This window comes from Microbacterium sp. LMI1-1-1.1, from assembly GCF_040815675.1.
GTDB lineage: Bacteria > Actinomycetota > Actinomycetes > Actinomycetales > Microbacteriaceae > Microbacterium.
The window spans coordinates 283,303-339,857 of sequence record NZ_JBFPNN010000001.1; the positions used below are offsets into that span (position 1 = coordinate 283,303).

General features: G+C 72.3%; 49 protein-coding genes, 1 tRNA gene and 1 pseudogene (1 of these 51 running past the window's edge). 32 read left to right on the forward strand and 19 right to left on the reverse strand.

The window, feature by feature from the left end; all coding sequences use genetic code 11:
• Positions 1–325: the 3' end of a thioredoxin domain-containing protein gene (locus MRBLMI1_RS01295; protein WP_367726339.1), read on the forward strand. Its footprint begins 1,499 nt before the window's first position; only the last 325 of its 1,824 coding nucleotides appear in the window; its start codon lies beyond the left edge, outside the window; the stop codon is at positions 323–325.
• A gap of 191 nt (positions 326–516) precedes the next feature.
• On the opposite strand, the gene MRBLMI1_RS01300 is transcribed toward MRBLMI1_RS01295, so the two are convergent.
• On the reverse strand, positions 517–2,091 hold the full coding sequence (locus MRBLMI1_RS01300; protein WP_367726340.1) for a dolichyl-phosphate-mannose--protein mannosyltransferase: 1,575 nt from the start codon (positions 2,089–2,091) through the stop codon (positions 517–519).
• Between the two features lie 73 nt (positions 2,092–2,164).
• Between MRBLMI1_RS01300 and rsmI the strand changes: the two genes are divergently transcribed.
• From rsmI to MRBLMI1_RS01315, 3 genes are all read left to right on the forward strand, one after another.
• Positions 2,165–2,983 carry a 16S rRNA (cytidine(1402)-2'-O)-methyltransferase gene (gene rsmI, locus MRBLMI1_RS01305; RefSeq protein WP_367726341.1) on the forward strand — a complete coding sequence of 273 codons (819 nt, stop codon included), beginning with the start codon at positions 2,165–2,167 and terminating at the stop codon, positions 2,981–2,983.
• A 152-nt stretch (positions 2,984–3,135) separates the two neighbouring features.
• The gene (gene metG / locus MRBLMI1_RS01310; protein ID WP_367726342.1) at positions 3,136–4,713 is read left to right on the forward strand and encodes a methionine--tRNA ligase; all 1,578 of its coding nucleotides are present in this window, start codon (positions 3,136–3,138) and stop codon (positions 4,711–4,713) included.
• Positions 4,714–4,717: 4 nt separating this feature from the next.
• The gene (locus MRBLMI1_RS01315; protein WP_367726343.1) at positions 4,718–5,662 is read left to right on the forward strand and encodes a TatD family hydrolase; all 945 of its coding nucleotides are present in this window, start codon (positions 4,718–4,720) and stop codon (positions 5,660–5,662) included.
• A 209-nt stretch (positions 5,663–5,871) separates the two neighbouring features.
• Here the strand turns inward: MRBLMI1_RS01315 and MRBLMI1_RS01320 are convergent, their stop codons facing one another.
• From MRBLMI1_RS01320 to MRBLMI1_RS01330, 3 genes are all read right to left on the reverse strand, one after another.
• Positions 5,872–7,119, reverse strand: coding sequence for an MFS transporter (locus MRBLMI1_RS01320; protein WP_367726344.1), 1,248 nt, complete (start codon positions 7,117–7,119; stop codon positions 5,872–5,874).
• Positions 7,120–7,457: 338 nt separating this feature from the next.
• Positions 7,458–8,456 (reverse strand): DUF2332 domain-containing protein, encoded by a 999-nt coding sequence (locus MRBLMI1_RS01325; protein WP_367726345.1) that lies wholly within the window; start codon positions 8,454–8,456, stop codon positions 7,458–7,460.
• Positions 8,453–9,904: a sugar porter family MFS transporter gene (locus MRBLMI1_RS01330; protein ID WP_367726346.1), complete on the reverse strand. Its 1,452-nt coding sequence runs from the start codon at positions 9,902–9,904 to the stop codon at positions 8,453–8,455. Before MRBLMI1_RS01330 ends, MRBLMI1_RS01325 begins: the two co-directional genes overlap by 4 nt.
• A gap of 56 nt (positions 9,905–9,960) precedes the next feature.
• On the opposite strand from MRBLMI1_RS01330, the gene rsmA reads away from it, so the two are divergent.
• Positions 9,961–10,800 (forward strand): 16S rRNA (adenine(1518)-N(6)/adenine(1519)-N(6))-dimethyltransferase RsmA, encoded by an 840-nt coding sequence (gene rsmA / locus MRBLMI1_RS01335; RefSeq protein WP_367726347.1) that lies wholly within the window; start codon positions 9,961–9,963, stop codon positions 10,798–10,800.
• Between the two features lie 134 nt (positions 10,801–10,934).
• Positions 10,935–11,870 carry a phosphodiesterase gene (locus tag MRBLMI1_RS01340; RefSeq protein WP_367726348.1) on the forward strand — a complete coding sequence of 312 codons (936 nt, stop codon included), beginning with the start codon at positions 10,935–10,937 and terminating at the stop codon, positions 11,868–11,870.
• On the opposite strand, the gene MRBLMI1_RS01345 is transcribed toward MRBLMI1_RS01340, so the two are convergent.
• The gene (locus tag MRBLMI1_RS01345; RefSeq protein ID WP_367726349.1) at positions 11,821–13,401 is read right to left on the reverse strand and encodes a stealth family protein; all 1,581 of its coding nucleotides are present in this window, start codon (positions 13,399–13,401) and stop codon (positions 11,821–11,823) included. The genes MRBLMI1_RS01340 and MRBLMI1_RS01345 overlap by 50 nt on opposite strands.
• Positions 13,402–13,663: 262 nt before the next feature.
• Between MRBLMI1_RS01345 and MRBLMI1_RS01350 the strand changes: the two genes are divergently transcribed.
• The 7 genes from MRBLMI1_RS01350 to MRBLMI1_RS01380 all read left to right on the forward strand — a co-directional run bounded on the left by MRBLMI1_RS01350 (position 13,664) and on the right by MRBLMI1_RS01380 (position 20,191).
• Positions 13,664–14,596, forward strand: coding sequence for a 4-(cytidine 5'-diphospho)-2-C-methyl-D-erythritol kinase (locus tag MRBLMI1_RS01350; protein ID WP_367726350.1), 933 nt, complete (start codon positions 13,664–13,666; stop codon positions 14,594–14,596).
• Positions 14,597–14,731: 135 nt separating this feature from the next.
• Positions 14,732–15,034: a DUF427 domain-containing protein gene (locus tag MRBLMI1_RS01355; RefSeq protein ID WP_367727531.1), complete on the forward strand. Its 303-nt coding sequence runs from the start codon at positions 14,732–14,734 to the stop codon at positions 15,032–15,034.
• A gap of 14 nt (positions 15,035–15,048) precedes the next feature.
• Positions 15,049–15,873 (forward strand): ABC transporter ATP-binding protein, encoded by an 825-nt coding sequence (locus MRBLMI1_RS01360; protein WP_367726351.1) that lies wholly within the window; start codon positions 15,049–15,051, stop codon positions 15,871–15,873.
• Positions 15,870–16,562 (forward strand): ABC transporter permease, encoded by a 693-nt coding sequence (locus MRBLMI1_RS01365; protein ID WP_367726352.1) that lies wholly within the window; start codon positions 15,870–15,872, stop codon positions 16,560–16,562. Before MRBLMI1_RS01360 ends, MRBLMI1_RS01365 begins: the two co-directional genes overlap by 4 nt.
• On the forward strand, positions 16,559–17,314 hold the full coding sequence (locus MRBLMI1_RS01370) for an ABC transporter permease (RefSeq protein WP_367726353.1): 756 nt from the start codon (positions 16,559–16,561) through the stop codon (positions 17,312–17,314). Before MRBLMI1_RS01365 ends, MRBLMI1_RS01370 begins: the two co-directional genes overlap by 4 nt.
• A gap of 56 nt (positions 17,315–17,370) precedes the next feature.
• Positions 17,371–18,288 (forward strand): ABC transporter substrate-binding protein, encoded by a 918-nt coding sequence (locus tag MRBLMI1_RS01375; protein WP_367726354.1) that lies wholly within the window; start codon positions 17,371–17,373, stop codon positions 18,286–18,288.
• 106 nt (positions 18,289–18,394) lie between these two features.
• The gene (locus MRBLMI1_RS01380) at positions 18,395–20,191 is read left to right on the forward strand and encodes an ABC-F family ATP-binding cassette domain-containing protein (RefSeq protein WP_367726355.1); all 1,797 of its coding nucleotides are present in this window, start codon (positions 18,395–18,397) and stop codon (positions 20,189–20,191) included.
• A 109-nt stretch (positions 20,192–20,300) separates the two neighbouring features.
• Here the strand turns inward: MRBLMI1_RS01380 and MRBLMI1_RS01385 are convergent, their stop codons facing one another.
• Positions 20,301–21,962, reverse strand: a complete 1,662-nt coding sequence (locus MRBLMI1_RS01385; protein ID WP_367726356.1) for a PHP domain-containing protein — start codon at positions 21,960–21,962, stop codon at positions 20,301–20,303.
• A gap of 160 nt (positions 21,963–22,122) precedes the next feature.
• Between MRBLMI1_RS01385 and MRBLMI1_RS01390 the strand changes: the two genes are divergently transcribed.
• Complete coding sequence (locus MRBLMI1_RS01390; protein WP_367726357.1) at positions 22,123–22,857, forward strand: hypothetical protein; 735 nt, start codon at positions 22,123–22,125, stop codon at positions 22,855–22,857.
• A gap of 117 nt (positions 22,858–22,974) precedes the next feature.
• Here MRBLMI1_RS01390 and MRBLMI1_RS01395 read toward each other — a convergent pair.
• From MRBLMI1_RS01395 to MRBLMI1_RS01405, 3 genes and pseudogenes are all read right to left on the reverse strand, one after another.
• Positions 22,975–23,199, reverse strand: a pseudogene (locus MRBLMI1_RS01395) (MarR family transcriptional regulator); the annotation flags it as partial.
• A gap of 23 nt (positions 23,200–23,222) precedes the next feature.
• Positions 23,223–23,735: a hypothetical protein gene (locus MRBLMI1_RS01400; RefSeq protein WP_367726358.1), complete on the reverse strand. Its 513-nt coding sequence runs from the start codon at positions 23,733–23,735 to the stop codon at positions 23,223–23,225.
• On the reverse strand, positions 23,732–24,229 hold the full coding sequence (locus MRBLMI1_RS01405) for a MarR family winged helix-turn-helix transcriptional regulator (RefSeq protein ID WP_367726359.1): 498 nt from the start codon (positions 24,227–24,229) through the stop codon (positions 23,732–23,734). The genes MRBLMI1_RS01400 and MRBLMI1_RS01405 overlap by 4 nt, the downstream gene beginning before the upstream one ends.
• 64 nt (positions 24,230–24,293) lie before the next feature.
• Here MRBLMI1_RS01405 and MRBLMI1_RS01410 point away from each other — a divergent pair.
• From MRBLMI1_RS01410 to MRBLMI1_RS01435, 6 genes are all read left to right on the forward strand, one after another.
• Positions 24,294–24,365: transfer RNA gene (locus MRBLMI1_RS01410), tRNA-Gln, on the forward strand.
• Between the two features lies 1 nt (position 24,366).
• The gene (glmU, locus tag MRBLMI1_RS01415; protein ID WP_367726360.1) at positions 24,367–25,815 is read left to right on the forward strand and encodes a bifunctional UDP-N-acetylglucosamine diphosphorylase/glucosamine-1-phosphate N-acetyltransferase GlmU; all 1,449 of its coding nucleotides are present in this window, start codon (positions 24,367–24,369) and stop codon (positions 25,813–25,815) included.
• Positions 25,805–26,839 (forward strand): ribose-phosphate diphosphokinase, encoded by a 1,035-nt coding sequence (locus MRBLMI1_RS01420; RefSeq protein WP_367726361.1) that lies wholly within the window; start codon positions 25,805–25,807, stop codon positions 26,837–26,839. The genes glmU and MRBLMI1_RS01420 overlap by 11 nt, the downstream gene beginning before the upstream one ends.
• A gap of 115 nt (positions 26,840–26,954) precedes the next feature.
• Positions 26,955–27,452, forward strand: coding sequence for an FMN-binding protein (locus MRBLMI1_RS01425; RefSeq protein WP_367726362.1), 498 nt, complete (start codon positions 26,955–26,957; stop codon positions 27,450–27,452).
• 8 nt (positions 27,453–27,460) lie between these two features.
• Entirely contained in the window at positions 27,461–28,336 is an 876-nt protein-coding gene (locus MRBLMI1_RS01430; RefSeq protein WP_367726363.1) for an FAD:protein FMN transferase, read from the forward strand.
• Positions 28,333–29,886: an FAD-dependent oxidoreductase gene (locus tag MRBLMI1_RS01435; RefSeq protein WP_367726364.1), complete on the forward strand. Its 1,554-nt coding sequence runs from the start codon at positions 28,333–28,335 to the stop codon at positions 29,884–29,886. Before MRBLMI1_RS01430 ends, MRBLMI1_RS01435 begins: the two co-directional genes overlap by 4 nt.
• Positions 29,887–30,282: 396 nt before the next feature.
• On the opposite strand, the gene MRBLMI1_RS01440 is transcribed toward MRBLMI1_RS01435, so the two are convergent.
• The 5 genes from MRBLMI1_RS01440 to MRBLMI1_RS01460 form a co-directional block, all read right to left on the reverse strand.
• On the reverse strand, positions 30,283–31,725 hold the full coding sequence (locus MRBLMI1_RS01440; RefSeq protein WP_387053810.1) for a sensor histidine kinase: 1,443 nt from the start codon (positions 31,723–31,725) through the stop codon (positions 30,283–30,285).
• Positions 31,726–31,775: 50 nt separating this feature from the next.
• Positions 31,776–32,510, reverse strand: a complete 735-nt coding sequence (locus MRBLMI1_RS01445; RefSeq protein ID WP_367726366.1) for a response regulator transcription factor — start codon at positions 32,508–32,510, stop codon at positions 31,776–31,778.
• A gap of 249 nt (positions 32,511–32,759) precedes the next feature.
• The gene (gndA, locus tag MRBLMI1_RS01450) at positions 32,760–34,355 is read right to left on the reverse strand and encodes an NADP-dependent phosphogluconate dehydrogenase (protein ID WP_367726367.1); all 1,596 of its coding nucleotides are present in this window, start codon (positions 34,353–34,355) and stop codon (positions 32,760–32,762) included.
• A gap of 89 nt (positions 34,356–34,444) precedes the next feature.
• Positions 34,445–34,960 (reverse strand): gluconokinase, encoded by a 516-nt coding sequence (locus MRBLMI1_RS01455; RefSeq protein WP_367726368.1) that lies wholly within the window; start codon positions 34,958–34,960, stop codon positions 34,445–34,447.
• A gap of 65 nt (positions 34,961–35,025) precedes the next feature.
• A complete protein-coding gene (locus MRBLMI1_RS01460; protein WP_367726369.1) occupies positions 35,026–35,721 on the reverse strand; it encodes a FadR/GntR family transcriptional regulator in 696 nt (231 codons plus the stop codon).
• 146 nt (positions 35,722–35,867) lie between these two features.
• On the opposite strand from MRBLMI1_RS01460, the gene MRBLMI1_RS01465 reads away from it, so the two are divergent.
• From MRBLMI1_RS01465 to MRBLMI1_RS01475, 3 genes are read left to right on the forward strand one after another with little or no spacing between them, the layout of a single operon-like run.
• Positions 35,868–37,256 (forward strand): GntP family permease, encoded by a 1,389-nt coding sequence (locus MRBLMI1_RS01465; RefSeq protein WP_367726370.1) that lies wholly within the window; start codon positions 35,868–35,870, stop codon positions 37,254–37,256.
• Positions 37,253–38,032 (forward strand): SDR family oxidoreductase, encoded by a 780-nt coding sequence (locus MRBLMI1_RS01470; protein ID WP_367726372.1) that lies wholly within the window; start codon positions 37,253–37,255, stop codon positions 38,030–38,032. Before MRBLMI1_RS01465 ends, MRBLMI1_RS01470 begins: the two co-directional genes overlap by 4 nt.
• 18 nt (positions 38,033–38,050) lie before the next feature.
• Entirely contained in the window at positions 38,051–39,052 is a 1,002-nt protein-coding gene (locus MRBLMI1_RS01475) for a zinc-binding dehydrogenase (RefSeq protein ID WP_367727532.1), read from the forward strand.
• A gap of 50 nt (positions 39,053–39,102) precedes the next feature.
• On the opposite strand, the gene MRBLMI1_RS01480 is transcribed toward MRBLMI1_RS01475, so the two are convergent.
• Entirely contained in the window at positions 39,103–40,014 is a 912-nt protein-coding gene (locus MRBLMI1_RS01480; protein WP_367726373.1) for an NAD(P)-dependent oxidoreductase, read from the reverse strand.
• A gap of 111 nt (positions 40,015–40,125) precedes the next feature.
• On the opposite strand from MRBLMI1_RS01480, the gene MRBLMI1_RS01485 reads away from it, so the two are divergent.
• From MRBLMI1_RS01485 to MRBLMI1_RS01500, 4 genes are all read left to right on the forward strand, one after another.
• Complete coding sequence (locus MRBLMI1_RS01485) at positions 40,126–41,181, forward strand: D-2-hydroxyacid dehydrogenase (RefSeq protein WP_367726374.1); 1,056 nt, start codon at positions 40,126–40,128, stop codon at positions 41,179–41,181.
• A 40-nt stretch (positions 41,182–41,221) separates the two neighbouring features.
• A complete protein-coding gene (locus MRBLMI1_RS01490) occupies positions 41,222–42,016 on the forward strand; it encodes an IclR family transcriptional regulator (RefSeq protein ID WP_367726375.1) in 795 nt (264 codons plus the stop codon).
• Positions 42,017–42,246: 230 nt separating this feature from the next.
• Positions 42,247–43,662, forward strand: a complete 1,416-nt coding sequence (locus MRBLMI1_RS01495) for an MFS transporter (RefSeq protein WP_367726376.1) — start codon at positions 42,247–42,249, stop codon at positions 43,660–43,662.
• A 34-nt stretch (positions 43,663–43,696) separates the two neighbouring features.
• A complete protein-coding gene (locus MRBLMI1_RS01500) occupies positions 43,697–44,434 on the forward strand; it encodes a fumarylacetoacetate hydrolase family protein (RefSeq protein WP_367726377.1) in 738 nt (245 codons plus the stop codon).
• A gap of 180 nt (positions 44,435–44,614) precedes the next feature.
• Here MRBLMI1_RS01500 and MRBLMI1_RS01505 read toward each other — a convergent pair whose 3' ends face one another.
• Positions 44,615–44,740 (reverse strand): hypothetical protein, encoded by a 126-nt coding sequence (locus MRBLMI1_RS01505; protein ID WP_367726378.1) that lies wholly within the window; start codon positions 44,738–44,740, stop codon positions 44,615–44,617.
• A gap of 305 nt (positions 44,741–45,045) precedes the next feature.
• On the opposite strand from MRBLMI1_RS01505, the gene MRBLMI1_RS01510 reads away from it, so the two are divergent.
• Together MRBLMI1_RS01510 and pth are read left to right on the forward strand one after the other, a co-directional pair.
• Positions 45,046–45,687 (forward strand): 50S ribosomal protein L25/general stress protein Ctc, encoded by a 642-nt coding sequence (locus MRBLMI1_RS01510; protein WP_367726380.1) that lies wholly within the window; start codon positions 45,046–45,048, stop codon positions 45,685–45,687.
• Positions 45,688–45,797: 110 nt separating this feature from the next.
• Complete coding sequence (gene pth / locus MRBLMI1_RS01515; protein ID WP_367726381.1) at positions 45,798–46,382, forward strand: aminoacyl-tRNA hydrolase; 585 nt, start codon at positions 45,798–45,800, stop codon at positions 46,380–46,382.
• 72 nt (positions 46,383–46,454) lie between these two features.
• Here the strand turns inward: pth and MRBLMI1_RS01520 are convergent, their stop codons facing one another.
• Positions 46,455–46,949 carry a hypothetical protein gene (locus MRBLMI1_RS01520; RefSeq protein WP_367726382.1) on the reverse strand — a complete coding sequence of 165 codons (495 nt, stop codon included), beginning with the start codon at positions 46,947–46,949 and terminating at the stop codon, positions 46,455–46,457.
• A 127-nt stretch (positions 46,950–47,076) separates the two neighbouring features.
• Positions 47,077–47,574, reverse strand: a complete 498-nt coding sequence (locus MRBLMI1_RS01525; RefSeq protein WP_367726383.1) for a hypothetical protein — start codon at positions 47,572–47,574, stop codon at positions 47,077–47,079.
• A gap of 154 nt (positions 47,575–47,728) precedes the next feature.
• Between MRBLMI1_RS01525 and mfd the strand changes: the two genes are divergently transcribed.
• Entirely contained in the window at positions 47,729–51,319 is a 3,591-nt protein-coding gene (gene mfd, locus MRBLMI1_RS01530; protein WP_367726384.1) for a transcription-repair coupling factor, read from the forward strand.
• 69 nt (positions 51,320–51,388) lie between these two features.
• Here the strand turns inward: mfd and MRBLMI1_RS01535 are convergent, their stop codons facing one another.
• Entirely contained in the window at positions 51,389–54,058 is a 2,670-nt protein-coding gene (locus MRBLMI1_RS01535; RefSeq protein WP_367726385.1) for a phosphoenolpyruvate carboxylase, read from the reverse strand.
• Between the two features lie 339 nt (positions 54,059–54,397).
• Between MRBLMI1_RS01535 and MRBLMI1_RS01540 the strand changes: the two genes are divergently transcribed.
• Entirely contained in the window at positions 54,398–54,994 is a 597-nt protein-coding gene (locus MRBLMI1_RS01540; RefSeq protein ID WP_367727533.1) for a MazG family protein, read from the forward strand.
• Between the two features lie 203 nt (positions 54,995–55,197).
• Entirely contained in the window at positions 55,198–56,445 is a 1,248-nt protein-coding gene (gene hisS, locus MRBLMI1_RS01545) for a histidine--tRNA ligase (RefSeq protein WP_367727534.1), read from the forward strand.
• Positions 56,446–56,555: the final 110 nt, after the last annotated feature.

Genomic DNA, 56,555 nt, shown 5'->3' on the forward strand with positions numbered 1-56,555 from the left:
GGCCCTGCTCGTCCGCGCGGCCGCCGCGACCGCGCTGGCGACGCCGATCGCCCACGGGGCTCTGCTGGAGGTGGCGGTGGGACTGGTCGCCGCGCCGCGCCAGGTCGTCGTCGTGGGCGAGCCGGACGCCGAGATCGCCGAGGCCGCGCGCCGGGTGTCCGCCGACGTGGTCGCAGTGGTCTCGCCCGCGCAGGCGCAGGCCCTGGCCGACGCGGACTTCGCGCTGTTCGAGGGCAAGGTCGCGCAGGACGGACGCGCGACCGCGTACGACTGTCGCGCCTTCACCTGCGCGCTGCCCACGACCGATCCCGCGCAGCTGGCCTGACCTGCTCGGCGGCCCAGCCCATGGGCCATGCCCCTCCGATCCGCACCCGTGCGGCCGCGTCCACCCTCGCGGAATCGGAGGGAGGGGCCGGAATCGGATGCCGATGGCATCCTGATCCGAATCCGGCGCGCTGCTCCGATTCTGCGGCGCGGGCAGAGACGGGCACGGCGCGGGCCGTGCGCGGGCCCGGCCTAGATCCAGCTGGGCAGCCAGTTGTGCAGGCGCCAGAACTCGTACGGCACAGGCAGGGCGGTCCAGACCGGGTACCAGAACGCCGAGATCACGACGCACGCGACGAGGAAGACCACGACGATCAGCTGGCCCGAGCGACGCGGCATGCCGCGCATCCCGCGGCCGACGTCGCGCAGCGCGAAGGCGAGGCCGAGCACGAGGAACGGCACCATCGCCACCGTGTAGAACTGGAAGATCGTGCGCTCCGGGTAGAGCAGCCACGGCACGTACGTCGCCGCGAGCCCCACGAGGACGAGGGCGAACCGCCACTCCCGCACGAGCACGACGCGGACGAGCAGGTACACCGCGGCGGCGATGCCCGCCCACCAGATGAGCGGGTTGGGGATGCTCGAGACGGCCTCGGTGCAGCCGTTCGGCAGGAGGCAGCCGTTCTGGCCGGCGGCATCCTGATGCCACCACATCGACGTCGGCCGGATCAGCAGCGGCCACTGCCACGCGGGGCTGGCGTAGCTGTGCCCGCTCGTCAGGCCGACGTGGAACGCGTACATCTGCTCGTGGTACGCCCACAGGTTCTGCAACGGCAGCGGCACCCACGCCCAGAAGCCCTCCGCCGGGACCTCGTTGGCCCGCCCGAAGCCGCCAGTCGTCAGCAGCCAGCCCGACCAGCTCGCGAGGTAGACCACGAGCGCGGCGGGCACCAGCAGCAGGAACGACACCGGCCCCTGCCGCAGGGCGGCGTCGACGGGCCACTGCACCACGCCCGCACGGCGGCGGGCGAGCGCGTCCGTGACGACGACGTAGAGGCCGACCGCGGCCAGGACGTAGAGCCCCGACCACTTGACGCCCGTCGCCGCGCCGGCGGCCAGGCCCGCGGCGACGAGCCACGGACGGTCCCACAGCACCGGACCCCAGGTCGGCGGCCCGTCCTCCCGCGCCGCGACGAGGGCGGCGATCTGGTCCTGGGTGCGCCGTCGGTCGAGGATCACGAACCAGAACGTCAGCACGATGAAGAACGTCAGGAACACGTCCAGCAGCGCGATGCGACTGAGGACGATCCCGAGGCCGTCGATGGCGAGGAGACCGGATGCCACCGAGGCGAGCACGATGGAGCCGCCCATGCTCCGCGCGACGAGGTAGACCAGCAGGACGGTGAGCGTGCCGAAGACCGCGGCCGAGATCCGCCACCCGGTGGACGTGTCGGGGCCGAACAGCCACATGCCCGCGCCGATGAGGATGCGGCCGAGCGGCGGGTGCACGACGTAGCTGCCGATGCCGGTGAACACGTCGGTGTCGCCCGCCGCGAAGCTCTCGTCGGCGCCGTCCGGCCAGGTCGACGGGTACCCGAGCACCCACTGGCTCCAGGAGTCCTTGACGTAGTACGTCTCGTCGAAGACCAGCTGGTGCGGGTCTCCGATCCGGAACACCCGCAGCGCGAACGCGACGAGGGTGACGATCGCCGGCGCGAGCCAGCGCCAGAGCCGGACGCGACGGGGGTCGGCCCGGACGGCATCCCGCCACACGTCGAGCCGGCTCGGCTCCGTCGCGGACGGCAGGGTCTCGACGGGCGCGCTCACGGCCCCAGCATAGGGCGGGCAGGGGCGGGCGTCCCCGGCGGTCCGGGCCCGTCGGGGGAAATAGGGTGGGACCGTGATCATCCTCGCGGCGACGCCGATCGGCAACCTCGGCGACGCCTCCCGACGCCTCGTCGAGGCACTGGAGAACGCTTCGGTCGTCGCCGCCGAGGACACCCGGACCACCCAGCGCCTCCTCGCCGCGCTCAAGATCGACAACCGCCCGCGTCTGATCGCCCTGCACGACCACAACGAGAAGGAGCGCGCCGGCGAACTGGTGGAGCTCGCGCGCGAGCAGGACCTGCTGGTGCTCAGCGACGCCGGCATGCCGACCGTCAGCGACCCGGGATACGGCCTCGTCGCGGCGGCGGCCGCCGCCGGTGTCGTGGTGACCGTCCTGCCCGGACCGAGCGCCGTCATCACCGCGCTCGCCGTCTCGGGCCTGCCGACCGACCGGTTCGCGTTCGAGGGCTTCCCCCGGCGCAAGAGCGGGGACCGTCGCCGCGCGTTCGCCGAGCTGGCCGCCGAGCCGCGCACCCTCGTCTTCTTCGAGTCCCCGTCACGCCTGGCCGCCACCCTCGAGGACCTGGCCGCGACGTTCGGCGCGGACCGTCGTGCCGCGGTGTGCCGCGAGCTGACGAAGCTGCACGAGGAGGTCCGGCGCGGTCCGCTGTCCGACCTCGCCGCGTGGGCGGCCGAGGGCGTGCGGGGCGAGATCGCGATCGTCGTCGAGGGGGCGAGCGCGCGCGAGGTCGCCTTCCCCGACGCCGTGACGCAGGTGCTCGAGCTGGTCCGCGGGGGAACGCGCCTGAAGGAGGCCGCCGGCGAGGTGGCATCCCTCACCGGTCATTCCTCCCGCGAGCTCTATCAGGCCGCTCTCGCCGTCAAGAACTGACCGGCGCCGCCGCCGGACCGACCGGGGCGCGCCGCCGCGCCGCCGCCTGACCGATGGGGGCGCGCCGCCACGCGACCGAGCGGCCTCGTCCCACGGTCCTGCGGCCCCGTCACACGACCGAGGGGGTCGGAGCGCCCCCGTAGAATCCTGGAGTGACTTCCGGCCACTCCTTCTACATCACGACGCCCATCTACTACCCGAGCGACGTGCCCCACATCGGCCACGGCTACACCACCGTGGCGGTCGACACCCTCGCGCGCTGGCACCGCCAGGCCGGGGACGACACCTGGATGCTGACGGGCACCGACGAGCACGGGCAGAAGATGATGCGCGCGGCCGCGGCGAACAACGCCACGCCGCAGGAGTGGGTGGACAAGCTCGTCGGCGAGGCCTGGTTCCCGCTGCTGCGCACCCTGGACGTCGCGAACGACGACTTCATCCGCACGAGCCAGCCGCGCCACGAGGAACGCGTCGCGAAGTTCGTGCAGGCCCTGTACGACCGCGGCTACATCTACGCCGGCGAGTTCGAGGCGCTCTACTGCGTCGGTTGCGAGGAGTTCAAGACCGAGGCCGAGATCGTCGACGGCGAGGGCCCCTTCGAGGGGCTGAAGGTCTGCGCGATCCACTCGAAGCCGCTGGAGCTGCTGCAGGAGAAGAACTACTTCTTCAAGCTCAGCGAGTTCCAGGACCGCCTGCTCGAGCTCTACCGGACCGTGCCGGACTTCGTCCGTCCGGACTCGGCGCGCAACGAGGTCGTGTCGTTCGTGAAGAACGGCCTGAAGGACCTCTCGATCTCGCGGTCGACCTTCGACTGGGGCATCCAGGTGCCGTGGGACCCCTCGCACGTCATCTACGTGTGGGTCGACGCGCTGCTCAACTACGCCACCGCCGTCGGCTACGGCACGGACCCCGAGGAGTTCGCCCGCCGCTGGCCTGCGTACCACGTGGTCGGCAAGGACATCCTCCGGTTCCACGCGGTGATCTGGCCCGCGATGCTCATGGCCGCCGGTCTCGAGGTGCCCCGCGGCGTGTTCGCCCACGGGTGGCTGCTCGTCGGCGGCGAGAAGATGTCGAAGTCCAAGCTCACCGGCATCGCGCCGACCGAGATCACCGACGTCTTCGGCTCCGACGCCTACCGCTACTACTTCCTCTCTGCGATCGCGTTCGGTCAGGACGGCTCGTTCTCGTGGGAGGACCTCGCCGCCCGCTACCAGGCCGAGCTGGCCAACGGCTTCGGCAACCTGGCATCCCGGACCGTCGCGATGATCTCCCGCTACTTCGACGGGGTCGTCCCCGAGCCGGGCGCGGCGACCGAGGCCGACCTCGCCATCCAGAAGACGGTCCAGGATGCCGCCGCCCACGCCGACGCGGCGATCGAGCGGTTCCGCATCGACGAGGCCATCGCGGCCGTGTGGACCATCGTCGACGCGCTCAACGGCTACATCACCGACAACGAGCCGTGGGCCCTTGCCAAGGACGAGACCCAGCGCGAGCGCCTGGCGACGGTGCTGTACACCGCCGCCGAGGGGCTGCGGGCGCTCGCGGTGCTGCTGTCGCCGGTCATGCCCATCGCCACGGAGAAGCTGTGGACGGCGCTCGGCGCCGACGCGAGCGTCGGCGCGCTGCTCGCGCAGCCGATCCGCGAGGCCGGGCAGTGGGGCGCCCTGCGCCCGGGGTCGACGGTCACCGCGCTGTCGCCGCTGTTCCCGCGCGTCGAGCAGGACGCCTGAGCGCATGACGGCCGACTCCGCCCCGGGCGGCACCCCGGTCGACCGCCCGCGTGGCACGATCGACGGCGGCGACCCGAGCCAGTACGTGCGCGAGCGCTCGGCGGACGGCCGGCGCGACGTCAGCTACCCGCCCGCCCCGGAGCCCCTGGCCGTCCCCGTCTACGACAACCACACGCACCTCGAGATCGAGGACGGCGAGACCGGCCTCTCGCTCGACGAGCAGCTCGAGCGCGCCGTGGCGGTCGGGGTGCACGGCGTCGTCCAGGCCGGTGGCGACGTGGACTCGTCCCGCTGGTCGGCCTGGGCGGCCGCGACCCACCCGCGCGTCCTCGCCGCGGTGGCGATCCACCCGAACGAGGCCCCCGTCTACGAGCGGGCGGGGGAGCTGGATGCCGCCCTCGCGGTCATCGACGAGCTGGCGGCGCAGCCGCGGGTGCGGGCGATCGGCGAGACGGGACTGGACTTCTTCCGGACCGAGGCCGACGGCATCCCGGCTCAGCATCGTTCCTTCGAGGCGCACATCGACCTGGCCAAGAAGCACGGGATCGCGATGCAGATCCACGACCGCGACGCGCACGAGGCGGTGCTCGAGACGCTGCAGCGCGTCGGGGCGCCCGAGCGCACCGTGTTCCACTGCTTCTCGGGCGACGCGGAGATGGCCCGCATCGCCGACGACCGCGGGTACTACCTGTCCTTCGCGGGCAACGTGACCTTCAAGAACGCGCAGAACCTCCGGGACGCGCTGAAGGTGATCTCGCGCGACCGGATCCTGGTGGAGACGGACGCGCCGTTCCTCACGCCCACGCCGTACCGGGGCCGCCCCAACGCGCCCTACCTCATCCCGGTGACGCTGCGCTTCCTGGCGGCCGAGCTCGAGGTGGACGTCGACGAGCTCGCCGCGCAGGTCGCCGCGAACACGCTCGCCGTCTACGGCTCCTTCGACGCCTGACCCCCGCCTCTCCCGGCGCTGACTGGGCGCAGATGTACGCCGCGGGGGCGCTTCCGCGTCCATTTGCGCCAAGTCACCGTCGAGGGGCTGGCGGTCGCGCTGCGCGTTGACGTGGCGCAGTTGCATACCGCGGGGGCGCTTCCGCGTACATTCGCGCCCAGTCACCGTGGAGGGGGCGGGGGAGCGCGCAGAACGGGGGCGCGGGCGGGTCAGCGGGGAGCGTCGGCGGCGGGGGGTGCGGCGGCGATCGCCGAGATCGAGCGCCAGATGACGACGAGGGTGATCGCCGACCCGGCGAAGGCGAACCACCACGGCGCGGTGATCCCGAAGGACTGGGCCAGGATGCCGCCGAGGAGCTGTCCGATCACGAGACCGCCGAACACGCCGACCATGTTGACCGCGGCGATGCGGCCCTGGAGCGGGAGCGGCACGAGGCGCTGGCGCACCGTCGTCGAGATCGTCGCCCAGACGAAGGCGTAGGCGCCGAAGCCCACCATGATCGCCAGGGCCACCGCGGGGACCGTCGTCACCGCGAAGCCGAGGTGCATGAGCACCTCGAGGGTCAGGCAGACCCGCATGAGGGTGGCGAAGCTCAGACGGCGTTCGAGCCACCCGAAGGCGACGGTGGCCGCGATGCCGCCGATCGCCGAGGCCGTGGTCAGCGCGCCGAAACCGACCGGCCCCATGCCGAGGCGCTCGGTCGCGTAGAGGACGAGGATGCTCCAGGGCGCGGCCCAGGTGACGTTGAAGACGAGGATGATGACGACGAGCGTGCGGACGGGCGGATTGCCGCGCAGCCACCGCAGGCCCTCCCGGATCGGCCGGCCGCCGCGGACCGTCACGGGGGCGTCGTCGTCCGACTTCGTCGTCCGTGCGATCCGCGCGATGAGCAGGACGGCCAGCGTCACGCAGAGGATCTGCACGAGGAACGGCCAGAACGCCCCCGCGGCGAACAGGAACGCGCCCAGCGGCGGGCCGGCGAGCTGATTGCCGACGAGGAAGCCCGCCTGGAGCCGCGCGTTGCCGACGCCGAGGTCGGCCCCGCGCACGATCATCGGCAGGAGGGTGCTGCCCGCCGTGTCGGCGAACACCTCCGCGGTGCCGTACAGGAAGGCCACGGCGAGCACGATCCCGACGGTGGCCTGTCCGGTGACGAGGAACCCCACGAGACCGGCGACCACGACCGCCCGCGAGCCGTTGGCCAGCATGACGAGCGTGCGGCGGTCGTAACGATCGGCGACGGCACCGGCGAAGAGACCGAAGAGCAGCCAGGGCAGGAACTGCATCGCGGCCCCCGCGGCAACCAGCAGCGGGGACGACGTGAGCGAGGCGATCAGCAGCGGGGAGGCGGCGAGGGCGATGCCGTCGCCGATGTTGCTCGTCCACGACGACGCGAGCAGCCACCGGAAGTCCGGCCCGAGCCTGCGCGGCGCGATCCATTCCCCGATCCTGCTCACCTTTCCAGGCTAGGGCCCCCGTCCGACATCCCCCGCCCCGCCTTCCGAGGGCGCTGACTTGCCGCAAATGCACGCTGCGAGGCTGCTTGCGCGTACATCTGCGCCAAGTCAGCGCTGAATGTCCGGAAAGTACCCAATGCGCTGAGTTGCCGCAAATGCACGCTGCGAGGCTGCTTGCGCGTGCATCTGCGCCAAGTCAGCGATGAACGTCCGGGAAGTACCCGCTGAGTTGGCGCGAATGCACGTCGCGGGGCCGCTCGCGCGTGCATCTGCGCCAACTCACGGCGGACCACGCGCGGCACGCACCCGGGCGCCGACTCAGCGCCGAGGCTCCGTGGTCAGCGCGAGGAGGAGGTGCCGAACCCCCGCACCCAGCGCCCGTGCGGGTGCGTGAGGGCGACCGCCTCTCCGTCGACGGCGAGGGCGAAGACCGCCTGCTGGTCCGGCCGGGGAGGGAGGGATGCCGCTGTGCCCGGCAACAGCGACGGGGACTCGTTCGAGATCCAGACGGTGGGGCGTCCCGCCGCGATCGCCCGCACGGTGTCCGCGAACCGCGCACGTCCGTCGGCGGACAGGTACATCAGGACGGCGGAGTGGAACACGACCAGCGTCGCTTCGGCAGGAGCCGCGGCGGCGACGGCGGGCAGGTCGACCAGCGCGTCCCCGCGCACGAGGAGCGGCGGATCGCGGCGGGCGATCTCGGCGGCCGCGTGGAGCCGCGCGCGGCGGTCGTCGTGCTCCGGCCAGATGAGGGCGTGCAGCCACGCGCGGTCATCCGCGGAGGAGACGTCGAGCGGGTTGAGGTCGATCCCGGCCCGCCAGACCACCTCGGGCACCGCCCGGGGAACCGCGACGCCGTCGAGGTCGCACGGCAGCACGACGGTGCTCGGCCCGTCGGACGGATGCCGCGAGTGGACGCCGTCGGCGTCGCGGTACTCGTACGAGTACCGGTCGGGGAACAGGCACAGCCCCGCCGAGGCGCCGACCTCGAGCAGGGCGACGGGGCCCTCCACGCGGTCCAGGGCGGGGAGCAGGGTCGCACAGCGCGCGGCCTCGTTCGTCTGCGTGGCCCGCTCGAGGATCGTCGGCTCGAGCAGGCCCCAGTGCGCGACGATCCAGTCGCGCGCCGCGGGCCAGCGAGCGTCCGGCGCACCATGGAACCGCGCGGCGCCGAAGACGAGGTTGACCTGCCTCTTGGCATCCGGAACCCGATCGATCAGGGCCACGACCTCCGGATCGGCGGCCACCCCGCGGGCCCACTCCTCGTACCGCGGGGACAGCCCCCGGGCCTCGACCTCGGCGAAGCGGAGGTACCGCTCCGCCGTGGGCGAGGTCATCGGCGGGCGGGCTTGTTCGTGAAGAGGGTCTCGGTCTGCTCGAGCTCCATGCCCTTGGTCTCGGGGATGCGCCACGCGACGTAGAAGAACGAGAGGGCGGCGAAGAGCGCGTACATCGCGTAGGTCAGGGGGAGCGACCACGTCGACATCACCGGGAACGACACCGTGATGGCGAAGTTCGCGATCCACTGCGCGGCGGCGGCGACGCCCAGCGCCTTGCCGCGGATGCGGCTGGGGAAGATCTCGCCCAGGAGCACCCACACCAGCGGACCCCAGGAGGCGCCGAAGCCGACGACGAACAGGTTGGCCGCGACGAGGGCGATCGTGCCCCACGGGGCCGGCAGCGAGACGTCCTCGCCGCTGCCCTGCGCGAAGGTGAACGACAGGGCCATGGCCGCCAGCGACACCGTCATGAGGACCGAGCCGGTGAGGAGGATGGGCTTGCGGCCCACGCGGTCGACGAGGAAGATCGCCACCAGGGTGACTACCACGTTCGTCACGCTCGTGATCACCGAGATGGTCAGCGAGTTGCTCTCGTCGAACCCGACGGCGCGCCAGAGCGTCGTGGAGTAGTAGAAGATGACGTTGATCCCGACGAACTGCTGGAACACCGACAGGATGACGCCGATCCAGACGATGCGCTGGAGGCCGAGGACCGGGCCGCGCAGCGACACGTTCGCGTTCTTGCGGTCGGTCTCGATGGCCCGCGTGAGCTCGTTCATCGTCTTGTCGAGGTCGGCGGGCGGCACCAGGCGCGAGAAGATCGCGCGCGCCTCCTCGCGACGGCCCTTGGCCAGCAGGAACCGCGGCGACTCCGGGACGGTGAACGAGAGGATGCCGTAGACGGCGGCGGGGATGACACCGACGAGGAACATCCAGCGCCAGGCCTCCATCCCGAGCCACAGCTGGTTGGCCGCGCCGCCGGCGCTGGTGGCGAGCACCGCGTCCGAGAGGAGGGCGCCGAAGATGCCGAGGGTGATGGCGAGCTGCTGCAGCGAGGCGAGCGAGCCGCGGATCTGACGGGGCGCGACCTCGGCGATGTAGGCGGGGGCGACGACCGAGGCGATGCCGATGCCGAGGCCGCTCACGACGCGCCACAGGATGAGGTCGGGGACGCTGAAGGTGAGCGCGGCGCCGATCGACGACACGAAGAACATGATCGCGCCGAGCAGCATCACGCGCAGCCGGCCCCAGCGGTCCGAGAGGGCGCCGGCGATCATCGCGCCGACGGCGCAGCCGAGCAGCGCGACGGCGACGACGAAACCGGTGACGCCGCTCGAGAGGGCGAAGTTCCCCTGCACCGCGTCGACGGCGCCGTTGATCACGGAGGAGTCGAAGCCGAACAGGAAGCCTCCCACCGCCGCGGCGACCGAGAGGCCGATCGCTCGTCGCCCGTAGGGGCTGCGGAGGGTGAAGGCGTTTGCGGGGATGGACTGGGTGTCGCTCACCCGATCACGCTACTCCCGTCCCACGGTGTCGGCAGGACGCGACCTAAACTGGTCCAATGCCCGTTTCGCTGCTCGGTGCCGCCGAGATCCGCCGGCTCGCCGCCGACCTCGACGTCACCCCGACGAAGAAGCTGGGCCAGAACTTCGTCGTCGACGCCAACACGGTCCGCAAGATCGTGCAGGTCGCCGGCGTCGGCGCCGACGACCGGGTCGTCGAGATCGGCCCCGGCCTGGGCTCCCTCACGCTGGCGATCCTGGAGACGGATGCCGCCGTCGTCGCGGTCGAGATCGATCACCGCCTCGCCGCACAGCTGCCCGCGACCGCGGCCGCGCACGGGGTGCCGGCGGACCGGTTGACCGTGGTCGACGCCGACGCGCTGCGCGTGACCGAGCTGCCGGGGGAGCCGACGGTGCTCGTGGCCAACCTCCCCTACAACGTCTCCGTGCCGGTGCTGCTGCACTTCCTCGAGACCTTCGCGTACCTCCGCAGCGGAGTCGTGATGGTCCAGGCGGAGGTGGGGGAGCGCCTCGCCGCCCCGCCCGGGTCCAAGGTGTACGGCGCCCCGAGCGTCAAGGCCGCCTGGTACGGCGCCTGGCGGCTGGCCGGCACCGTGTCGCGGCAGGTCTTCTGGCCCGTGCCCAACGTCGACAGCGTGCTCGTCGCCTTCGAGCGCGACGCCGAGCCCCGCGGCAGCGAGGAGCACCGGCTCCGCACCTTCCGGATCGTGGATGCCGCCTTCCAGCAGCGGCGCAAGATGCTCCGACAGGCACTGGCCGGGGTGCTCGGCGGCACGGCCGCGGAGGCGTCGGCGACCCTCGAGCGCGCCGGGGTCGACCCCACGGCGCGCGGGGAGCAGCTCTCCATCGAGGACTACGCCCGCATCGCCGCGCTCTGAGCCGTCCGGGCGGTCGTGCGGCGAATTCTTACCGTGTTCACCCCGCGTTCCGGAAACATGCCGGTAACATTTCGAACCGACCGGGAGCATCGCGCCGGTGACGTGGTCGCACCCGGCGACCCGAGAGGGATGAGATGCGCTACGCCGAGTACCCGCGCGCGGAGCGCGTGCTCCTGCACCTGAGCGACACCCACCTGCGTGCCGGCGGCGCGCCGCTGTACGACCGCGTGGACTCCGAGGCGTACCTCGCCCGCGCGATCGCCGGCATCGAGGCATCCGGGGTCCGTCCGCACGCCCTCGTGTTCACGGGGGACCTGGCCGACTTCGGCGAGGACGACGCGTACGTCCGCATCCGCGCGCTCGTCGAGCCGCTCGCGGAGCGGCTGGGCGCCCGCCTCGTCTGGGTCATGGGCAACCACGACGAGCGCGCCTCGTTCCGCTCGCACCTGCTGCCGGGCGACGGCAGCGACGCCACCGCCCCCGTGGACCGCGTCGACGAGGTCGACGGGATGCGCATCATCACGCTCGACAGCACCGTCCCCGGGCACCACCACGGCGAGGTCACCGCCGCGCAGCGCGAGTGGCTGCGCGAGGTGCTGGCAACTCCCGCCCCGCTGGGCACCATCCTGGCGATGCACCACCCGCCCGTGCCGAGCGTGCTGGACCTGGCCGCGTCGGTCGAGCTGCGGGACCAGCGGAGCCTCGCCGAGGTCCTCCGCGGGTCGGATGTCCGCGCGATCCTCGCCGGCCACCTGCACTACTCGACCTTCGCGACGTTCGCCGGCATCCCCGTCTCCGTCGCGTCGGCCACCTGCTACACGCAGGACCTGACGGTGCCCGCGGGCGGCACGCGCCCCCGCGACGGCGCCCAGGGGTTCAACCTCGTGCACGTCTACGACGAGACGGTCGTGCACTCGGTCGTCCCCCTGGACGGCGCGGACGCGCTGCAGTACGTCGACGCCGCCGAGTCGCAGGAGCGTCTGCGCGCCGCGGGGATCGTCGTCCCGACCGCGCGCGACCTCAGTGGGCGGGTGTCGCCGCCGACGACGCCCCTGCCGATCCTGCGCTGACCGACGCGACCTCCCACGGGGCGGCCACGGGGAAGTAGCGCTCGAGGCAGGCGCGCAGTGCAGGGACGCGCACCTCTTCGGGGATCTCGGGAACGCTGCCGTCGTTCAGGCAGAACATGTCGATGTCGCGGCGCGTGACGAGGCGCTCCATGCGACGGAGGGAGTCGAGCTGCGTCGTCTGCACGTAGCGGGTGCGCGGCTGCGTGGTGATGACGGCGCGGCCCGTGGCCAGGGCGTAGTGGTGGTAGAGGCTGTTGGTCACGGAGATGTCGGTGGCCGAGCGGAAGCGGCTCGCGGCCGTGCGGGCGTAGTCCTCGGCGAACTCCTGCTCGAGCTCCGCCGCGATCGACCGGCGCAGCGGCGTGGCGCAGTGCTCGAGGTCGAGCGTGATGACGCGTCCGAACTTCTCGCGCAGCAGCGCGCGGTTCACACGGAGGCCGTTGTCGTGACCGGACCGGCCGACGTGGGCGGGGCCGCTGCCGATGCGCACGCCGCTCTCGACGAAGCGGCTGACGCCGCCGCCGCTGAAGAACAGCTCGGGCTCGACCGGGCGGCCGAAGAACATGTCGTCGTTGCTGTAGAGGAAGTGCTCGGCGAGACCGGGGATGCGGTGCAGCTGCGCCTCGACCGCGTGCGAGTTGTGCGTCGGCAGCACCGACGGGTCGGCGAAGAACTCCTCGCTGCGCACGATCGTCACCTTGGGGTGGTCGGCGAGCCACTCCGGGCGCGGCGAGTCCGTCGCGATGAAGATGCGGCGCACCCACGGCGCGTACATGTGGACGCTGCGCAACGCGTAGCGCAGCTCGTCGACCTGGCGGTACCGCGCGGCGTTGTCGTCGCCGTCTCCCACCACGTACCCCTTCATGCGGGCGGCGCGCTGGCGCTGGAACTCACTCGACGAGCCGTCCACCCACGAGAAGACCATGTCGATCTCGTCGACGACCTCGTTCGGGTGCGGGTCGAACATGCCGTTGACCGTCGTCCACCGGCGTCCGTAGCGCTCGACCTCGGCGAGGTCCAGGTCTTCGGTGGCGAAGACCCGACGGGTCATCGCGCTCGGGCGGGGCGCCTCGACGACGGAGCTGCCGAAACGCCAGAGCTCCAGCCGCGGGGCCAGCGGCGCGCCGTAGCGGTACGAGCCCTCGGTCGAGGTGCGCGGTCGGAAGACCGCGTAGGCGGCGACAGCGCCGGGGGCGGCATCCACGCTGTGGGCCGGGACGGGGTCCTCGCCGCGGGCCTTCAGGTAGACGGGGCCGAGCTCCGGGTCCCGCAGCGCAGTCAGGGCCGCGATGCTGTCCGCCGTGTCGACGACGAGCTTGGGGCGACGGTTCGCGTCGCGCACGAGCAGCACGCGGACGCCCGCGGCCTCGATCGCCGCGGCGACGGTGAGGAGGTCGTCGCGCTCGGCGTCGGCCGGGGTGGAGCCGTCGTCGACCACGTGGAGGATGCCGTCGACCATGCGGATGTCGGGGCGCGACAGCAGCGCGCGCCAGGGATCGCTCTCGATCGAAAGGGGAACGATCGGTCGCATGCTGCCTCCTCGAGGGTCGGTGGAAGGGTCCCGCTCACCGTAGGTCTCCGGCGTTTCGGGGGCGTTTCGGTGCCAGGACCGAAGCAGGGGGGTGGGCGCGCTACTGTCGAAGAGTGACGGAAGACGCGCGTTTCGGCCGAGGCGATCCTGAGGCGCACGAGCCGTCTCGTGCGACGGATGCCCGACGTCTCAGTGTCGCACACCGCTCGATCCCCGGATTCGACCGCCGACGCCGCGGTCGGGGGAGGGCATTGACAGTCTCGTGAACCCCGCACTTCCCCCCGCAGTCCGCGTCCGCGCCCCCGGCAAGATCAACGTCTTCCTCGAGGTCGGTGACGTCCAGGACGACGGCTACCACGACGTGGCCACCGCCTATCAGGCCGTCTCGCTGTACGAGGAGATCGTCGCCACGCCGTCCGACGGCTTCTCGCTGTCGGTGACCGGTCGCCGGCACATCGACGTCGACGGCGTGCCGACCGACGACCGCAACCTCGCCCTCCGCGCCGCGCGACTGCTGGCGCAGACCGCCGGGATCGACAGGGGGGTGCACCTCTCCGTCGACAAGGCGGTCCCCGTCGCGGGCGGCATGGGCGGCGGCTCGGCCGATGCCGCGGCCGCGCTCGTGGCCTGCGATGCCCTCTGGGGGCTCGGGATGCCGACGGCGGAGCTCGGCCGCCTGGCGGCGAAGCTCGGCGCCGACGTGCCGTTCGCGCTGATGGGCGGCACCGCCGTGGGCACCGGCCGCGGCGACGAGCTCAGCCCGGCGCTCGCCCGCGGGCGGTTCGACTGGGTCCTCGTCACCAGCGACCTCGGGATGTCCACGCCCGTGGTCTACGGCGAGCTGGACGCCCACCGTGAGCGGCACGCGGTCGACATCGGACCGGCCCCGCGCGTCCCCGCGGTGGATCCGGCGGTGCTGCACGCCCTTCGCCAGGGCGACGCGGAGATGCTCGCGGCCACCGTCCGCAACGACCTCCAGGCGCCGGCGCTGCATCTCCGACCCGACCTCGGCCGCGCCCTCGAGCGCGGGGAGCGGTCCGGAGCCCTCACCGGGCTCGTCTCCGGGTCGGGTCCCACGCTGGCGTTCCTCGCCGCCGACGAGGCCTCGGCCCTCGACCTCCAGGTCACCCTCAGCGCCGCGGGACTCGTGGCCCTCCACGTGCACGGACCGGTCGCCGGGGCGCGCGTCCTCTGACCGCGGCGCACCATAGCCGAGGTCGTCACACGGGGCAATGTTCGCATTGCGCAGTCGGGGGCTCGCTAGCCTCGGGACAAGGTGGTTGACTCACCGCTGGGTGCCGTGCCCGCGGGGGCGCCCGAGGAGGTTCTCATGAAGGCAGTGCTCGACGGCGTCGTGATCGCCGAAGCCGACAACGACGACCTCGTCAAGATCGAGGGCAACTGGTACTTCCCGCCGCAGGCGGTGCGCGACGGTGCCCTGCAGCAGAGCCCCACCCCGTACACCTGCCCCTGGAAGGGGGCGGCGCAGTACTGGAACGTCTCCCTCGACGGCGCGGAGCTGACCGACGGCGCCTGGTCCTACCCCGACCTGCGGCCCGGAGCCGTCGACCGCGTGGGGACCGACTTCGCCGGATACGTCGCGTTCGACCGCAAGGTCGTGGTCTCCGACTGAGTTCGGACACGCGCATGATCGAGTTCTCGGCCGTCTCCAAGGTCTTCCCCGACGGCACCCGAGCCGTCGACGACTTCCATCTGGTCATCCCCTCCCGCAAGACGACGGTCTTCGTCGGCTCGTCGGGTTGCGGCAAGACGACGCTCCTCCGCATGATCAACCGCATGGTGGAGCCGTCGTCGGGCACCATCACGATCGACGGCGAGGACATCGGCTCCCGCCCACCGGTGCAGCTGCGCCGCAGCATCGGCTACGTCATGCAGAACTCCGGTCTGCTGCCGCACTTCACCGTCGCCGACAACATCGCGACCGTCCCCGTCCTGCAGGGGCAGAACCGCAAGGCGGCGCGCGCTCGCGCCCTCGAGCTCATGGGCACGGTGGGCCTGGACACCGCCATGGCCGACCGGTACCCCAGTCAGCTCTCCGGCGGTCAGCAGCAGCGCGTAGGTGTCGCCCGCGGTCTGGCCGCCGACCCCAACATCCTCCTCATGGACGAGCCGTTCGGCGCCGTCGACCCGATCGTGCGCGACGAGCTCCAGCAGGAGCTCATCCGGCTGCAGAGCGACATCGGCAAGACCATCGTGTTCGTGACGCACGACATCGACGAGGCGTTCCTCCTCGGCGACCAGGTCGTCATCCTCGAGAAGGGGGCGAAGATCGCCCAGGTCGGCACCCCGAGCGAGATCATCGAGAACCCCGCCTCGGACTTCGTCGCCAGCTTCATCGGCGCGGTCAAGGGCAAGCGCGCGCTGCGCCTGAAGCAGACGGCGACCGGCACGGTCGTGGTGGACGCCGACGGCCGGACACAGGGCGCGCTCGTGGAGGAGAACCGCCCGTGACCTGGGTGCTCAACAGCCTCGAGCTCATCGGGGATCTGACGCTGGACCACCTGCGCCAGAGCCTGCTCGCGCTCGTCATCGGCTTCGTCCTCAGCATCCCGCTCGGCTGGGTCGCGTGGCGCTACCGGCTGGTCCGCTCGGGCGTCATCACCATCACGGGCCTGCTCTACACGATCCCCTCGATCGCGCTGCTCATCCTCGTGCCGAGCGCCACCGGCTGGTACACGTTCATCAGCGAGACCAACCTCGTCGTGGCCCTCACCATCTACGCGATCGCGATCCTCGTGCGCTCGGTCTCGGACGGCCTGGACTCGGTCGACGCGGGCGTCCGGCAGGCCGCGACCGCGATGGGCTACGGGTCGTTCCGCCGCTTCCTCGCGGTGGAGTTCCCCCTCGCCGGCCCGGTCGTCCTCGCGGGTCTGCGCGTCACGGCCGCGAGCACCGTCGCCCTCGCCACCGTCGGCATCCTCGTCGGAATCAACAACCTGGGCTATCTGTTCACGAACGGCCTGCAGCGCCGCATCATCCCCGAGGTGCTCGCCGGCGTCCTCGCCGTCGTCATCCTCGCGCTCGTCCTCGACCTGCTGCTCGTCCTCGCCGGCCGGCTGCTGATGCCCTGGACCCGGGCGACGCGCATCTCGTCCGCCCGCCGCCGTCCGCGGGTCGTCCCGGTGGGAGCGGGCGCATGAACCTCTTCGGCGACGCCATCGCCTGGATCCTCTCCGGCGACACGGGGCGGATGGACTCCATCGCGGTCGCGACCGCCCAGCACCTCGCCTACACGGCGGTCGCCGTCGTCATCGCCGCGATCATCGCGATCCCCGTCGGCTGGTTCATCGGCCACACCGGGAAGGGACGCGAGGTCGCCGTCGCCGTCTCCGGTGCGGCCCGCGCCATCCCGTCGTTCGGCCTCCTCATCCTGCTGACCCTGCTGCTCGGCGTGCTGTACAAGCCCGAGGCGGCCGTGATCACGTTCCTCGTCCTCGCGATCCCGTCGCTGCTCGCCGGCGCCTACACGGGCTTCGAGGCCATCGATCGTCGCGTGATCGACGCAGGCCGCTCGATGGGCATGACCGAGTGGCAGATCCTCTGGCGCATCGAGGTCCCCCTCGGGCTGCCGCTGCTCGTCGGCGGCATCCGGTCGGCCGCCCTGCAGGTCATCGCGACCGTGACGATCTCGGCGTACATCGGCCTCGGCGGACTCGGGCAGTACATCATCACCGGTCTGCAGACGCGGCGGGTCGAGGTCATCATCGCGGGCGCCCTGCTCGTCGCGATCCTGGCCCTCATCGTCGACGGGCTGTTCTCCATCGTCCAGCACCTCGTCGTGCCGCGCGGCATCCGCGCGGTCGGTGCGGTGTCTCCCACCGCGCGCACGGCACGACAGCGACGTGCCGAGGTGTCGCCCGTCTCGGCGCCCGCATCGGCCGAGGCATCCTGAACCTCCGGACCCGCACCGTCCTGAGTCATCCCTCCATCACGGAAGAGAGAAGCACCATGTTCACAGCACGCACCCGCACGGGCCTCGGCATCTTCGCCGGACTCGCGGTCGCCTCGCTCGCCCTCGCCGGCTGCAGCGGCGGCTCGAACGACCCGCTCAGCAACGGCGGATCCGGCGAGAGCGCCGACGGCGACACCATCGTCGTCGGCTCGCAGGCGTACTACTCGAACGAGATCATCGCCGAGATCTACGCGCAGGCCCTCGAGAACGCCGGTCTGACCGTCACCCGCCAGTTCAACATCGGTCAGCGCGACGCCTACATCCCGCTGCTCGAGGACGGCAGCGTCACGGTCTTCCCCGAGTACTCCGGCAACCTGCTGCAGTACTTCGAGCCCGACACCGAGGCCCGCACCGAGGACGACGTCTACGACGCCCTCCCCGACGCCCTGCCGGACGGCCTCGAGGTCCTGGACCAGTCGTCCGCGACCGACCAGGACTCCTACACCGTCACCTCGGCCTTCGCGGAGGAGAACGACCTCGAGTCGATCGCCGACCTCGCGGACGTCTCGACGCCGCTGATCCTCGGCGGCAACGCCGAGCTCGCCGAGCGCCCCTACGGCCCGGACGGCCTGCAGGAGACCTACGGCGTCTCGGTGCAGTTCCAGCCCACCGGCGAGACCACCGTCGACGACCTCGTCGCCGGCACGGTGAACATCGCCAACGTGTACACCGCGGACCCGCGCATCCAGACCGACGACCTCGTCACGCTCGAGGACCCCGAGGGCCTGTTCCTCGCCTCGAACGTCGTGCCGGTCGTCAACGAGAGCCTCTCGGACGAGGCCCGCGACATCATCAACAAGATCAGCGCCGCCCTGACCCCCGAGGGTCTCGTCGAGCTGAACGTGAAGTCGACCGAGGACCAGGAGTCCGCCGCCGACATCGCCACCGCATGGCTCGAGGACAACGACATCTGAGTCGACGCCTCTCGCGCACGGCCGTCCCGCGTCAGCGGGGCGGCCGTCCGTGTTCCCGGGCCCTCCCGGCGGCCGGACCCGACCGGGCGGGTAGCCTGGGACGGATATGGCACATCTGCTCGGGGGCGAAGCCCTGCACCTGGAATACCCGACCAAGGTCGTCTTCGACTCCGTCTCCCTCGGCGTGAACGAGGGCGACCGCATCGGCATCGTCGGCCGCAACGGCGACGGCAAGTCCAGCCTGCTCGGGATGCTCGCCGGTACGCGCGAGCCGGACGGCGGCCGCGTCACCGTGCGCGGCGGGGTGACCGTCGGCGTGCTCGACCAGCAGGACACCCTCGACGACGACGACACCATCGGGCACGCGGTGGTCGGCGATCGGGCGGAGCACGAGTGGGCCGGCGACGCCCGCACCCGGGACGTCATCGCGGGACTCCTGGGCGACCTGCCGTGGGACGCCCGCCTCGGCGACCTCTCCGGCGGTCAGCGCCGTCGCGTCGCCCTCGCGCGCCTGCTCTCGGGCGAGTGGGACGTGCTCTTCCTCGACGAGCCGACCAACCACCTCGACGTCGAGGCCATCACCTGGCTCGCGGAGCACCTCAAGCGCCGGTGGTCGCCGAGCGCGGGCGGGCTGCTCGTCGTCACGCACGACCGGTGGTTCCTCGACGAGATCTGCACCATGACGTGGGAGGTGCACGACCGCATCGTCGAGCCCTTCGAGGGCGGCTACGCGGCCTACATCCTCCAGCGGGTCGAGCGCGACCGCCAGGCGGCATCCATCGAGCAGCGCAGGCAGAACCTCGCGCGCAAGGAGCTCGCCTGGCTCCGCCGCGGCGCCCCCGCGCGCACGTCCAAGCCGAAGTTCCGCATCGACGCGGCCAACGAGCTCATCGCGGACGTCCCCGAGATCCGCGACAAGGTGGCCCTGCAGTCGCTCGCGGTGGCGCGCTTGGGCAAAGACGTCGTCGATCTGCTCGACGCGGGCGTCAGCTACGGCGATCACACGGTGCTGCGAGACGTCGAGTGGCGCATCGCGCCCGGCGAACGCACCGGCATCCTGGGGGTGAACGGCGCCGGCAAGTCGACGCTGCTGAGTCTCGTCACGGGGACGCTCGAGCCGACGACCGGGCGGGTGAAGCGCGGCAAGACCGTCAAGGTCGCCACGCTCACCCAGCGCCTCGACGAGCTGGAGCAGCACCTGAACGACCCCGTGCGCGTGGTGATCGCGGGGTTGCGCACCACGTACTCGTTCGGCGCCGGCTCGAAGGCGCAGGAGCTGACCCCGGGCCAGCTGCTCGAGCGCCTGGGGTTCTCCAGCGCGCAGCTCTCCACCCCGGTGAAGGACCTGTCGGGCGGGCAGAAGCGCCGCCTCCAGCTGCTGCTCATCCTGCTGGACCAGCCGAACGTCCTCATCCTCGACGAGCCGACGAACGACCTCGACACCGACATGCTCGCCGCGATGGAGGATCTCCTCGACTCGTGGTCGGGCACCCTCATCGTGGTGTCGCACGACCGCTACTTCCTCGAGCGCGTCACGGACCAGCAGTTCGCCATCCTCGACGCTCGGCTGCGCCATCTCCCGGGCGGGGTCGACGAGTACCTGCGCCTCCGGGCGGCTCAGGATGCCACCGCCTCCCGTCCCGCGTCGGCGCCCACGTCCACGGGGGCGGCTCCCGGCCTGTCCGGCGCGGACCTGCGCGCGGCCCAGAAGGAGTCGTCGGCCCTCGAGCGACGGATCGAGAAGCTGCAGGCCCAGATCGACCGCGCGAAGGCGGCCCTGGCCGACCACGACCAGGCGGACTACGTGGGTCTCGGTGCCGAGATGCAGCGGATCGGCTCCCTGGAGACCGAGCGCGACGAGCTGGAGGAGCGCTGGTTCGAGCTGACCGACGCGATCGGCTGACCCCGTCCGCCGTTGACGCTGAGCGGAGGGGATTCGCGGAGCGGAGGACGTCCGGTGCCGTGACCGTCCTCCGCCGACCGGATCTCCTCCGCTCGCCGCGCCGCGGCGCTCAGCGCACCGACACGAAGATCGGATTGGTGTAGAGCCAGGTGTCCAGCCACGGGTTGCCCTGGCCGGGCGCGTGCGGCTGCGGCGCGCGAGGGTCGACCTCGGCGCCACGCGGGCCGGTGCCGTTCACGTGTCCGTCGGATCCGCGCACGCGCACGTAGCCGTCGACGTCGACCGTGCCCACCGGGATCACGATCTGGAAGGGCGAGCCGCTGCGGTCGCTCACGTCGAGCAGCTCGACCACGCGGGTCTTCGGCGCCACCATCGTGTCGCGGTCGCCGACGGGGCCGGTGATCTCGCCGCGGATGACGTCGAGGTGCGCGAGACGCGGGAGGATGCCGGCGGAGTTGCGCTGCGCGGTCGGCTCCACGTCGATCACGAGCTCCACCTTCGTCCCGCGCGGCACGCGCAGGGTTCCGCCGAGGGTGGCCGTGCTGGCGGTGTCGTCGGCGGCGCGGAGCGTCACCGACAGGGCGGAGACGAGGTGGCCGTGGTCGACCCACATCCGCCCCGCGCGCACCGCGTCGAGGACGGCGGTGTGCGTGCGCGCGGTGGCGCCCACGTGGGTGCGGCTGAACTCTCCCGGCCACAGATCGCTCCCGCCCTGCGGCGTCGCCGTCGACACGGGGTCGGGGCGGCGGCCCGCACGGTTGAAGTTCGCCAGCGTCGCGCCGCTGTCCCACCCCGTGCCGGTGGGGAAGTCGCCCACTCGGGTGTTGTCGAAATTCTTCAGGTGCAGATCGCTGTTCGTCGTGATCCACCAGCGGCGGCCCTCGCTCAGCAGCGCGTCCCACATGCCGCCGACGACGGCGGTCATCCAGTCGAAGCCACCGTGCGCGCGGTAGGCCTCGGGAGGGAAACCGGGGAAGGAGTAGTCGCTGCGCGAGTTCTCGTACTCGCCGCGCTGCGAGCGGTCGGTGGTGTTGGCGGCGAGGCCCGAGGCCTGCGCACCCGGGGCCCCCTCGAAGCCGAGGAACACGTCGGGGTCGGCATCCTGCCACGCGCGCAGCTCGCCGGGGGAGTCGATGCCCAGTCGGCTCGGGTGGTTCGCGAGCACCAGCACGTCGTCGATCACGCCGCTCTTACGCTGCTGACCGAGCCACCGGATGCCGTCGACCGCGTGCTGCAGCCAGTCGGTGGCGTCGCTCGTGTCGGGGCGGGGCTTCTCCCACTTGTTGAGCTTGCCGTCGTAGTCGAGCTCGAAGCGGCGCAGCACCTGCGTCACGCGAGGACCGGGTGCCACGAGCACCGTTCCGTGCTCCGCGGCGGGGATGTACCACTCGAGGCCCTGGAACACGAGCAGGCCGGGCCGCGCGGTGCGCGCCGCTTCGATCTCGCGCGCCGCGTTGAAGACGCCGCCGACGTTCGCGTGCCCGAGGTTGCTGTGCTCGGTGAAGGCGATGGCATCCACTCCGAAACGCTGAGCCTGGTCGAGGATCGTCGTCATCGCGTACTTCGCGTCGTGCGAGTAGACCGAGTGCACATGGTGGTCGAACACGAGCCAGCTGAGCGTCGACGGGTCGGCCGGCGTGGTCGCGGTCGCGGCCTGAGCGCTCGCGACCGCGGCGGGGCCGAATGACGACGCGGCCGAGGCGGTGGTGAGGGCGGCCGCGGCGGCGAGGAAGGTGCGGCGCGAGAGGCCGGAGTGCGTGGGAGAGGACATCGCTGACTTTCGTGAGGAGGGTCGCCGGGAACGTATGCGCGGCGGGTGAATGCGAGGTGGCCGGTCGATGATGTTGACGTCATCATCCGTTCACCGGCCGGATCATCCGGTGCGGCACAGTCCCTCGCGTCCGCAGAACCCGCCTCGATCGAGAGCCGCCATGTCGTCCAGCACCTCCTCCCTCCGACTCCTTCCCGTCGCCGCGGTCGCCGTCGCGGCGCTGCTCCCGCTGGGTGCCGCCGGAGCGTTCGCCGCGACCGCCGACGAGCTGGTGATCCGGGATGCCGCGGGCGCGGCGATCTTTGCGGGAGACGCCACCGCCTACCCGTCGTTCGCCACGGCGGAGGCGAGCGGCGGGTGCCCGGTGGGCGTGCGCGACGGCGCCCGGCTGACGGTGACGCCCGTCGGCGGCAGCGCCGTCGTGGCGTCGGCCACCGTCCCCGCGGGCGCGGGGGCGGTCGTCGTGCCGATGGGTTCGTCCTTCGCCGAACTGGTCCCCGCCGGAACGAGATCCGCCGAGCTCACCCTCGAGTGCCTCGCCCTCAGCGGTGGGGTGCCGTCGACGGTCACGCCCGTGGCGACCGTCACGGTCTCGTTCGCGGCGGCCCGGTGGTCCATCCCCGGCGCGCCCACCGCGACGCCGACGCCGACCTCGACGGCGACGCCCCCGTCGACTCCGACCCCCACGGCGGGTGCCCCGAGTGCCTCGCCGTCTCCCACGGCATCCGTTCCGACCGCGCCCACCGCGTCCGCGACTCCCGCGCCCGCCGCGCGCGGGACGAACCTCGCCGTGACCGGCGGGTCCGTCGCGGCGGGGGCGGGGCTGCTCGCTGCCGCTGCCGTGGTGACCGGTTTCGTCCTGCGCCGTCGTCGTCGCGAGGGCGCCGATGCCTGACCCGTCGAGACGAAGGCCGTGAAGCCGATCAGGCCGTCGATGGCGTCGGGGAGCCGACCCGCACGTCGATCCACACGAGGACGCAGGTGAGGGGAGACGGCCGCGCGGCGGGCGCGCTCAGGAGTCGAAGCCGAGGCTCAGCTTGCGGAGCAGGCCGGCCAGGCGGTCGCGGTCGCCGCGGGAGAGCCCCTCGAGCAGCAGGGCCTCGGCGTCCACGCGGATCCTGCCGTCGTCGGTGAGCGTGACGAGGATGCTGCGGCCGTCGCCGGGGTCGGACTCGCGGCGGACGAAGCGGCGGATGAAGAGCCGGTCGATCACAGGACGAAGCGCCCCCCGACTGACCGTGCGCCCGACGGATTCGCACGTCAGTGGAACACGGCCTCCAGGGCGACGATGAGGAGACCGAGGGTCGCCGTCGCCGCGGCCGCGACGAGGCGCTTGGGCAGGTCGGCGCCCCGGCGATGGTAGGCGTGGAAGCCCAGGATCGCCAGCACCAGGAAGGTCGCCAGCGTGCACCACGAGGTCGCCTCGGTGACCGGCATCCCGGTGACGCCGCCGACGACGAGCACCAGGGTGGACGGGACCGAGGCGAACAGCATCGCCGAGCCGTGTTGGAGCGCGCTGAGCGCGGACGCGCGGAAGCCGTGGTCGCCGAGCGAGGTGAGCGCCTGCGCGAAGACGTGCGCGATGTAGAACACCACGAGCGTCCCCAGGGCGGTGAGGAGCACGTCCCACACGTCCTCGGCGTGATCCTCGGCGATCACGACGAACGCGGTGAAGACGATGAGGCCGTAGATGGCGGCCGCGGAGCGGAACCGCAGGTCCACCCACGCGATCACTCGACGCCAGAACGACCGCGCGACCGTGGGCGCGCTCATGCGTCGAAGCCGAGGCTCAGCTTGCGGAGCAGGCCGGCCAGGCGGTCGCGGTCGCCGCGGGAGAGCCCCTCGAGCAACAGGGCCTCGGCGTCCACGAGGCGGGTGATGGCGGCATCCACGCGCATCCTGCCGTCGTCGGTGAGCGTGACGAGGATGCTGCGGCCGTCGCCGGGGTCGGACTCGCGGCGGACGAAGCGGCGGGCGACGAGCCGGTCGATGCGGTTGGTCATCGTGCCGCTGGAGACGAGCGTCTGCTGCAGGAGCTGCTTCGGGCTCAGCTGGTAGGGCTCGCCGGCGCGGCGGAGGGCGGAGAGGACGTCCCACTCCCACGACTCGATGTCGCTGCGCCGGAAGGCCTCGCGCCGGGCGAAGTCCAGGTGCCGCGACAGCCGCGCCACGCGGGAGAGGACCTCCAGCGGGGAGAAGTCCAGGTCGGGCCGCTGACGCACCCAGGCCTCGACGATGCGGTCGACCTCGTCGCTGTCTCGGCTCACCGACTCATTATGTCCGGAAGCCGCGGCCGCCGTCTGGCAGACTTGACCGGCGCCTACGGCGCGGTCCGCCGTGGTGTAACGGCAGCACGACAGCCTTTGGAGCTGTGAGGACTAGGTTCGAATCCTGGCGGCGGAGCATGACATCAACGACCGAGCTCGCCGTCGTCATCCTCGCCGCAGGGCAGGGGACGCGCATGCGGTCCCGCACCCCGAAGGTGCTCCACCCGGTCGGGGGTCGCCCGCTCGTCGGGCACGTCCTCGACACCGCCGCCGCGCTGGACCCCCACCGCATCGTCGTCGTCGTGCGTCACGAGCGGGAGCGCGTCGCGGCCACCGTCGCGGAGCTCGCCCCGGGCGTCGTCGTGGTCGACCAGGACGAGGTGCCCGGCACGGGGCGCGCGGTGGAAGCGGCGCTGGACGCGCTGACCGACTTCGACGGCGACGTGCTCGTCCTCAGCGCCGACGTCCCGCTGCTGGAGCCGGCGACCCTCGCGGGGCTCCTGGACACCCACCGCGGCGGCGGCACCGCCGTCACCCTGCTCAGCGCCCGCGTGGACGACCCCACCGGATACGGCCGCGTCATCCGCGACGACAGCGACGCGGTCGCCCGCATCGTGGAGCAGAAGGATGCGTCGCCGGACGAGGCGGCGGTCGGCGAGATCAACGTCGGCGTCTACGTCTTCCGCGCGGCTCCGCTCCGCGACCAGCTCGCCCACGTCGGCACCGCGAACGCGCAGGGCGAGAAGTACCTCACCGACGTCGTGGGGCTGCTCCGCGAGGCGCGGCTCGGGGTGGCGGCATCCCTCACCTCCGACGCCTCGGCGGCGCTGGGCGTCAACGACCGCGTGCAGCTCTCGCAGGCCGGTCTGACCCTCAACGCCCGCACGGTGCGCCGCTGGCAGCTCGAGGGCGTCACGGTCGTCGACCCGGCCTCGACCTGGATCGACGTCACCGCCACGCTCGCCCCCGACGTGACGATCCTGCCGAACACGCACGTGCTCGGCGCGACCACGGTGGCCGCGGGCGCGACGATCGGCCCCGACACGAGCCTGCGCGACTGCGAGATCGGCGAGGACGCGACGGTCACCCGCTCCGACGCCACGCTGGCGGTCGTCGGCCCCGGCGCGACGGTCGGCCCGTTCTCGTACCTTCGGCCGAACGCCCGTGTCGGCGAGGGCGGCAAGGTCGGCACGTTCGTCGAGGTCAAGAACTCCGTCATCGGCGCCGGCAGCAAGGTGCCGCACCTGTCCTACATCGGCGACACCGAGATCGGCGAGCGCGTCAATCTCGGCGCGGGCGCCATCACCGCGAACTACGACGACATCGCCAAGCACCGCACCGTCATCGGAGACGAGGTCCACACCGGCTCGCACAACGTCTTCGTGGCGCCGGTTACGATTGGAGACGGCGCCAAGACCGGTGCCGGCGCCGTCATCCGCAAGGACGTCCCCGCCGGTGCCCTGGCGCTCAGCGTCGCCCCCCAGCGCAACATCGAGGGGTGGGTCGAGAAGAACCGACCGGGTACCGGAGCGGCCGATGTCGCCGCGCGGGCCCGTTCCACACAGGAAGCGGCTGATGGCTCGTAAGAAGAACACGGTAGACCTCGATCGCGACAACGGCATCGCCCCCGGGCTGGTCGCCAAGACCAAGAAGCGCCTGGTCGTCGCCTCGGGTCGTTCGCACCCCGAGCTGGCCGCGCAGGTCGCCCACCACCTCGGCACCGAGCTGGCCCCCACCGAGCACCGGACCTTCGCCTCGGGCGAGATCTACACCCGGTTCGAGGTGTCCATCCGCGGCTGCGACGTCTTCATCGTGCAGTCGTTCGGCCCGCCGGTGAACGAGTGGCTCATGGAGCTGCTCATCATGCTCGACGCCCTCAAGCGCGCCAGCGCCAAGCGCATCACGGTCGTCGCCCCGTACTACCCGTACTCGCGTCAGGACAAGAAGGGCCGCGGCCGCGAGCCCATCAGCGCCCGCCTCGTCGCCGACCTGCTGAAGACCGCCGGCGCGGACCGCGTGATGAGCGTCGACCTGCACGCGGCGCAGATCCAGGGGTTCTTCGACGGCCCCGTGGACCACCTGTTCGCCAAGCCCGTCCTCCTGGAGCACTTCGAGAAGGGCCTCACGGGGGAGGACCGCGAGACGCTCACCGTCGTGTCGCCTGACATGGGCCGCGTCCGCGTCGCCGACACGTGGTCGGACAGCCTCGGCGCCCCGCTCGCGATCATCCACAAGCGTCGCGACCCGAAGGTCGCCAACCAGGTCTCCGTGCACGAGATCGTCGGCGACGTGAACGGCCGCACCTGCCTGCTCGTCGACGACATGATCGACACCGGCGGCACGATCGTGAAGGCCGCGCAGGCGCTCAAGGCCAACGGCGCCCGCAAGGTCATCGTGGCCGCGACGCACGCGATCTTCAGCGATCCCGCGGCGGAACGGCTCCAGGATGCCGCCATCGACGAGGTCGTGGTCACCGACACGGTCCCGCTGCCCGACGATCGCCGCTTCCCGGGCCTGACCGTGCTGCCGATCGCGCCGCTGCTCGCGCGCGCCATCCACGAGGTCTTCCAGGACGGCTCCGTCACGAGCATGTTCGGCGGCGACGCCTAGGCCGCGTCCGGGGCCGACTCACAGCCGGCGCATAGGGTGAACCAGGCGGGGTCGAGGGCCGTGTCTCTAACGTGATCGCGAACGAGCCGCGAGGCACGACAGAAGGAGGACCCTCATGATCCGCACGACCGCCGTACCCCGACCCGCCCGCATCGGAGCCGCCCTCGTGGGCGTCGCCGGCATCGTCACTCTGGCCGGCTGCGCCGGCGGCACGACCACCGACTCGGCCCCGGCTCCCGCCGCGACCACGGCCCCCTCGTCCTCCACCGGCACCGGTGCGACCGGCAGCGACTCCGGCTCGTCCTCCGGCGGCGGGGCCTACGCCGACGGCACCTACAGCGCCAGCGGCCAGTACGCCACGCCCGAGAGCGTCGAGACCATCGAGGTCACCCTCACCCTGGCCGACGACGTCATCACGGACGTCGAGGTCACCGGCGACCCGCAGGCCCGCGAGTCGCAGGAGTACCAGAGCCGCTTCATCGGCGGCATCGCGGACGAGGTGGTCGGCAAGAGCATCGACGACATCTCCGTCAGCCGCGTGGCCGGTTCGTCGCTGACCAGCGGCGGCTTCAACCAGGCCGTCGACGCGATCAAGGCCGACGCCGCCGCGTGAGTCCGGCCGTGAGCACCGCGACCACGAGCAGCGTCTGGCGGTTCGACGCGATCGGCACGTTCTGGGCGATCGAGACGGCCGCCCCTCTTCCCGCCGAGGTGCGGGACGAGGTGGCCGGCGTCGTCGCGCACTTCGACCGGGACTGGTCGCGCTTCCGCGCCGACTCGCTTGTCGCCTCTCTGGCCTCGGGGGAGGCGGCATCCATCCCCCTCCCCGGAGACGCGGATGCCATGCTGTCGCTGTACGGCGAGCTCGACGCGGCGACGGGCGGGGCCGTCAACCCGCTCATCGGCGACGCGCTGGCCCGCCTCGGCTACGACGCGCGCACCTCCCTCGTGGCGGCCGGCGCGCCCGTGCCGGCTCCGCGGTGGCGGGACGTCCTGCAGTGGGACGCGTCGACGCTGCGGCTGTCGGCCCCCGCCACGATCGACGTCGGCGCCCTCGGGAAGGGCCGGCTCGTCGACCTCGTGCTCGCGGTCGTCGAGCCCGCCGCCGGGGGAGACGTCGTGGTCGACGCCTCCGGGGACCTCGCGGTGCGGGGCGTCCCCGTTCGGGTGGGTCTCGAGCATCCGTACGACGCGCGCCGGGCGATCGGCGTCGCGACCGTCCGCGACGGGGCCCTGTGCGCCTCCGCGATCAACCGCCGCGCGTGGGGCGACGGCCTCCACCACGTCCTCGACGCCCGCACCGGCGTGCCCGTGCAGGCATGGGCGGCGACGTGGGCGCTCGCCCCGACGGCGATGCGCGCGGACGCGCTGGCGACGGCGCTGTTCTTCGACGGCGGCCCCGAACTCGCGGCCGACTGGGGGGCGCACTGGGTGCGCATGGCGACGGACGGCCGCGTCCAGTGGTCGCCCGGATTCGATGGAGAGGTCTTCTCATGAGCGCCACCCTCACGGCGGGGTCCACCCGCGTCCTCGGCGTCCTCGGGCGGGTGTCGATGTACCGCCTCATCCTCGGCGCGCTGGCGCTGCTGACGGTGATCTCCCTCGCCCTGTCGGTCGCCGGCCTCGTCGGACCGCAACCGTTCGAGATCCTGGGGAGCGCCGTGGTGCTCGCGGCGGCGTGCCTGCTCACCGACCTCGCCGCGCAGACGGTGCTCCGGATGCCACGGCGCTGGGAGTCGTCGGCGATCACCGCCGCGATCCTGCTCTTCGTGCTGCGGCCGACGCTGGACCCGCTGGGCCTGGCCGGTCTCGTGCTCGCCGGGGTCGTGGCATCCCTGTCGAAGTATCTGCTGGTATGGCGCGGGCGGCACATCCTGAATCCCGCGGCCACCGGCGCGACCGTCCTCACGATCGTGAGCGTGGCGGTGCCCGCGCTGGGCTCGTCGGCCTGGTGGGTGGGGTCGCCGTGGCTGGCCGCACCGGTGCTCGTGCTCGGCGTGCTGCTGCTGTGGCGCACCGACAAGCTCCCCGTGGTCGTCGTCTTCTGGGTGGTGGCGATGGCGGTGGCGTTCACGCGGACGACGCTGCAGTTCCAGTCGGCGGGCTTCCCCGTCGACGTGCCGGCGCTGCTGCTGCAGGTCGCCTTCTCGTCGCCCTTCCTCTTCCTCGGCGCGTTCATGCTGTCCGAGCCGCTCACCCTGCCGCCGCGCCGCGGACAGCAGTTCGCCGTCGCCGCCCTGGTCGGCGTCCTCGCCGGGTGGCCCCTGCCGGTGGGCGACGTCACGCTCGGCCAGGAGCGGGCCCTTCTCGTCGGCAACCTGCTGGCCTTCGCGTTCTCCCTGCGGGCGGCGGTCCGGCTGCGAGTCGACCGGCGCCGCGACCTGACCCCGACGGTGCGCGAGCTGACGTTCCAGGCCGCGGCGCCGTTCCGCTTCTCGCCCGGGCAGTACCTCGAGCTCGACGTGCCGCACCGCCGGCCGGACGCCCGCGGCACCCGCCGGGAGTTCTCGATCGCCTCGGCGCCCGAGGATCTGCCCGAGGTCCGCATCGCGTTCAAGGACGGCTCGCAGTCGTCCTACAAGCGTGCGCTGGCCGCTGTCGCGCCCGGTGCGACGCTCGCGGCGACGGGGGTGTGGGGCGACTTCGTCCTGCCCGCCCGGCCGACGTCCCCGCTGCTGCTGGTCGCCGCCGGCATCGGCGTGACCCCCTTCGTGTCGCAGCTGCGCCACCTCGCGGCGACGGGGCAGCGGCGCGACGCGGTGCTCGTCTACGTCGTCTCGAGTGCGGACGAGCTCGCCTTCCGCGACGACATCGTCGCCAGCGGCATCCCGGTCGTCGTCTTCTCGCGCGACGAGCCCGTCGACCTGCCCGCGGGCTGGTCGTGGGCCGGGCCGGACCGCGTGGATGCCGCCGCGCTCCTGCGCGCGGTGCCCGACATCGCGCAGCGCGCGGCGTTCGTGTCGGGCCCGCCCGCCCTCATCGCCGCTCTCGCTCCGGCGCTCGGCCGGGCGAAGTCGCTGACGACGGACGCCTTCGCCGGCTACTGACCCCGCCGGCGTCGCGCCGCCGGGGTCCTGCCGGGCCCTGACTTGTCGCGAATGTACGCGTCGAGGGGTTCCCGGCGTACATCTGCGCCCAGTCACGGCAGGGGGTTGGCGCCCGCGGGGCGACGGCCCTGACTTGTCGCAGATGTACGCGTCGAGGGGTTCCCGGCGTACATCTGCGCCCAGTCACGGCAGGGGGTGTGGCGCCGCGGGGCGACGGCCGTGACTTGTCGCGAATGTACGCGTCGAGGGGTTCCCGGCGTACATCTGCGCCCAGTCACGGCAGGGGGTGTGGCGCCGCGGGGCGACGGCCCTGACTTGTCGCGAATGTACGCGTCGTGGGGTTCCTGGCGTACATCTGCGCCCAGTCACGGCAGGGGGTGAGACCGCGGGGCGGGGTCAGCGCGGGTCCGCGGGCTTCGCCGGCAGCCGCACCTCGAACGTCGTGTCGCCGGGGCTGCTGTCGACGGAGATACGGCCGTGGTGCGCCTCGACGATGGCCCGGGCGATGGACAGGCCCAGGCCCGTCCCGCCCGTCTTCCGGTCGCGGGACCGGTCCGCGCGGGCGAAGCGCTCGAACAGCTGGGCCGCGACCGCCGGGTCGACACCCGGGCCGTCGTCGTGCACCCGCAGCACGGCGTCCGCTCCTTCGCGACGGACCGAGACGGTGACCTCGGTGCCGGCGGGGGTGTGCGTGCGGGCGTTGGCGAGCAGGTTCGCGACCACCTGGTGCAGCCGCGCGGCGTCGCCGGCGAGCTCGACGGGGTCGTCGTCGACGTCCACCGACCACTTGTGGTCGGGTCCCGCCGGTCGGGCGTCGCCCACGGCCTCGAGGGCGAGGCGGGTGAGGTCGACGGTGCCGTAGACGAGCTCCTGCCCCTCGTCGAGGCGCGCGAGCAGCAGCAGGTCCTCCACGAGCGCCGTCATGCGCAGCGACTGCGCCTGGATGCGCTCCAGCGACTGCTCGGTCGTCTCCACGGCGAGGGCGGTGCGCTGGCGGGTCTCGTCGTCCTGGGCCTGCCGCATCGCGCGCAGGGACAGCTCCGAGAAGCCCCGGATGGACGCGAGCGGCGTCCGGAGCTCGTGGCTGGCGTCGGCGACGAACCGGCGCATGAGCTCCTCGTTCCGCTGACGTGCGCTCAAGGAGGCATCCACCCTGTCGAGAAGCGTGTTGAGCGCCGCGCCGACCTGCCCGATCTCGGTGTGCTCGTCGACCTGGTCCGCCGGGACGCGCTCCGTGATCGAGACGTCGCCCTGATCCATGCGCATGGATGCCACCCGGGTCGCGGTCTCCGCCACGGCCCGGAGCGGCCGCAGGCCGAGGCGGATGACCAGCGCGATGATGACGGCCAGCAGCAGCAGACCGCCGGCGGTGACGAGGGCGACGGTGGTGAGGATCGCGCCGATGGTGCCGGCCACCTGGGTGAGCGGCAGTCCGAGCAGGAGGAAGTTGTCGCTGCCGGGAACCGTGAAGACGCGGACCTGGTACTCGCCGAGACCGGGGAGGTCGACGGTGCGGGCGTCGGGGTCGTTGGCGACGATGCTGTCGACGATGGCGCCGAGCTGGTCGGAGGTCAGGCTCTGCACGGCGTCGTCGCTGCGGACCGCCCCGGTCTGACCGCCGAGCGGGGTCTGCATGACCAGCAGCGTGCCCGACGGGAACGGACCGCTCTGCAGCACCTGGTCGGCGGTGCTCGCCGCGGTCGTGCTGCGCTGAGCCAGCTGAGCGGTGTCCGCGACGTCGGTGGAGAGGTTGAGCAGCAGGACGTTGCTGAGGATCGCGCTCGTGGAGATGCCGATCATCACGAGGATGAACGCGACCATGCCGATGACCGCCGTCATCAGCCGCGCCTGCAGCGTCCACGGCCGCCGCGGCGCGCGGGAGGCCGAGCTCACTGCGGGGCTTTGATCATGTAGCCCACGCCGCGGACGGTGTGGATGAGCGGCTCGTGACCGGCGTCGATCTTCTTCCGCAGGTAGGAGATGTACAGCTCGACGACGCTGGAACGGCCGCCGAAGTCGTAGTTCCAGACCCGGTCGAGGATCTGGGCCTTCGACACGACGCGGCGCTGGTTGCGCATGAGGAAGCGCAGCAGCTCGAACTCCGTCGCCGTGAGCTCGATCTCGCGGTCGCCGCGGATGACCTCGTGGCTGTCCTCGTTGAGCGACAGGTCGCCGACGCGCAGGATCGGCTCGGAGTCGCGGGTCGCGGCCGTGCCGGCGCGGCGCATGAGGCCCCGGAGGCGCGCGACGACCTCCTCGAGGCTGAAGGGCTTGGTGACGTAGTCGTCGCCGCCGGCGGTGAGCCCCGCCACGCGGTCCGCCACGGCGTCCTTCGCCGTGAGGAAGAGCACGGGCACGTCGCTGCCCGAGTGGCGCAGACGCTGCAGCACGGCCATGCCGTCGAGGTCGGGCATCATGATGTCGAGCACCATGGCATCCGGGTCGAAGTCTCGTGCGGCCTGCAGGGCGTCGAAGCCCGAGCCGGCGGTGCGGACGTCCCAGCCCTCCATGCGCAGCGCCATCGACAGGAGGTCGGTGAGCATCTGCTCGTCGTCGACGACCAGCACCCGCAGGGCGGAGCCGTCGGGGCGGGTGATGGCGGGGGAGGGGGCGGTCGCGCTCATGCGTTCATTGTGGACGCATACCTATGAGGTTTCTATGGCGAGAGCTATGCGCTGTCTGTGAGGTCCGCGCGGGGCCGTCCCGGGGTGCAGCGCTGAGGTGCCGCAAATGCTCACCGTGACGACGCTGCGCGTCCATCTGCGGCACGTCAGTGCCCCCGGGAGCGGAGGGGCAGGCGGGCGAGGGGCGTGGGGGGAAAGCAGAAGGCGGCGGCGAGCCGAAGTCCGCCGCCGCCGTGTCCGACCGTGAGGTCAGTGCGTGTCTTCCGCCTCGATCTCGGTGCGGTCGCCGGACCAGAGGGTGTGGAACGTGCCCTCCTTGTCGATGCGACGGTAGGTGTGGGCGCCGAAGAAGTCGCGCTGGCCCTGGATGAGGGCGGCGGGCAGGCGCTCGGCGCGCAGACCGTCGTAGTACGCCAGCGAGGAGCTGAAGGCGGGGGCCGGGATGCCGCTGGCCGCCGACAGCGAAACGATGTGGCGCCACGCGTCCTGCGCGCGGCCGAGGGCCTCGACGAAGTACGGGGCGGTGAGCAGCACCGGCAGCTCGGACTGGGCGTCGTACGCCTCGGCGATGCGGTTGAGGAACTGCGCGCGGATGATGCAGCCGCCGCGCCAGATCTTCGACACGGCACCGAGGTCGATGTTCCAGTCGTACTGGGCCGCACCCGCGCGGATCTCGTCGAAGCCCTGCGAGTAGGCGACGATCTTCGAGGCGTAGAGCGCCAGGCGCACCTGCTCGATGAAGGCGTCGGCGTCCTGGCCCGAGAGCTGCTCGGTGCCGGACGGGCCGGGCAGCTCGCGGGAGACCTCGCGCTGCTCGGGGTGGCTGGACAGCGACCGGGCGAAGGTGGCCTCGGCGATGCCCGAGACGGGGACGCCCAGGTCGAGGGCGGTCTGCACCGTCCACGCGCCGGTGCCCTTGGCGCCGGCCTGGTCGAGGATGACGTCGACGAGGGGCTTGCCGGTGTCGGCGTCGGTCTGCCGCAGCACCTCGGCGGTGATCTCGATGAGGTAGGACTCCAGCTCGCCGCGGTTCCACTCGGCGAACACGTCGGCGATCTCGGCCGGGGTCTTGCCCGCGGCGCGGCGGATGAGGTCGTACGCCTCGGCGATGAGCTGCATGTCGGCGTACTCGATGCCGTTGTGCACCATCTTCACGAAGTGGCCGGCGCCGTCGTGGCCGACGTGGGTGACGCACGGCTCGCCCTCGGCGACCGCGGCGATGGACTTTAGGATGGGTCCGAGCGTGGCCCAGGCCTCGTCGGAGCCGCCGGGCATGATCGAGGGGCCGAGCAGCGCGCCCTCCTCGCCGCCGGAGACGCCCATGCCGACGTAGTTGATGCCGGTGTCGCGCACCGCCTTCTCGCGGCGGATGGTGTCGGTGAAGAGGGCGTTGCCGCCGTCGACGATGATGTCGCCCGGCTCGAAGACCTTCACGAGCTCGTCGATGACGAAGTCGGTGGGGCGTCCGGCCTTGACCATGATGATCGCGGTGCGCGGCACGCTGAGCGACGCGGCGAAGTCCTCGTACGAGAACGAGGCGACGAACCCGGCCTCGGGGTGCGCGTCGACGAGGTGCTCGGTCTTGTCGCTGCTGCGGTTGAACACGGCGACGGTGTTGCCCTCGCGGCTGGCGAGGTTGCGGGCGAGGTTCGAGCCCATGACGGCCAGACCCACGACGCCGATGTTGGCCTGTCCGCTGCCGGAGCCCTCGGGCGCCGAGTCGGCCTCGGCGGTGGGGCGCTCCACCTCTTCGGGACCGGGTGCACCCTCGTGCACCTGAGCGGCCTGGTGGGGCGCCTGGTCCTGGTCGGTCGAGGGTCCGGTGGGAGAGGGGGTCGACGTCATTCGTTGCTCCGTGTTCGGGTGCGAGGAAGGGTGGGCGGGGTTCCGGGCGGGCCGCCTCCGCCACTGTATCGGCTCGGCCCGCGGCTGTTTCAGGACGCGTCGGACAGGTGCAGTCGGGCGACGATCTCGTCGACCTGCTCCCGCGGCGTCATGTCGAGGTCGACGCGGATGGCCTGCTCGTCGGCATCCGGGATCTCCAGGGTCTCGAACTGCGATGTCAGCAGCGACGGCGGCATGTAATGACCCTGTCGGCGCAGGAGGCGTTCGAGCACGAGGGCGGGATCGCCCATGAGGAGCACGAACGTCACGTCGTCGCGGCGGAGGACGTCGCGGTAGCTGCGCTTCAGGGCTGAGCACGTGATCACGCCGGGGCGCCCCGCGTCGATCTGCCCGTCGATCCAGGCGGCGACCCGGTCGAGCCAGGGCCAGCGGTCCTCGTCGCTGAGCGCGTGGCCGGCCGCCATCTTGGCCACGTTGGCCGCGGGATGCAGGTCGTCGCCCTCCTGGAACTCCCACCCGAGACGCCCGGCGAGCATCCCGGCGACGGTGGACTTGCCCGTTCCGGCGGGGCCCATGAACACGAGGACGGGAGGGGTGGATGCCATGGACTCTTCCTTCGTCGGGAGCGGCGGTGGGGTGGGGACGGGGCGGGCCGGGGGATGCGGGCGGGTCAGAGGGTGAGGCGGACCTCGCTCAGCACCGCGGCGACGTAGAGGCGCGCGTGCTCCTCGGCGGCGTCGGCGTCGGCGCGGGCGATCGCGGAGGCGGCCGCGATGTGGTTGTCGAGCGCGTCCGGGTTGGGGACGCCGGGGGTCAGACCGTGCCAGGAGCGGCCCTCGATCGCGGCGGCGATAGGGGCGCGGGCCGCCGCGAGCATGAGGTTGCCGCTGGAGAGCAGGATGAGGTCGTGGAAGGCGATGTCGGCCGCCAGGTACTCGGGGGAGTTCCCCCGTCCCTCCGCTCCGAGTCGCGCGAGCTCGTCGGCGAGGCGGAGGATCTCGCCGCGCTGGACGTCGGTCGCACGACGCGCGCTCAGCCGGGCCGCCACGGGCTCGATCGCCGCGCGGAGCTCCGTCGTGTTGACGATGAGCTGGTCGCGTCGACGGCCGGCCAGCTGCCACCCGATCAGGCGGGTGTCCAGCGCTCTCCACTCGTCGGCCGGACGCACGGTGATGCCCACACGACGGCGCTGCGCGAGCATCCCCATGGCCTCGAGGACGCGGACCGCCTCGCGGACGACCGTGCGGGAGACGCCGTACTCGGACTCGAGGGCGGCGAGGGTCAGGACCTGGCCGGCGGAGAGATCGCCGTCGACGATGCGGATGCCGATGGCATCCAGCACGGTGCCGTGCGACGCGCCTGCCATGACCCCTCCTTAGGTCGTTTGATACGACCATATCTTGTCAAAAATATGATCATTGTGTGAGGATTCTGCGGAACCCCCCTCGGCGATCGTGGATCGAGCCGAGTATGCCCGATGCCGCGCATCCCCCTGTTATCGACGGAGATCTCTTGGACGACTGGACTCAAACCCTCGGCACCGCGCCGTTGCTCGCCATCGCGGCGGGCGCGATCGCGCTGATCCTGGTGCTCATCATCTGGCTGAAGGTGCACGCGTTCCTCGCGCTCATCATCGTGTCGCTCGTCACGGCGTTCGTCGCCGGCATCCCCGTGTCGGCCATCGTGTCGACGCTCACCGGAGGATTCGGCGGCACCCTCGGCACGGTGGCCCTGCTCGTGGCCCTCGGCGCGATGCTCGGGCGCCTGATCGAGCACTCGGGAGGGGCGCAGTCGCTCGCCGAGACGTTCGTGCGTATCTTCGGCGAGAAGCGGGCGCCCTTCGCGCTCGGCATCGTCTCGCTGATCCTCGGGTTCCCGATGTTCTTCGACGCCGGGCTCGTCATGATGCTGCCGATCATCTTCGCCATCGCGCGCCGGGTGTCGGGGAACAACGTGCTGCTGTTCGGTCTGCCCGCCGCCGCCGCGTTCTCGGTCATGCACGTCTTCCTGCCGCCGCACCCCGGTCCCGTCAGCGCCACCGAGCTCTACGGCGCGAACCTCGGTCTCGTGCTGCTGGTCGGCCTGATCATCGCCTTCCCGATCTGGTACCTGTCCGGTTACCTCTGGGGCAAGTTCGTCGCGCGCCGCATCATCCTGCCCGTGCCGGCCCTCTTCGGCGACGTCGACGCCGACCAGCCCCACAACCCGCCGAAGCCGATCACCGTCATCGCGGTCCTCCTCCTGCCGATGCTGCTGATCTTCCTCAACACCGGTCTCACCACCCTCGGCTCGGCGGGGGTCGTCGACACCGAGAACACCGTCATCCAGGTGCTCGTCCTGCTCGGCAACTCGCCCGTCGCCCTCCTCATCACGGTGCTGGTCGCCACCGTCGTGTTCGGCTTCCGCCGCGGCGAGAACGGGACGGCCCTGGAGAAGGTCGTGGACTCCGCGCTCGGCCCCGTGTGCTCGGTCATCCTCATCACCGGCGCCGGCGGCATGTTCGGCGCGGTGCTCCGCGCCTCCGGCATCGGCGACGCGCTCGCCGACAGCCTGAGCGACCTCGGTCTCCCGGTCATCGTGGCGGCCTACATCATCGCGGTGATCCTGCGCCTGGCGCAGGGCTCGGCCACGGTGGCCCTCGTCACCGCCGCGGGTCTGGCGGCCCCGGCCGTCATGGCGGGCGACTTCTCGCCCCTCCAGGTCGTCGCGATCACCATCGCCACCGCTGCCGGCTCGGTCTTCGCCGGCCACGTCAACGACTCCGGCTTCTGGCTCGTCGGCCGCCTCATGGGCATGGACGTCAAGACGACGCTGAAGACGTGGACCGTCCAGCAGGCCATCGAGTCCGTGCTGGGCTTCGCCGCCGCGCTGCTCGTCTTCGCGATCGGAGCGGTCCTGTGACCGGCTCGAACGCCGACCTGTTCGACGTCACCGACCGCCTGGCCCTCGTCACCGGGTCGTCCCGCGGTCTGGGCCGTGCGCTCGCGCTCACCCTGGCCCGCGGGGGCGCCCGCCTCATCGTGCACGGCCGCGACGCGGCCGCGGTCGAGCGGACCCGTGCCGAGGCCGAGGAGCTCTCGGGGCGCCCGGCGCAGGCGGTGACCTTCGACGTGACCGACGCCGCGGCCGTCGAGAGCGCCGTCGGCACGCTGCTCGCCGAGGTCGGCACCCCCGACATCCTCGTCAACAACGCCGGCGTCCAGCGCCGTGCGCCCATCCACGAGTTCGCCGTCAGCGACTGGGACGACATCGTCGCGGCGAACCTGTCCGGCGTGTTCTACGTCTCGCGGTTCGTCACGCCCGCGATGGTCGCCCGCGGCTCGGGCAAGGTCGTCAACGTCGCCTCGGTGCAGTCGCGCCTCGCGCGCCAGACGATCGCGCCGTACTCGGCGACGAAGGGCGGCGTCGCCCAGCTGACCGCCGGGATGGCCGCGGACCTCGCTCGCCACGGCATCCAGGTCAACGCCCTCAGCCCCGGGTACTTCGCGACGGAGATGAACCGCGCCCTCGTAGACGATCCCGAGTTCACGCGCTGGCTCGAGCAGCGCACGCCCGCCGCCCGGTGGGGCGATTTCGACGAGCTCCGCGGGGCGCTGCTCTTCCTCGCCTCGGACGCGTCGAGCTTCGTCTCGGGCCAGAACATCTTCGTCGACGGCGGGATGACGGCGGTCGTCTGACCGCGGAGAGGAACCATGATGCAGTCACTGGTGATCGAGAAGGCGCTCACCGCCGCCGTCCGCGAGGTCGACGTCCCCGAACCGGGAAAGGGGCAGGTGCGTCTGCGCGTGGAGTACGTCGGCATCTGCGGATCCGACCTGCACTACTACTTCGAGGGCGCCAACGGCGCGTTCGTCGTGCGGGAGCCGCTCGTCCCCGGGCACGAGCTGTCCGGGCGGGTCGACCTCGACCCCTCCGGCGCCCTGGCCGCGGGCACCCCGGTGACGGTGCACCCCGCGCGCTTCGGCACGCCCCGCGAGGGCATCGAAGACGCCCCCCACCTCTGGCCCGGCGGCTCCTACCTCGGCAGCGCCTCGACCTGGCCGCACACCCAGGGCGCGGCATCCGAGTACCTGATCGTCGAGGCGGACATGGTGCGGGTCCTCCCCGCGGACCTCCCCGTGCGCCGCGCCGTCCTGGCGGAGCCGCTGGCCGTCGCGCTGCACGCGCTCGGCAAGGCCGGCGACGTCGCGGGGCGGGACGTCCTGGTCACCGGGTCCGGGCCCATCGGTCTCATGGCGGTGGCGGCCGCCGTCGCCGCCGGCGCCCGCGTCACCGCGACCGACGTCCTCGCGGGGCCCCTCGAACGGGCCACCGCCCTCGGAGCGGCGGCGACGATCGACGTCTCCACCGACGCGGTCGAACCGAACGCGTACGCCGTCGTCCTCGAATGCTCGGGCGTGCCCGTGTCGATCTCGACCGCCTTGAAGGCCGTGCGGCCCGGCGGCACCGTCGTCCAGGTCGGCATGCTGCCCGACGACCCGCGCCCGGTGAACCTCGCGCCCTTCATCTCGAAGGAGGTGCGCTACCTCGGCGCCTTCCGCTTCCACCAGGAGATCGACCGCGCGGTGCAGCTCCTCGCGGAGACCCCCGGCATCGAGGCGGCCCTCACGCACGAGTTCCCGGTGACGGATGCCGAGGAGGCCTTCGCCACCGCCCGCGACTCGCAGCGCTCGGGCAAGGTCGTCTTCGCCCTCTGACGCAGAACGCCCCGGTCCTCGCCGTGCGAGCACCGGGGCGTTCCGCGCATTCAGTCCGCGCTGCGCTCGGCGGTGAAGCGCCGGGTCACGGCGATGTCGCGCTCGCCGAGGTCCCGTTCGACGATCTCGTCGAAGGCGGCACGGAGCGCAGGCAGCAGCGCGGGCCGCGTGTCCGTCGCCGCGGCGATGTCGGCGGCGAAGCGCAGGTCCTTCACCATGTAGCTCGCGATCCCGCTCGGGGAGTCGTCGCCCGCGACGAGCTTGTCGCGCCGGCTCTCCAGCAGGTTCGAGCCCGCATAGCCGCCGGCCAGCAGCTCCCAGAGCGCGGCGGGATCGACGTCGGAGCGTGCGGCGAGCTCGGTCGCCTCGCCCAGGGCCAGGATCGTCGCGGCGACCACCATCTGATTGCACGCCTTCGCCACCGCGCCCGCGCCGAGGGGCCCGAGGCGCACGGGGCGGCCGCAGGGGGCCAGCAGCGCGGCCGCCCGCTCGGTGTCCGCGGGCTCGCCCCCGAGCATGATCGACAGGGTGCCCGCTCTCGCGCCGTCCTCCCCGCCCGAGACGGGGCAGTCGACGACCCGGATGCCGTCGGGCAGGCGCCCCGCGAGATCGCGCACGCCGACGGGGGAGACGGTGGAGCCGATCATCAGGAGGAAGTCGCGGCCGTCGATGCCGGCGAGGAGACCGTCGGGACCGTCGAGATGCTCCTCGAGCTGGGGGAGATCGGGCAGCATCACGAGGACGGCGTCGGTGCCCGCGGCCAGCTCACGAGCGGTCGGCGCCCACAGTGCTCCCGCCTCGCTGAGGGCGGGGCGCTCGCGCCGGGCGTGGACCGTCAGGGAACCGCGCGAAGTGAGCAGATGCCGCGCCATCGGCTCGCCCATGGCGCCGAGGCCCCAGACGCCGAGACGGATGCTGTCCGCGGGGGAGGAGGGGCCGGTCTCTTCATCGAGCGGGGTCATGGCCCGATCCTATCGGCTGGACAACAGGTTGAACAGGGTTCACTATGGTGAACGGTATTCGAGACAGTCCGCGAGTGGTCGGCGATCCCACGGCGGAGGGAAGAGACGACAATGTCGACGACGAAGAGCCTACGCGCGGTGGTCGCGGTCCCCTTGAGCGAGGAGCACTGCCGCCTCATCGAACGGCTGGAGCCGCGGGTCGAGGTCGTCCGCGATGCGGCTCTCCTGCCCCCCATGCGCGGCCCCGCCGACTGGTCGGGCGATCCCGCGCACGTGCGCACCGCGGAGGAGCAGGGCGCCTTCGACGCCCTGATCGACTCGGCCGAGGCGCTCTTCGGCATCCCCGACGTCGATCCCGCCGCCCTCGCGCGCACGGTCGCCGCGAACCCCCGTCTGCGCTGGGTCATGACGACGGCCGCGGGGGGAGGCGGGCAGGTCAAGGCCGCGGGCCTCGATCGCGCGGCTCTGGACCGGGTGGTCTTCACCACCAGCGCCGGTGTGCACGGCGGACCGCTCGCCGAGTTCGCGGTCTTCGGGGTGTTCGCCGGGGCGAAGGACCTCCCGCGGCTCGCGCGTCAGCAGGCCGAGAAGAGCTGGACCGACCGCTGGGAGATGCGCCAGGTCGACGAGATGACCGTGCTGATCGTCGGGCTCGGCGGCATCGGCGTCGAGTGCGCGCGTCGCTTCCACGCCCTCGGGGCCCGCGTCTGGGGGACCACGCGCTCCGGCGCTCCCGTCGAGGGCGTCGACCGGCTCATCCCCCTCGACGACCTCGTCGCGGCGGTGGCCGAGGTGGACGCCGTCGTCGTCACCCTGCCGGGGACCGATCAGACGCACCACCTGATCAGCGCCGAGGTGCTCGCCGCCGTCAAGCCGGGCCTGATCGTGGCAAGTGTCGGGCGGGGGACGGTCCTCGACGAGGAGGCCCTCCTCGGCGCCCTCGACGACGGGCGCGTGTCCTTCGCCGCCCTGGACGTGTTCGAGGTCGAGCCGCTCCCGGCGGAGTCGCCGCTCTGGCGGCATCCGAACGTCCTCGTCAGCCCGCACACGGCCGCGCTCAGCAGCAAGGAGGAGGAGCGCATCGCGCGCCGCTTCGCCGAGAACGCCACGCGCCTCCTCGACGGCGAGCCGATGCGGGCCGTTGTCGATACGGTCGAGTTCTACTGACTCGGCCGCTGCGGCGGCGTCGACGGAACGGGAGGTCGCGGTGAGCGACGACGACGACAGCGCGGTCGCGCGCGATCCGGCTCCGGCGGTGGGCCGCGGCATCCGTCTTCTGGGTCTGCTCGCCGAGGCGGGACGGGCGCTGACGCTCACCGAGCTCGCGGCGGGCCTCGGCCTGGCGAAGTCGTCGACGGCGAACCTGTGCCTCTCGCTCGAGGCGGGCCGCATGATCGAGCGGGTTCCGCTCGGCTACCGCCTCGGCATCCGCACCGCCGAGCTCGGGGGTGCGTTCGCGGCGCAGTTCAACCAGGTCCGCGAGTTCTACGCCGTGTGCGAGACGTCCCCCGTCCTGGCGACCGAGCTCGTGCAGGTCGCGGTGCTCGACGACGCCGACGCGCTCTACCTCGCGCGGTACGAGGGGTCGCGGTCGGTGCGGCTGGGGACGCCCCTCGGGTCCCGCCTGCCCGCGGCGCTGTCGGCCACGGGACGCGCCCTGCTCATGACCCGGGACGACGACGACGTGCGGGCGCTGCTCGGTGGGGGCCGTCCGCTGCCGCAGCTCACCGAGCACAGCACGGTCGACGTCGACGCGGTCATCGCCAAGCTGCACGCCGCGCGGGAGCGCGGCTGGTCCGTCGACGAGGAGGAGTCGTTCCGCGGCATCGTCGGGGTGGCCGTTCCCCTCGAAGGCTGGGCGCCCGGCGATCCGCAGCTCGCGCTGGGGGTCGGCATCCCGGTCGCGGATGCCACCCGCGAGCGCATCGCGCGGGTCGGCGCCGCGCTGCGCGAGGCGGCCCGGGCCCTCACGAACCCGTTCAGCGCGGCCCGCGGGGCCTGAGCGCCGTCCCTCCGGTCATCCGTGGGCGGCGCGCAGGTGCCCGTCGACCGGCCCGACGGCCGTCGATATGCCCTCCGACCGAACGCCCGGCGTCCCGTCCGGTCGCTGACCCGCCCGGCGTTCGGCGTGCGCGGCGCGGAGACCGCGGCCAGATTCTGTTCAACATATTGAACCGTGTCCATTGGGTTGGTACAGTCACCTCGTCGCAAGACCCCAGCCGATCGAAGGAGATGGCCGTGACCACCGCATCCACACCGACGCCGCAGCCGACGGATGACCCCGAATACGCGGCCAACCTGCGCCGCGCGACCCTCGCCTCGAGCATCGGCAGCGCCCTGGAGTACTTCGACTTCGCGTTGTACGGGCTGTCCACGGCGCTGATCTTCAACGTCCTCTTCTTCCCGCAGGACGACCCCGCCCTCGCCACGGTGGCCGCCTTCGCGACCTACGGCGTCGGCTTCCTGGCCCGGCCGTTCGGCGGTCTGTTCTTCGGCGTCCTCGGCGACAAGCTCGGACGCAAGTGGGTGCTCGTCATCACGATCCTGCTCATGGGCGGCGCGTCCACGGCGATCGGGCTGCTGCCGACGTACTCGGCCATCGGGGTCGCGGCGCCCATCCTCCTCGTCATCATGCGCCTGCTGCAGGGCTTCGGCGCCGGCGCCGAGCAGGCCGGCGCGACCGTGCTCATGGCCGAGTACGCCCCCGTGAAGCGTCGCGGTTTCTTCGCCGCTCTGCCCTTCATCGGCATCCAGGCCGGCACCCTTCTGGCCGCGGTCGTCTTCGCCCTCATCTCGCTGCTGCCCGAGGACCAGCTGCTCACGTGGGGCTGGCGCGTCCCGTTCCTGGCGTCGTTCCTGCTCATCCTCATCGCCTTGTTCATCCGCGTGCGCCTGCGCGAGACGCCGACTTTCATCGAGCTCGAGAAGAGCGAGCAGATCGCCGAACGTCCGGTCCGCGACATCTTCACGCGCGGTCTGCCGGGCGTCATCGTCGGCATCGGCCTGCGCATGGCCGAGAACGGCGGGTCGTACATGTTCAACACGCTCGCGCTGACGTTCTTCGTCGCCTCGGTCGGCGGTCAGGCCGACCGCAGCCTGCTCACCTGGGGCGTCACCCTCGGCTCCCTCATCGGCATCTTCTCGGTGCCGCTGACCGGCGCGCTGTCGGACCGGATGGGCCGTCGGACGGTCTACCGCGCCGGCGCGGTGTTCATGCTGGTCTTCACCTTCCCCGCGTGGTGGCTCATCTCGCTCGGCAGCTACCCGGTCACGATCGCCGTCGTCGCCGTCGGGATCGGCGTGGCCGTCAACTCCATGCTCGGCCCGCAGTGCGCGATGCTGCCCGAGCTGTTCGGCAACCGCCACCGCTACCTCGGCGTCGCGATGGCGCGCGAGATCTCCGCGGTGCTCGCGGGCGGACTGGCCGGTGTCCTCGGCGCGTACATCATCGCCGTGAGCGGGGCGAACTGGCTGCTGCTGGCGATCTACATGGCCACGCTCGCCCTCATCACGACCGCGTCGACCTTCCTCGTCCCCGAGACCCTCCGGCGCGACCTCACGCGCACCGACGATGCGATCAAGGTGTCGCGCGAGGAGGCCGGCGACGGCGTGGACGCCACCACCGTGACCGTTCGGACGATCCGGTGAGCGCGCCGGCTCCGGAGCGATCGGCGGCGGTCCCGTGCTGATCGGGCGGGTGGACACGGATGCCGGGACCCTGACGGTCCGTCTCGACAACGGCGGCGGGTTCGTGCCGATCGAGGATCCGTACGCGGCGTTCGCGGCCGGACGCGCGGCCCAGGACGTCGGAGACGCGGTGCAGGGGACGCTCGTCGCTCCGGCGATGCCGACCGTGATCGTGGGGATCGCGCAGAACGGCCCGGCCCACGCGTCGCCCGTGCAGGCCTGGCTGAAGGCTCCGCGGACGGTGATCGGCCCCTCGGCGCACGTCGCTCTCCGACGGGATGCCGGGACGACGGTGGCCGAGGCGGAGGTCGCGGTCGTGATCGGTCGGGACACGACCGGCCTGACCGCCGAGAACGCCCACGAGTACGTGCTCGGCCTCACCGCGGTGAACGACCTGTCCAGCCCCGACCGGACGGCGTCGGACCCCCGCAACTTCGAGTCGAAGGCGGGTATCGGCTACACCCCGCTCGGTCCCGTGATCGACACCGCGGTCTCGATCGACGACGACCTGGCGATGGCCCTCGTCGTGGACGGGGTGCGCGTGGCCGAGACGTCGGCGGGGCGGTTGCCGAGCGGCATCCGGGGAGCCCTGGCCTACGTGGCGCGGTGGCTCCCGCTCGGTCCGGGGGACGTGGTGATGACGGGTGCACCGTTCTCGGCGGCCCCGATCGCGCCGGGCGCCGTGGTCGAGGTCGTCGTCGGAGGGATGACGCTGCGCACGCTCACGTCCTGACCCCCGCCGGGGACTCCCGAGCCGTGACTTGTCGCAGATGTACGCGAAAGCGGTGCTGGGGCGTGCATTCGCGCCGAGTCAGCGCGGGGCACCTCAGCCGTGACTTGTCGCAGATGTACGCGAAAGCGGGGCCACGGCGTGCATTCGCGCCGAGTCAGCGCGGGGGAGTGGGGTCGGGCGTCAGTGCTTCTTGTACGCGGCCGTGCGGCCGAGGGAGACGAGGGCGCCGATCAGGCCGATGCCGCCGAGGGTCGCGATCGCGCCGACGACAACGATCATGACGTGGGAGAAGAAGCCGCTGTCCATGGAGGTCCTCCGGTAGGGAATGCCCGTCGATCCTACCGGGGTCGCGCGCCGCGGCCGCGCCGGAGCGGGCGGAGCGGGGTCGGGTCGAAGTCCGCCCCCGGTCGCTGGTAGACTCGGGGCGAACTTCGGCGAGGGACTCCTCGTCGCGCGCCCCGGGCGGGGTGCCGACGGTGTCCGTGATCGACGCGGTGATGCAGGCTCCCGGCTTTCCTCACGCGCTCGCGTTCGAGTCGAATCCAGACCACATACGTGCGGGCCTCGCCCGTCCACCAAGCTGCGGGCCGCGCGCCCGCGAGGAGAACATCATGTCGGAAGACAACAAGGTCGTCGCCGAGGTCCGCGAGAACTTCGGCAAGGGCTTCGCCCGCCGTCTGCGCGCCGCGGGCAAGATCCCCGCCGTCATCTACGGTCACGGCACCGACCCGCAGCACGTCGCGCTGCCGGGCCACCAGGTCGCGCTGCTCATCCGCCGCGCCAACGCGCTGCTCGACCTCGACATCGCCGGCAAGAGCCAGCTCGTCCTGGTCAAGGACGTGCAGAAGGACCCGGTGCACCAGATCATCGAGCACATCGACCTGCTCGTCGTCCGCCAGGGCGAGAAGGTCGCCGTCGACGTCCCCGTCGTCGTCACGGGCGAGCCCTTCGCCGGCACGATCGCCACGCTCGAGAACACGACCGTCGCGCTCGAGGTCGAGGCCACCCACATCCCGCAGAACATCGAGGTGTCGGTCGAGGGTGCCGAGGACGGCACGCAGATCACCGCCGGCCAGCTCGACCTGCCCCGCGGCGCCGTCCTGACCGGCGACGCCGAGCAGCTCATCGTCGCCGTCTCGATCCCGCTCGCGACCATCGCCGCGGACGAGGAGATCGCCGAGGCCGACGCCGAGGTCGCCGAGGAGCAGTCCGAAGAGGCCGAGTCCGCCGCCGAGGGCGACGACGAGAACTGACGTCGTCCGGCCGCGCGAGCGGTCGACCGCGTCGAGGGGGTGCCTACGGGCGCCCCCTTTCCGTTTCCGCCGGTCGGCGGTCCCGCGGAGGATCGAGGAGGATGGATGCCATGGCACAGACGTGGTTGATCGTGGGTCTGGGCAACCCGGGCCCGCGATACGAGGCGACGAGGCACAACGTCGGGCAGATGGTGATGGACGAGCTCGCCGCGCGCCGCAGCGAGACGTTCCGCGCGCACAAGGCGAACGCCCGCGTCGTCGAGACGTGGCTACGGCCCGGCGCGGACAAGATGGTCCTCGCCAAGCCGAACAGCTTCATGAACGTCTCCGGCGGACCGGTCGCCGGCCTGGCGAAGTTCTACGGGGTCGACCCGGAGCGCGTGATCGTCGTCCACGACGAGCTGGACATCCCGTTCGACACGATCAAGCTGAAGACCGGCGGCGGTCACGGCGGCCACAACGGGGTCCGTGATGTGGCGAAGGCGCTCGGCACCCCCGAGTTCCCCCGCGTCCGTGTCGGCATCGGTCGTCCCGCGGGCCGTCAGGACCCGGCCGACTGGGTCCTGGACCCGTTCGGCGCGACCGAGCGTCCGAACCTGCCCATCCTCGTCTCGGATGCCGCGGACGCGGTCGAGCAGGTGGTGTCCGAGGGTCTGCTGGCCGCTCAGCAGCGTTTCCACGCGCCGCGCGCCTGACGACGCGCCTCCCGCACGACACGAGGACGCCCCCGACCGATCGGCCGGGGGCGTCCTCGTGTCGTGCGTCCGTCACATGGTCCCGAGGTACGGCCCGGCGCCGACGGCCACGCCGATCGACGTGAAGGTCAGCACCGCGCCGATGCCGAGCACGGCCACGATGATCGCGGCGATGCCCCAGCCGCGACCGCGGTTCTTGACGGCGGCGATGATGCCCTGGATGAGGCCCCACAGCGCCAGCGCGCCCCACACGAGGAAAGCGACGAGGGTGAGGATGCCGCCGACGACGGCGGCGTTCTGACCCTCGGGCGGGATCGTGTTCGGGTCCACCTGGGTCGTACCCGTGATGTCGACGTACTGGGCCAGCGACCCGCTCTGCATCCCGCCGACGAAGCCGAGGATCGAGCCGATCACGGCGCCCGCGAGAGCGGCCAGGAAGGCGATCAGGCCGAGGCCGCGCCCGCCTTTGGTGCGTGCCGGCTGCGCGTAGTCGTTGACGGGCGGGGCGTACTGCGGGGCGCCGGAGCGCGCGTCGTAGGGCTCGGGGGCGGGTGGGGGAGTGCTCATGGCGGTCCTCCTTCGTCTCGGCGGCGCACGCGCGCCAGGTGAGGAGAGTCTAGGGACGCGGGTCGCCGTGGATCCGGGGGTGGACGAGGGCCCGCGCGGAGCGGTAGCGCCCGGTCGATGCCGCCGGTCAGATCGGACTGCCCCCGCCGGCGGAGACGGTCGCGGCGCCCGCGAACAGCGCCAGCGCCACGCACACGGAGAAGACGAGCGGGCCGAGGACGGAGAGCACGATGGCCGTGATCCCGGCGCCGCGTCCCAGCCCGCGGGCGGTCGCGACGATGCCCACCACGAGGGCTGCGACCCCCAGCACCGTCGCCGCCCAGAACGACGCCTCGGCGACCAGCACGAGATCGCGGACGGGGGAGAGGACGCGCCAGTCGACGCTCGTCCCGCCGCGGGCGAGGAACTCGCCCCCCGCCCCGCGCGCCACCCGGAACGAGGCGAGACCGGCGACCGCGGGAGCGAGGACGCCCGCCACGATGGCCAGCACCAGCGCGATGCGGCCGAGCGGCCGGCGGCGCCGCCGCGTCTCCGGCGGTCCGACGAGCGTGCCGGTCGGCGGCGGCACGTGCGGGGCGGCGAACGAGACGCCGTCGGACGGGCCGGGCGCGTGCGGTGCGGACATGCGGTTCAGCCTACGAGAGCCCCGCGCGTCCCCGACAGCGGCGAGGCCCGGCCGCGCGATCCCCGGCGCACGCAGCCGACGGAACGCTGCCCGTCCGGCCGGGGAGGCGGCGGTCCCGGCCTCCGTGTCGTACCCCCGGCGTAGACTCCTTCGAGTGACAGTTCCCGGGATAGTTCGCGCCCTCGAGCAGGCTGAGTCGTACCGGGAAGCCGCCTCCGCGGCATCCGCCGACCTGTCCCTCTCCCTCGTCGACGGGCTGGACGCCCCCGTCATCGCCGGCCTCCTGGAGCGCCGCCGTGCGGCAGGCGCCCCCGGGGCGGTGCTGGTCGTCGCTCCGACGGGCCGCCGCGCCGAGGCGCTCGGACCGGCCCTGGAGGCGGTGCTCCCCGGCGCGCAGGTGCTGCACTTCCCCGCGTGGGAGACGCTGCCGCACGAGCGGCTCAGCCCGAGCCCCGAGACCGTCGGCCGTCGCCTCGACGTCCTGCGGCGGATCGCCGCGTGGGACGGGCAGGCGCCCCTCGTCATCACCGCGTCGGTGCGCAGCGCCCTGCAGCCGCTCGCGGGCGGCCTCGGCGACGTGGCGCCGATCGACCTCGCCGTCGGCGCGCGCGGCCAGGAGCTCGAGGACGTCCTCACCCGCCTCGTCGAGCTCGCGTACCACCGCGTCGACATGGTGTCGCGTCGCGGGGAGTTCGCGGTGCGCGGCGGCATCCTCGACGTCTTCCCGCCGGTCGCCGACCACCCGTACCGCATCGAGTTCTTCGGCGACGAGGTCGACCAGATCCGCGCGTTCTCCGTCGCCGACCAGCGCTCCCTCCCCGGCGAGGTCACGGCGGTGTCGCTCGTGCCCAGCCGCGAGCTGCTGCTCACCCCCGCGGTGCGCGCGCGCGCCGCCGAGCTGCGCGACGGCTACCCGGGTCTGCGTCAGCTGCTGGAGAAGATGGCCGAGGGCATCCCCGCCGAGGGCATGGAGTCGCTCATCCCGGTGCTCGTCGACCGCATCGTCACCCTCGCCGACTACCTCCCCGGCGGCAGCGCCGTGGCCCTCGTCGACCCGGAGCGTTCCCGCGCCCGCGCCACCACCCTCGGCGACACCAACCGCGAGTTCCTGGAGGCGGCGTGGTCCGCGGCGACCGCCGGCGCGGACACGCCCGTCGACCTCGGTGCCGGCGACTTCGTGACCCTCGCGGACCTGCACGAGATCGCCTCGGGGCGCGGCGGCGTGTGGTGGCAGCTGAGCGCGTTCGACTCCGGGGCGGCGGATGCCGAGGACGAGGGCCTCATCGCCGGCGACGACGCCGCGCACCGCATCAAGGCCGACCCGGTCCCGTCGTTCCAGGGCAACGTCGAGGGCGCCACCGCCCACGTCGGCGCGCTCCTGGCCGAGGGGTGGTCGGTCGTCGTCACGGCATCCGGCCCCGGGATGGTCGACCGCGCGCGGGACGTCCTCGCCGAGCGCGAGATCGCCGCCCGCCGCGTGGACACCGTCCTCACCCCGCCCGAGCCCGGCGTCGCGCACGTCGTGTGCGCCTCGCTGGAGCGCGGCTTCGAACTGACCGAGGCGAAATTCGCCGTCATCACCGAGACCGAGTTCTACGGCCGGTCCGTCGGCACCGACAACCGCGGCGCGAAGAAGCTCGCCTCCCGCCGCCGCAACGTCGTCGACCCGCTGCAGCTGAAGCCCGGCGACGTCGTCGTGCACGCGACGCACGGCATCGGCAAGTTCATCGAGCTGACGCAGCGGGAGGTGTCCAGCGGCGGGCGCAACGCCGTCAAGACGACGAAGGAGTACCTGGTCCTCGAGTACGCGCCCTCCAAACGCGGCTACCCGGGCGACAAGCTGTTCGTCCCCACCGACCAGCTCGACCTGCTGTCGAAGTACGTCGGCGGCGAGATGCCGACGCTGTCGAAGATGGGCGGCAGCGACTGGGCCGCCGCCAAGGGCCGTGCGCGCAAGGCCGTCCGCGACATCGCGGTCGAGCTGGTGAAGCTGTACTCGGCGCGGATGGCATCCAAGGGGTACGCCTTCGGCCCCGACACCCCGTGGCAGCGCGAGCTGGAGGAGGCGTTCCCGTTCGCGGAGACGCAGGACCAGCTCCAGACGATCGACGAGATCAAGGCCGACATGGAGAAGCCGATCCCGATGGACCGGCTGCTGTCCGGCGACGTCGGCTTCGGCAAGACGGAGGTGGCCGTCCGCGCCGCGTTCAAGGCGATCCAGGACGGCAAGCAGGTCGCGATGCTCGTGCCGACGACGCTGCTCGTCAAGCAGCACCTCGAGACCTTCGCCGAACGGTTCGCCGGCTTCCCGGTGACGGTGCGGCCGCTCTCGCGCTTCCAGAGCGACAAGGAGGCCAAGGCCACGCTCGCGGGTCTCACCGACGGCACCGTCGACATGGTCATCGGCACGCACCGCATCCTGACCGAGAAGGTGATCTTCAAGGACCTCGGTCTGATGATCATCGACGAGGAGCAGCGCTTCGGCGTCGAGCACAAGGACGCGCTGAAGAAGCTGAAGACGAACGTCGACATCCTCGCCATGAGCGCCACCCCGATCCCGCGCACGCTCGAGATGGCGGTCACCGGCATCCGGGAGATGTCGACGCTGGCAACCCCGCCCGAGGACCGGCACCCGATCCTGTCGTACGTCGGCCCGAACAACGACAAGCAGATCGCGGCGGCGATCCGTCGCGAGCTGCTGCGCGAGGGCCAGGTCTTCTACGTGCACAACCGCGTCTCGTCGATCCAGCGGGTCGCGGCGCACCTCGCCGAGCTCGTCCCCGAGGCGCGGATCGTCGTCGCCCACGGGCAGATGGGCGAGCACGCGCTGGAGCAGGTCGTCGACGACTTCTGGGAGCGCCGGGCGGACGTGCTCGTGTCGACCACCATCATCGAGACCGGTCTCGACATCTCCAACGCCAACACGATCATCATCGACCGCGCCGACAAGTACGGCCTGTCGCAGCTGCACCAGCTGCGCGGGCGGGTGGGCCGTGGGCGCGACCGGGCGTACGCCTACTTCCTGTACGACGAGATGAAGCCGCTGTCCGAGACCGCGGCGGACCGCCTCGAGACGATCGCGGTCAACAACGACCTCGGCAGCGGCATGCAGGTCGCGTTGAAGGACCTCGAGCTGCGCGGCGCCGGCAACCTGCTCGGCGCCGAGCAGGCCGGACACATCGCGGGCGTCGGCTTCGATCTGTACCTGCGCATGATCGGCGAGGCCGTCGCGACCTTCCGCGGCGACGACGTCGAGGGTCCGACCGAGCTGCGTCTGGAGCTGCCGGTCGACGCCCGCCTGCCCGAGTTCTACATCGACAGCGAGCGCCTGCGGCTGGAGGCGTACCAGAAGCTGTCCGCCGCGGCATCCGCCACCGCCAAGGACGACGCGATCGACCTCGTCGTCGAGGAGCTGCGCGACCGTTACGGCGAGCCGCCCGCCGAGGTGGAGGGGCTCGTCGCCGTCGCCCGCCTGCGTCGCCGTGCCGCGCAGGCCGGACTCGCCGACGTCGTGGCGATGGGACCGAACCTCCGCGTCGCCCCGGCGAACCTGCCGGACTCCATGCGGGTGCGCCTGCAGCGGCTGTACCCCAAGGCCAAGCTCGTCGCGGGCGGCGACGCCATGGTCGTGCCCCTGCCGCAGGACGCCGGCGACGCGAACCTGATCGACTGGGTCCGGCAGCTGCTCGACGCCCTCTGGCCGCTGCCGCAGCCGGCGTCGGCAGAGGTGTCGACCGCGTCCTGACCGCCCCGCGGAGACGACGGAGCGCCGGCACCCGAGGGGGCCGGCGCTCCATCGTGGGAGGGATGCCGCTCAGCCGGTGTTCTGCAGTCCCGCGGCCACACCGCTGACCGACAGCAGCAGGAGCCGCTGGTGCTCGGCGTCGGGGGTGGCATCCGGGGTCGTGTCGCGCAGGGCCCGCAGGGCGCGGAGCTGCAGGAGCGACAGGGCGTCGACGTACGGGCTGCGCATCTTCACCGCGCGCTGCAGCACCGGCTTGTTGCCCAGCAGGTCGCCGCCCGTGATGCGCTCGACCCACGAACGGGTGAGGAGCATCTCGTCCATCACCAGCGCGGCGAGGTCGTCGCGGTCGCCGAGCGCGAGGTAGCGCCGGGCGATGCGCTCGTCGGCCTTGGCCAGGCTCATGGCGACGTTGTCGATCATCGTGCGGAACAGCGGCCACTGCTCGTACGCGTCACGCAGGCGCTGCTCGTCGCCGACGGCGTCGAGCGCCGTTCCGAGGCCGAACCACCCCGCGAGGTTGATGCGGGCCTGCGTCCACGAGAACACCCACGGGATCGCCCGCAGGTCCTCCAGCGACTCCACCGACAGCCCGCGGCGGGCCGGCCGCGAGCCGAGCGCGAGGTGGCCCAGCTCCTCCATCGGGGTGACCGTGGCGAACCACGGCGCGAAGCCGGGCGCCTTGACCAGGGCGAAGAAGCGCTCACGCGAGGCGACGTCCATCGTGCTCGCGACGTCCGCGAAAGCCTCCGCGGCTCCGCGGTTGCGCCGCTCGATGGAGGGGGAGGATGCCGTGAGCACCGCGGCCGCGACCTGATCAATGTGGCGCATGGCGATGTCCGGGTCGCCGTAGCGCGCGAAGATGACCTCGCCCTGCTCCGTGAGCTTGAACCGGCCGTCGACCGAGTGCGGCGGCTGCGCGAGGATCGCCGAGTTGGCGGGACCGCCGCCGCGCCCGAGGGCGCCGCCGCGACCGTGGAAGAGCGTCAGCTCGATGCCCTCGGCCTCGGCCCACGTCGAGATCTTCGCCTGCGCCTCGTACAGCGCGAGGTTGGCGGCGACCGGACCGACGTCCTTCGAGGAGTCCGAGTAGCCGAGCATCACCTCGAGGCGCCGGCCCGTGGCATCCAGTCGGCTGACGAAGGCGGGGTGCGCGACGATCTCGGCCAGGATGCCGGGGGCGGCCTGGAGGTCCGCGAACGTCTCGAACAGCGGGATGACGTCGAGTACCGGCGGAGCGACCCCCGGACCCATCGCGTAGGAGGCGAGCTCGTGGACGTTGGCGAGGTCCTCCGCGGACTGCGTGAACGACACGATGTAGCGGCCGGCCGCGCGCGGACCGAAACGCTCCTGCACGTAGGCGACGGAGCGGAAGACCTCGAGGACCTCTTCGGTCTGCTCGCTGCGCTCACCGCCCGTGCGCAGCTCGTCGAGCACCTTGCGGTGCACGGCCGAGTGCTGGCGCACCTCGAGCTCGGTCAGGTGGAATCCGTAGGTCTCCACCTGCCAGAGCAGCTGCTGGAGGGCGCCGTAGGCCTGGCGGGCGGCGCCGCCGGCGACGAGCGACTCCTGGACGACGCGGAGGTCCGCGAGCAGGTGCTCGGGGTCGCGGTAGGCGAGATCGGCGTCGCGCGTGCGGGTCGCCGCGATCTTGCGGGCGACCAGCAGCAGGATCCGGCGGTGCGGCTCGTCGGGGGAGCGCTCGGCGATCTCCGCCGCGGCGTCCTCGTCGGCGGCGCGGAGACGGTGCCACAGCGACACGAGCTCGTCGCTCGGCGGCGTCGTCGAGGCACCCAGGGTCAGTCCGCGACCGATGCGCTGCGCCGTGCGCTCGAGGCCCAGGAGCACGTGCTCGCTCGCGATGGCGGCGGCCTTGCGGGTGACGGATGCCGTGACGAAGGGGTTGCCGTCGCGGTCGCCGCCCACCCAGGAGCCGACGCGCACGAAGGGGCGGACGATCGGCGCGCGGGCACCGGCGTCCTCGCCCTGGAGGACGTCGTCGATGCGGCGGTAGACGTGGGGGACCGCGGTATAGAGCGTCTCGTCGAAGACGGCCATCACCGAGCGGACCTCGTCGACGGGGGACGGCTTGTCGCGCCGCAGCGGGGCGGTGCGCCACAGCGTGTCCACCTCCTCGAGCATGCGGCGCTGGGCGCGGCGGCGCTCGGCGCTCTCGTCCGCGGCGGACTCGTGCTCGCCCAGCAGCTCGGACAGGCGGCGGATGCTCGTCGAGATCGCGCGGCGCCGGGCCTCGGTGGGGTGTGCGGTGAAGACGGGGTGGAAGCGCAGCGACTGCAGGCGGTGCAGCGCCGTCTCCTCGCCGACCTCGCTGATCAGGCGCTCGTACGCCGCGGCGATGGTGTCGGGCGCGCCGTCGCGGGAGGACCGGTCGCCCCGCTCGCGGAGGATCCGGACGCGCTGGTGCTCCTCGACGAGGTTGACGAGGTGGAAGTAGGCGGTGAATGCCCGCGCCACCTCGTCGGCCCGCTCGATGGAGAAGCCGTCGGCGATGGCGGCGGCCCGCTCGAACGCCTCCGATGTCTCATCGGTGTAGGCCTGGATCGTCGCGGTCCGCAGCCGCTCGACGTCGTCGTACAGTCCGGGGGAGCCGCTCTCTCGCAGCACACGGCCGAGCAGGGAGCCGAGCAGGCGCACGTCGGCGCGCATCTGCTCGGGAAGCTCTTGGCCGGCTTCGAAGCGGCCCACGAGGTCGATCGCCTCGGTCGGGGTCAGTTCACGCACACGCCACAGAATATCGGCGTCGCGGGACCGCTCATCGCCGTGTGACGGGCGGTGTATGCCGCGGCGGGGTGGGGTGGTGCGGCCGCGGTCCTGCCGGCCGCCGCTCCGGACTCCGGAGTCTCGCCGGCCGCGGCGCGGCGCGGTCGCGGGTTTCCGCGGGTCGGACGGGGCGGGTGGCCGGGGATTCCGGAGTTAGGCGAGCGCGCGGGCCGCCGCCGCCGGCCGGGCGGGGGATACTCGGGTCAGCGGCGCCGCCCGGGCCCGCGAGAGCCGTCGGGCACGACCGCCCGGAGAGGAGCAGCCGTGAGCGCCGACGCCCTGCGCGAGGCCGCCGAGACCATGCGCGTCGTCCGGGAGCGCTGCGCCTGGACCCGCACCATCGACCACCGCGCTCTGGTGCCCTACCTCGTCGAGGAGAGCGCCGAGGTCATCGATGCGGTCGAGGCCGGCACCCGCGACGACCTCCGCGAGGAGCTCGGCGATCTGCTGTGGCAGGTCCTCTTCCACGCGGAGATCGCGGCGGGCGACCCGGACGACCCGTTCGACATCGACGATGTGGCGCGCGGTTTGACCGAGAAGATGACGCGGCGTCATCCGCACGTGTTCGGTGACGCCGTGGCATCCACTCCCGAAGAGGTCCTCGTGCACTGGAACGCGGCGAAGGCCGCCGAGAAGCGCGAGCGGACGAGCGTGCTCGACGGTGTCAGCGACCACATGCCCGCGCTCGCCCTCGCGCAGAAGGTCCTCGGCAAGGCCGCGCAGGTCGGCGTCGCGGCGCCGTCGCACCGTCTCGCCGATCCGGCGACCGAGGAGGAGCTCGGCGACGCGCTCCTCACGCTCGTGCAGCTCGCCCGGGACCGCGGCTGGGATGCCGAGCGCGCCCTCCGCGGCCGCCTCCGCGCCGTCCGCGACGACGTCCGCGCCGCCGAGGCCTGACCCCCGCACGGTCCGTAGCACTCCGCTGCCGCGATCGCACGTTCGGCGCGACGTTACACGTGCTGGCGCCCTGGGTGCGTGCGATCTCGCGCCGAACGTGTGACCTCGGGCCCCGGCGACCCCGCCGCCGACCGCCCCCGCACGGCCCGGCGTCCGGGGGCTGGAACAATGGGACCGTGGCATCCGTGAACCCGCCGCGCGGCATGCGCGACTTCCTCCCCGCCGACAAGGCCCGCCGCGAGCGCGTGCTCGCCGTCATCCGCGAGCGCTACCGCGTCCACGGCTTCGACGAGATCGAGACCCCGGTCATGGAGGACTACGACCGTCTCCACGCGGGCATCGGCGGCGACAACGAGAAGCTCTCGTTCAGCATCCTGAAGCGGGGGATGGATGCCGACGGCATCCGCGCCGCCGCCGACGACCCAGCCGCCCTGGCCGATCTGGGGCTGCGGTACGACCTCACGGTCCCGCTCGCCCGGTTCTACGCGACGAACCGCGCGCAGCTGCCGACGGTGTTCCGCTCGATTCAGATCGCCCCGGTCTGGCGTGCCGAGCGTCCCCAGAAGGGGCGGTACCGCCAGTTCGTGCAGTGCGACATCGACATCATCGGCGACGCCTCCGCGCGGGCCGAGGCCGAGCTGATGACGGCCAGCCTCGACGTGCTCGATGCGCTGGGTCTGGAGGGCGGCTCGATCCGCGTCAACGACCGTCGCGTCCTCGACGCGATGCTCGACGTGTTCGGCTTCGTTCCGGAGGAGCGTCCGGGCGTGCTCATCACGATCGACAAGCTCGACAAGATCGGGGCCTCGGGCGTCGTCGCGGAGCTGCGCGACCGCGGGGCCGGCGCCACGGCCGTCGACGCCTTCGCGGAGTACCTCGACCGGCCCGCCACCACCCCCCGCTTCGACGACGACGGCATCCGCGGGGCGCTTCCCGCCGGCATCCCGGACGAGGTCATCGCCCACCTCGTCGCGCTCGGCGAGACGGTCGCCGCGGTGCGCGGTGCCGACGCGCCGCTGGTGTTCGACCCGTTCCTCGTCCGCGGCATGGGCTACTACACGGGCACGATCTTCGAGCTCGCCCACCCGAGCGTCGAGTATTCGCTCGGCGGCGGCGGACGCTACGACGGCATGATCGGCCGTTTCCTCGGGCAGCAGGTCCCGGCGGTCGGCTTCTCGATCGGGTTCGAGCGCATCGTGGACCTGCTTCAGGATGCCGCCGGCTCCGACGACCGCGCCGTCGTGCTGGTCCACGACCGCGACGTCCCGCTGGCGCAGCTGCTGCGGCTGAAGGCCGGGCTCGTCGCCGACGGGGTGCGGGTCCGCCTGGAGCAGCGGCCGAAGAACCTCAAGGCGCTGCTCGAGCGCTCCGCGGCCGACGGTTACACGTCGTTCGCGACGGTCCGGACCGACACCGACGCCGCGTCGCTGGAGTTCAAGCCGCTGGCCTGAGTCCCGCCCGGGCGGCCCGTTCGCGGGTGCCCGGCTGTGCCGTCGTGCGGTGTTCGGGGGCGACACGCCGGGCCGGTGGCATCCTGTATCGGCGTGTCGGGCCGTGGGTC

What these genes read in the sequence shown, in the direction of transcription:
- MRBLMI1_RS01510 (WP_367726380.1), top strand. Translation starts at nt 45,046, where the DNA reads ATGTCGGAAGACAACAAGGTCGTCGCCGAGGTCCGCGAGAACTTCGGC.
- MRBLMI1_RS01495 (WP_367726376.1), top strand. Translation starts at nt 42,247, where the DNA reads ATGGCCGTGACCACCGCATCCACACCGACGCCGCAGCCGACGGATGAC.
- MRBLMI1_RS01445 (WP_367726366.1), bottom strand. Translation starts at nt 32,510, where the DNA reads ATGAGCGCGACCGCCCCCTCCCCCGCCATCACCCGCCCCGACGGCTCC.
- MRBLMI1_RS01345 (WP_367726349.1), bottom strand. Translation starts at nt 13,401, where the DNA reads ATGCGACCGATCGTTCCCCTTTCGATCGAGAGCGATCCCTGGCGCGCG.
- MRBLMI1_RS01520 (WP_367726382.1), bottom strand. Translation starts at nt 46,949, where the DNA reads ATGAGCACTCCCCCACCCGCCCCCGAGCCCTACGACGCGCGCTCCGGC.
- MRBLMI1_RS01460 (WP_367726369.1), bottom strand. Translation starts at nt 35,721, where the DNA reads ATGGCAGGCGCGTCGCACGGCACCGTGCTGGATGCCATCGGCATCCGC.
- MRBLMI1_RS01355 (WP_367727531.1), top strand. Translation starts at nt 14,732, where the DNA reads ATGAAGGCAGTGCTCGACGGCGTCGTGATCGCCGAAGCCGACAACGAC.
- MRBLMI1_RS01425 (WP_367726362.1), top strand. Translation starts at nt 26,955, where the DNA reads ATGATCCGCACGACCGCCGTACCCCGACCCGCCCGCATCGGAGCCGCC.
- gndA (WP_367726367.1), bottom strand. Translation starts at nt 34,355, where the DNA reads ATGACGTCGACCCCCTCTCCCACCGGACCCTCGACCGACCAGGACCAG.
- MRBLMI1_RS01400 (WP_367726358.1), bottom strand. Translation starts at nt 23,735, where the DNA reads ATGAGCGCGCCCACGGTCGCGCGGTCGTTCTGGCGTCGAGTGATCGCG.
- hisS (WP_367727534.1), top strand. Translation starts at nt 55,198, where the DNA reads ATGCGCGACTTCCTCCCCGCCGACAAGGCCCGCCGCGAGCGCGTGCTC.
- MRBLMI1_RS01380 (WP_367726355.1), top strand. Translation starts at nt 18,395, where the DNA reads ATGGCACATCTGCTCGGGGGCGAAGCCCTGCACCTGGAATACCCGACC.
- rsmA (WP_367726347.1), top strand. Translation starts at nt 9,961, where the DNA reads ATGCCCGTTTCGCTGCTCGGTGCCGCCGAGATCCGCCGGCTCGCCGCC.
- MRBLMI1_RS01325 (WP_367726345.1), bottom strand. Translation starts at nt 8,456, where the DNA reads ATGACCTCGCCCACGGCGGAGCGGTACCTCCGCTTCGCCGAGGTCGAG.
- MRBLMI1_RS01370 (WP_367726353.1), top strand. Translation starts at nt 16,559, where the DNA reads ATGAACCTCTTCGGCGACGCCATCGCCTGGATCCTCTCCGGCGACACG.
- MRBLMI1_RS01385 (WP_367726356.1), bottom strand. Translation starts at nt 21,962, where the DNA reads ATGTCCTCTCCCACGCACTCCGGCCTCTCGCGCCGCACCTTCCTCGCC.
- MRBLMI1_RS01360 (WP_367726351.1), top strand. Translation starts at nt 15,049, where the DNA reads ATGATCGAGTTCTCGGCCGTCTCCAAGGTCTTCCCCGACGGCACCCGA.
- MRBLMI1_RS01315 (WP_367726343.1), top strand. Translation starts at nt 4,718, where the DNA reads ATGACGGCCGACTCCGCCCCGGGCGGCACCCCGGTCGACCGCCCGCGT.
- MRBLMI1_RS01440 (WP_387053810.1), bottom strand. Translation starts at nt 31,725, where the DNA reads ATGACGGCGGTCATCGGCATGGTCGCGTTCATCCTCGTGATGATCGGC.
- MRBLMI1_RS01485 (WP_367726374.1), top strand. Translation starts at nt 40,126, where the DNA reads ATGTCGACGACGAAGAGCCTACGCGCGGTGGTCGCGGTCCCCTTGAGC.
- MRBLMI1_RS01340 (WP_367726348.1), top strand. Translation starts at nt 10,935, where the DNA reads ATGCGCTACGCCGAGTACCCGCGCGCGGAGCGCGTGCTCCTGCACCTG.
- MRBLMI1_RS01505 (WP_367726378.1), bottom strand. Translation starts at nt 44,740, where the DNA reads ATGGACAGCGGCTTCTTCTCCCACGTCATGATCGTTGTCGTCGGCGCG.
- pth (WP_367726381.1), top strand. Translation starts at nt 45,798, where the DNA reads ATGGCACAGACGTGGTTGATCGTGGGTCTGGGCAACCCGGGCCCGCGA.
- MRBLMI1_RS01435 (WP_367726364.1), top strand. Translation starts at nt 28,333, where the DNA reads ATGAGCGCCACCCTCACGGCGGGGTCCACCCGCGTCCTCGGCGTCCTC.
- MRBLMI1_RS01475 (WP_367727532.1), top strand. Translation starts at nt 38,051, where the DNA reads ATGCAGTCACTGGTGATCGAGAAGGCGCTCACCGCCGCCGTCCGCGAG.
- MRBLMI1_RS01525 (WP_367726383.1), bottom strand. Translation starts at nt 47,574, where the DNA reads ATGTCCGCACCGCACGCGCCCGGCCCGTCCGACGGCGTCTCGTTCGCC.
- MRBLMI1_RS01540 (WP_367727533.1), top strand. Translation starts at nt 54,398, where the DNA reads ATGCGCGTCGTCCGGGAGCGCTGCGCCTGGACCCGCACCATCGACCAC.
- MRBLMI1_RS01390 (WP_367726357.1), top strand. Translation starts at nt 22,123, where the DNA reads ATGTCGTCCAGCACCTCCTCCCTCCGACTCCTTCCCGTCGCCGCGGTC.
- MRBLMI1_RS01420 (WP_367726361.1), top strand. Translation starts at nt 25,805, where the DNA reads ATGGCTCGTAAGAAGAACACGGTAGACCTCGATCGCGACAACGGCATC.
- MRBLMI1_RS01455 (WP_367726368.1), bottom strand. Translation starts at nt 34,960, where the DNA reads ATGGCATCCACCCCTCCCGTCCTCGTGTTCATGGGCCCCGCCGGAACG.
- MRBLMI1_RS01480 (WP_367726373.1), bottom strand. Translation starts at nt 40,014, where the DNA reads ATGACCCCGCTCGATGAAGAGACCGGCCCCTCCTCCCCCGCGGACAGC.
- MRBLMI1_RS01375 (WP_367726354.1), top strand. Translation starts at nt 17,371, where the DNA reads ATGTTCACAGCACGCACCCGCACGGGCCTCGGCATCTTCGCCGGACTC.
- glmU (WP_367726360.1), top strand. Translation starts at nt 24,367, where the DNA reads ATGACATCAACGACCGAGCTCGCCGTCGTCATCCTCGCCGCAGGGCAG.